Annotated in this window: 33 protein-coding genes; 6 read left to right on the top strand and 27 right to left on the bottom strand. The window is 70.5% G+C overall.

The features are described 5' to 3' along the window. From ettA to ARC20_RS06460, 4 genes are all read left to right on the top strand, one after another. The coding region (gene ettA, locus ARC20_RS06475; protein WP_081418066.1) for an energy-dependent translational throttle protein EttA at positions 1 to 1,114 on the top strand (1,114 nt) is incomplete at its 5' end. Between the two features lie 109 nt (positions 1,115 to 1,223). After that, positions 1,224 to 2,543 (top strand): NCS2 family permease, encoded by a 1,320-nt coding sequence (locus tag ARC20_RS06470; RefSeq protein ID WP_057645961.1) that lies wholly within the window; start codon positions 1,224 to 1,226, stop codon positions 2,541 to 2,543. 7 nt (positions 2,544 to 2,550) lie between these two features. Next, positions 2,551 to 3,165: a helix-turn-helix domain-containing protein gene (locus ARC20_RS06465; protein ID WP_057645956.1), complete on the top strand. Its 615-nt coding sequence runs from the start codon at positions 2,551 to 2,553 to the stop codon at positions 3,163 to 3,165. Next, positions 3,152 to 3,739 carry a mobile mystery protein B gene (locus ARC20_RS06460; protein WP_057645955.1) on the top strand — a complete coding sequence of 196 codons (588 nt, stop codon included), beginning with the start codon at positions 3,152 to 3,154 and terminating at the stop codon, positions 3,737 to 3,739. Before ARC20_RS06465 ends, ARC20_RS06460 begins: the two co-directional genes overlap by 14 nt. A 27-nt stretch (positions 3,740 to 3,766) precedes the next feature. Here the strand turns inward: ARC20_RS06460 and ARC20_RS06455 are convergent, their stop codons facing one another. The 25 genes from ARC20_RS06455 to xerD form a co-directional block, all read right to left on the bottom strand. Then, positions 3,767 to 8,320, bottom strand: coding sequence for a cellulose synthase subunit BcsC-related outer membrane protein (locus ARC20_RS06455; protein WP_057645954.1), 4,554 nt, complete (start codon positions 8,318 to 8,320; stop codon positions 3,767 to 3,769). Further along, on the bottom strand, positions 8,302 to 9,414 hold the full coding sequence (bcsZ, locus tag ARC20_RS06450; protein WP_057645960.1) for a cellulose synthase complex periplasmic endoglucanase BcsZ: 1,113 nt from the start codon (positions 9,412 to 9,414) through the stop codon (positions 8,302 to 8,304). The genes ARC20_RS06455 and bcsZ overlap by 19 nt, the downstream gene beginning before the upstream one ends. Positions 9,415 to 9,488: 74 nt before the next feature. Beyond that, the gene (gene bcsB / locus ARC20_RS06445; protein ID WP_057645959.1) at positions 9,489 to 11,825 is read right to left on the bottom strand and encodes a cellulose biosynthesis cyclic di-GMP-binding regulatory protein BcsB; all 2,337 of its coding nucleotides are present in this window, start codon (positions 11,823 to 11,825) and stop codon (positions 9,489 to 9,491) included. Between the two features lie 47 nt (positions 11,826 to 11,872). Then, positions 11,873 to 14,017: a UDP-forming cellulose synthase catalytic subunit gene (gene bcsA / locus ARC20_RS06440; protein ID WP_057645953.1), complete on the bottom strand. Its 2,145-nt coding sequence runs from the start codon at positions 14,015 to 14,017 to the stop codon at positions 11,873 to 11,875. A gap of 82 nt (positions 14,018 to 14,099) precedes the next feature. Then, complete coding sequence (locus ARC20_RS06435; protein WP_057645952.1) at positions 14,100 to 14,516, bottom strand: hypothetical protein; 417 nt, start codon at positions 14,514 to 14,516, stop codon at positions 14,100 to 14,102. Between the two features lie 28 nt (positions 14,517 to 14,544). Beyond that, positions 14,545 to 15,000: a cellulose biosynthesis protein BcsD gene (gene bcsD / locus ARC20_RS06430; protein WP_057645951.1), complete on the bottom strand. Its 456-nt coding sequence runs from the start codon at positions 14,998 to 15,000 to the stop codon at positions 14,545 to 14,547. 186 nt (positions 15,001 to 15,186) lie between these two features. Further along, positions 15,187 to 16,371, bottom strand: coding sequence for a nicotinate phosphoribosyltransferase (pncB, locus tag ARC20_RS06425; protein ID WP_057645950.1), 1,185 nt, complete (start codon positions 16,369 to 16,371; stop codon positions 15,187 to 15,189). A gap of 51 nt (positions 16,372 to 16,422) precedes the next feature. Beyond that, the gene (locus ARC20_RS06420; protein ID WP_057645949.1) at positions 16,423 to 17,265 is read right to left on the bottom strand and encodes a glycosyltransferase family 2 protein; all 843 of its coding nucleotides are present in this window, start codon (positions 17,263 to 17,265) and stop codon (positions 16,423 to 16,425) included. After that, complete coding sequence (locus ARC20_RS06415; protein WP_057645948.1) at positions 17,262 to 18,119, bottom strand: glycosyltransferase family 2 protein; 858 nt, start codon at positions 18,117 to 18,119, stop codon at positions 17,262 to 17,264. The genes ARC20_RS06420 and ARC20_RS06415 overlap by 4 nt, the downstream gene beginning before the upstream one ends. Continuing rightward, positions 18,116 to 20,314: a type II secretion system secretin GspD gene (gene gspD / locus ARC20_RS06410; RefSeq protein WP_057645947.1), complete on the bottom strand. Its 2,199-nt coding sequence runs from the start codon at positions 20,312 to 20,314 to the stop codon at positions 18,116 to 18,118. The genes ARC20_RS06415 and gspD overlap by 4 nt, the downstream gene beginning before the upstream one ends. A 9-nt stretch (positions 20,315 to 20,323) precedes the next feature. Next, the gene (locus tag ARC20_RS06405; protein ID WP_057645946.1) at positions 20,324 to 21,112 is read right to left on the bottom strand and encodes a hypothetical protein; all 789 of its coding nucleotides are present in this window, start codon (positions 21,110 to 21,112) and stop codon (positions 20,324 to 20,326) included. Further along, positions 21,102 to 21,707, bottom strand: a complete 606-nt coding sequence (gene gspM, locus ARC20_RS06400) for a type II secretion system protein GspM (RefSeq protein ID WP_057645945.1) — start codon at positions 21,705 to 21,707, stop codon at positions 21,102 to 21,104. Before gspM ends, ARC20_RS06405 begins: the two co-directional genes overlap by 11 nt. Before the next feature lie 5 nt (positions 21,708 to 21,712). Further along, complete coding sequence (locus ARC20_RS06395; RefSeq protein ID WP_057645944.1) at positions 21,713 to 22,837, bottom strand: PilN domain-containing protein; 1,125 nt, start codon at positions 22,835 to 22,837, stop codon at positions 21,713 to 21,715. Beyond that, positions 22,834 to 23,694: a type II secretion system minor pseudopilin gene (locus ARC20_RS06390; RefSeq protein WP_057645943.1), complete on the bottom strand. Its 861-nt coding sequence runs from the start codon at positions 23,692 to 23,694 to the stop codon at positions 22,834 to 22,836. The genes ARC20_RS06395 and ARC20_RS06390 overlap by 4 nt, the downstream gene beginning before the upstream one ends. Then, on the bottom strand, positions 23,691 to 24,326 hold the full coding sequence (locus ARC20_RS06385) for a type II secretion system protein J (RefSeq protein ID WP_057645942.1): 636 nt from the start codon (positions 24,324 to 24,326) through the stop codon (positions 23,691 to 23,693). The genes ARC20_RS06390 and ARC20_RS06385 overlap by 4 nt, the downstream gene beginning before the upstream one ends. Further along, complete coding sequence (gene xpsI / locus ARC20_RS06380) at positions 24,323 to 24,742, bottom strand: type II secretion system protein XpsI (protein ID WP_057645941.1); 420 nt, start codon at positions 24,740 to 24,742, stop codon at positions 24,323 to 24,325. Before xpsI ends, ARC20_RS06385 begins: the two co-directional genes overlap by 4 nt. Continuing rightward, positions 24,739 to 25,215: a type II secretion system protein XpsH gene (gene xpsH / locus ARC20_RS06375; protein ID WP_057645940.1), complete on the bottom strand. Its 477-nt coding sequence runs from the start codon at positions 25,213 to 25,215 to the stop codon at positions 24,739 to 24,741. The genes xpsI and xpsH overlap by 4 nt, the downstream gene beginning before the upstream one ends. Positions 25,216 to 25,221: 6 nt before the next feature. Continuing rightward, entirely contained in the window at positions 25,222 to 25,656 is a 435-nt protein-coding gene (gene gspG / locus ARC20_RS06370; protein WP_057645939.1) for a type II secretion system major pseudopilin GspG, read from the bottom strand. A 93-nt stretch (positions 25,657 to 25,749) separates the two neighbouring features. Continuing rightward, positions 25,750 to 26,967, bottom strand: coding sequence for a type II secretion system protein XpsF (xpsF, locus tag ARC20_RS06365; protein WP_057645938.1), 1,218 nt, complete (start codon positions 26,965 to 26,967; stop codon positions 25,750 to 25,752). 52 nt (positions 26,968 to 27,019) lie between these two features. Then, on the bottom strand, positions 27,020 to 28,801 hold the full coding sequence (gspE, locus tag ARC20_RS06360) for a type II secretion system ATPase GspE (protein ID WP_081418063.1): 1,782 nt from the start codon (positions 28,799 to 28,801) through the stop codon (positions 27,020 to 27,022). 141 nt (positions 28,802 to 28,942) lie between these two features. Beyond that, on the bottom strand, positions 28,943 to 30,787 hold the full coding sequence (locus ARC20_RS06355; RefSeq protein WP_057645937.1) for a S8 family peptidase: 1,845 nt from the start codon (positions 30,785 to 30,787) through the stop codon (positions 28,943 to 28,945). Positions 30,788 to 30,942: 155 nt separating this feature from the next. Continuing rightward, positions 30,943 to 37,650 (bottom strand): ESPR-type extended signal peptide-containing protein, encoded by a 6,708-nt coding sequence (locus tag ARC20_RS06350; protein ID WP_057645936.1) that lies wholly within the window; start codon positions 37,648 to 37,650, stop codon positions 30,943 to 30,945. A 434-nt stretch (positions 37,651 to 38,084) separates the two neighbouring features. After that, the gene (gene purL / locus ARC20_RS06345; protein WP_057645935.1) at positions 38,085 to 41,969 is read right to left on the bottom strand and encodes a phosphoribosylformylglycinamidine synthase; all 3,885 of its coding nucleotides are present in this window, start codon (positions 41,967 to 41,969) and stop codon (positions 38,085 to 38,087) included. A gap of 88 nt (positions 41,970 to 42,057) precedes the next feature. Beyond that, entirely contained in the window at positions 42,058 to 42,873 is an 816-nt protein-coding gene (locus tag ARC20_RS06340) for a DsbC family protein (RefSeq protein WP_057645957.1), read from the bottom strand. Between the two features lie 72 nt (positions 42,874 to 42,945). After that, complete coding sequence (xerD, locus tag ARC20_RS06335; protein ID WP_057645934.1) at positions 42,946 to 43,920, bottom strand: site-specific tyrosine recombinase XerD; 975 nt, start codon at positions 43,918 to 43,920, stop codon at positions 42,946 to 42,948. 68 nt (positions 43,921 to 43,988) lie between these two features. Here xerD and ARC20_RS06330 point away from each other — a divergent pair, with 68 nt between their 5' ends. Then, positions 43,989 to 44,477: an RDD family protein gene (locus ARC20_RS06330; protein WP_057645933.1), complete on the top strand. Its 489-nt coding sequence runs from the start codon at positions 43,989 to 43,991 to the stop codon at positions 44,475 to 44,477. Positions 44,478 to 44,510: 33 nt separating this feature from the next. Here ARC20_RS06330 and lptG read toward each other — a convergent pair whose 3' ends face one another. Next, complete coding sequence (gene lptG, locus ARC20_RS06325; RefSeq protein WP_057645932.1) at positions 44,511 to 45,617, bottom strand: LPS export ABC transporter permease LptG; 1,107 nt, start codon at positions 45,615 to 45,617, stop codon at positions 44,511 to 44,513. Next, positions 45,614 to 46,699 carry an LPS export ABC transporter permease LptF gene (gene lptF / locus ARC20_RS06320; protein ID WP_057645931.1) on the bottom strand — a complete coding sequence of 362 codons (1,086 nt, stop codon included), beginning with the start codon at positions 46,697 to 46,699 and terminating at the stop codon, positions 45,614 to 45,616. The genes lptG and lptF overlap by 4 nt, the downstream gene beginning before the upstream one ends. Before the next feature lie 107 nt (positions 46,700 to 46,806). Here lptF and ARC20_RS06315 point away from each other — a divergent pair. Further along, on the top strand, positions 46,807 to 47,847 hold a 1,041-nt coding region (locus ARC20_RS06315; RefSeq protein ID WP_057645930.1), incomplete at its 3' end, for a leucyl aminopeptidase.

Below are 47,847 nucleotides of genomic sequence, written 5' to 3'. Positions count from 1 at the left end.
GCTGCTGCTCGACGAACCGACCAACCACCTCGACGCCGAGTCCGTGGAGTGGCTGGAGCAGTTCCTGGCCCGCTATACCGGCACCGTGGTGGCCGTCACCCATGACCGCTACTTCCTCGACAACGCCGCCGAGTGGATCCTGGAACTGGACCGCGGCCGCGGCATTCCGTGGAAGGGCAACTACACCCAGTGGCTGATGCAGAAGGACGAGCGCCTGAAGCAGGAAGACAACCAGGAGAAGGCGCGCCAGAAGGCGATCCAGAAGGAACTGGAGTGGTCGCGGCAGAACGCCAAGGGCGGCCGCACCAAGGGCAAGGCCCGCCTGGCCCGCCTGGAAGAACTGCAGTCGGTCGACTACCAGAAGCGCAACGAGACCAATGAAATCTTCATCCCGCCGGGCGAGCGCCTGGGCAACTCGGTGATGGAGTTCAAGAACGTCTCCAAGAAGTTCGGCGACCGCCTGCTGATCGACAACCTGTCGATGATCATCCCGCCGGGCGCCATCGTCGGCATCATCGGCCCGAACGGCGCCGGCAAGTCGACGCTGTTCAAGATGATCACCGGGCAGGAGAAGCCGGATTCGGGCGAGATCGTGGTCGGCCCGACCGTCAAGCTGTCCTACGTCGACCAGAGCCGCGAGAAGCTGGAAGGCAACCACAACGTGTTCCAGGAAGTCTCCGGCGGCCTGGACATCCTCAACATCAACGGCGTGGAGATCCAGTCGCGCGCCTACATCGGCCGCTTCAACTTCAAGGGCCAGGACCAGCAGAAGATGGTCGGCTCGCTGTCCGGTGGTGAGCGCGGCCGCCTGCACATGGCCAAGACCCTGCTGCAGGGCGGCAACGTGCTGCTGCTCGACGAACCGTCCAACGACCTGGACATCGAAACCCTGCGCGCGCTGGAAGACGCGCTGCTGGAGTTCCCGGGCAACACGTTCGTCATCAGCCATGATCGCTGGTTCCTGGACCGCATCGCCACGCACATCATCGCCTTCGAGGGCGACTCGCACGTGGAATTCTTCCAGGGCAACTACCGCGAGTACGAAGAGGACAAGAAGCGTCGCCTCGGCGACGATGCCGGTCCGCACCGCCTGCGCTTCAAGGCGCTGAAGTAAGACTGGAAAGGGCGCCTTCAGGGCGCCCTTTTTCTTCGCATCCTCCGCGGTCGCCTCGGGCATCATGGCGGGCGCGTCGCGGCTGAAGCCGCTCCTACAGGTCCTGCGCATGTCCGACTTCCTCGAGCGCGTCTTCCGGCTCCGCGCGCACGGCACTTCGGTGCGTACCGAAGGGCTCGCCGGCCTGACCACCTTCCTGACGATGTCCTACATCGTCTTCGTCAATCCCGACATCCTCGCCACCACCGGCATGGATCCCGGCGCGGTGTTCGTGGCGACCTGCCTGGCCGCCGCGCTGGGCTCGGCCATCATGGCGCTGGCCGCGAACTTCCCGGTCGGCATGGCGCCGGGCATGGGCTTGAATGCGTTCTTCGCCTTCACGGTGGTCGGCGCGGCGGGCCTGCCCTGGCAGCAGGCGCTGGCGGCGGTGTTCATCTCCGGCCTGGTGTTCATGGCGCTCTCGCTGACCGGCGTGCGTGCGTGGCTGGTGGCCGGCATTCCGCCCTCGCTGCGCGCGGCCATCGTGGCCGGCATCGGCCTGTTCCTGGCGATCATCGCGCTGCAGAAGTCCGGCGTGATCGTCGGCAATGCCGACACGCTGGTGGCGCTGGGGCCGTTGCACAGCGCGCCGCCGCTGCTCGCGCTGGCCGGCTTCCTGCTCATCGCGGTGCTGGAAGCCCGCGGCGTGCGCGGCGCGATCCTGATCGGCATCCTGTCCGTCACCGCCGGCGGCTGGCTGGCGGGCGACGTGCAGTACCACGGGCTGGTGTCGCTGCCGCCGAGCCTGGCGCCCACGTTCCTCCAGCTCGATCTGCCGGGCCTGCTGCACCACGACGGCGGCGCGCCGCTGACCGTGTTGATGCAGGTGGTGCTGGTGTTCGTGCTGGTCGAGGTGTTCGATGCCACCGGTACGCTGTACGGCGTCACCGGGCGCGCGGGCCTGCTGCAACTGCCTGATGGGCAACGCCGCTTCGGCCGCGCGCTGCTGGCCGACAGCACGGCGATCGTGGCCGGCTCGCTGCTGGGCACCAGCAGCACCACGGCCTACGCGGAAAGCGCGTCCGGCGTGCAGGCCGGTGGCCGCACCGGACTCACCGCGCTGGTGGTGGCGCTGCTGTTCCTGGCGGCCCTGCTGTTCTCGCCCCTCGCGGCCATGGTGCCGGGCTATGCCACTGCGCCCGCGCTGCTGTTCGTTGCCGGGCTGATGCTGCGGGAGCTGGTCGACGTGCACTGGGCCGACCTCACCGAATCGGTCCCCGCCGCGTTGTGTGCGCTGGCCATGCCGTTTACCTATTCGATCGCCAACGGGTTGGCGTTCGGCTTCATCGCCTACGCCGTGCTCAAGGTCGGCACCGGGCGATGGCGCGAGGTGCATGCCGCGGTGTGGCTGGTCGCCGGGTTGTTCGTGCTGAGGTATGCGCTGGGCTGAAATTAAGATGCCCCTGGGCATCTTTCCCGCGAATCAATTGAAGCCCAAAGGCATCTTTTTCGATCACGAATGCCTCCCTATAGGCATACACTGGCGTCAGGTTCCGCGAGACGCCGCCATGCCCCGCTCCACTTCCGCCACTGACCTGACCGCCCTCGCCCGCCTGCGCCTGGACGAAACCGGCACGCACCTGCGCGAGTTGCCCGCCCGCACCCGCGCCATCCCCGCCGGCGGGTGGATCGCCGCCATCCGAGAAGCGCTCGGCATGTCCGTACAGGATTTCGCCCATCGACTGCGGATCACCCGCGCCTCGGCCGCCAAGCTCGAAGCCAGCGAGCAACGCGGCACCGTGCAGCTGGACACGCTGCAACGCGCCGCCGCCGCACTGGATTGCGACCTCGTCTATGCGCTGGTTCCCAGACGCGGTTTGCAGGAGATGGTCGATACGCGAAGGGTGGAAATCCTGATGTCGATGCATGAACGCACCCGCCAACATATGCGCCTGGAAGCACAGGAGCCGTCCGTGGCCTACACGACGCGCGATCTCCTGCGCGAGGCGGAGCGGTGCGTGCCCGACCGGGCGCTATGGAAGCCAGACGACACGGAGCATGGCGGCAGATGAATCACTTGAGGAGGGCCAGACCCCGCTCGATCCGGATGAAGCGGAGGGATTGATCCCGCGCTGGGTCGCCACGCGCGGCGACCTCGACGCGGTGGAAAGCGCGAACATCGTCCGCGCATATGGATGGGCCGCGAATGCCCTGCGTCGCGGCCACACCGTCGCCGACGAAGCCTTCCTGCGCGGCCTGCACAAGGCGATGTTCGGGCAGGTCTGGCAGTGGGCGGGCCGTTATCGTCGAACGGAACGCAACATCGGCATCGCCCCGCACCAGATCAGCACGCAATTGGCACAGTTATTCGACGACAGCGCAGCCTGGCGCACGCACGAGACCTATCCGCTCGAAGAACAGGCGTGGCGGCTGCATCACCGCCTGGCCTGGATCCATCCGTTCCCCAACGGCAATGGCCGCTGTTCACGGCTGATGGCCGACTACTACCTGGAGCAGCACGGCCTGCCGCGCTTCAGCTGGGGGAGCACGCTGGCCGCGGAGGAAGTCCGCGCCCTCTATATCGCCGCGATCCGCGCGGCGGACCGCGGCGACTTCGCGCCGCTGGCCGCCTTCGTCAGGCAATGAGCCGGCCGCGGGGGCCGGCCGGCGCCATCAGTAATCGCTCGCGTACGGCGAGGTCACCACCTGCGGCGCCTTGCCCAGCGCCGCGCCGAGGCGGTCGAGGACGAAACGCAGGTACAGGTTGGTGTTGAACTGGTTGTAGTCACGCGCGTTGTTGAAGGTCAGGCGGCCACCGAGGAACAGCTGCGGGGCAACCTGCCATTCCGCCGCGCCCGAGACGTTGTACGACACGCCGGTCTTGCTTTCGCCCAGGTACACCGGCGCCACGTAGCGGTCCGTCAGGCCCAGCATCGCCGCCAGCGAAGCGGCGTCGTAGGCCGACTGCTGCAGCGTCGGGTCGGTCGGGAAGTACGGCGAGTCGTCGGTGCGGAAGTGCTGCACGCCGACGCTGGCATCCAGCCGCCAGTTGACCTTCTGGCTGGCCGAACGGCCGGTCCAGTGCACCGGGAAGCCCAGGTCGAAGTAATCCTGCGGGCTGAAGTAACCGCCCTGGCCGTAGGTGAAGCCGCTGAGGTTCTTGTCGTACTGCATCGCCGTCAGGTTGACGCCGGCGGTGAGCGACTGGTTGTCGGTTTCCAGTGCGTGCACGTAGAAACCGAGGTCGACCTGTCGATGGTCGTTGTCGGCCACGTTGCGACCGGTCAGCCGGTGCGCGGCCAGGTTGGCGTAGCCGCCGAGCAGGCCGTTATCCAGCGTGGCCGACACTGCCAGGCCGTTGCTGGTCACGCCGCCCCACTCCCTGCCGGTACGCACATCCTCTGTGCCGGCGAAGGACAGCACGCTGTCGTTCACCGCGCGCCGCGAGCCCTGCGCCGAGTAGGTCAGGTTGTCGCCGATCTCCCCGCGCCAGCCCACGCCACCGACGATGTTCTGCTGCTGGAAGCCGATCGGCGTGCTGCCGATATCGGCCGAGAAGCCGCCATTGCGATAGCTCACCGCCACGCCGACACCGCTGTCGTCCTGGCTGAGGCGACGCGAGGCGGTGCCGTTGGCGGCCATCGAATACAGCGCGTCGCGGAACTGCACCGGCGTCTGCGTGGCAGCCGCGCTCTGCGAGAGCACCAGCAGCTGCGCCTGGCTGGCGGCGTCGAGATCGGCGCGCAGCGAGGGATCATTGAGCAGCTGCGTGGCGATGGTGCCGATGCTCAGCGCCGAGAGGTTGTTGGACAGCAGGTACTGCGACAGCGGCTGCGCATACAGCGCATCGAGCGCGGCCTGGCGACGCTCGGCGGCGGTATCGCCTTCGGCTTCGTTGTACAGGGTCTGGAAATCGCCATTGGCCACCGCCGCTTCGTAGATGTAGTTGCGGGTGGCGGCGTTGTTGCCGGTGGTCAGCAGCCCCTGGTAGAGCGTGGTGCCGACGAGGTTGTCGATCTGGGTGGGATCGGTGGCGAGCGCGTCGGAAATCGCGGCCGCCGGCCCACCGCCGAAACGGCTGGCGACGTTGTAGTCGGTCGGCACCGCGCCGGCGTCGATGAGCGTCGGCGTCACGCTGACACCGAGCTTGCCGTCGCCCACGGCGAACTCCGCCTGCACCGGCATTTCGATGTCATCGAGCTGGCCCAGGCCGGACTCGCCGTCGCGGGCGCGGTAGATCGCGCCACCGGCAATCTGGCTGCTGTTGTCGGCCTGCACTTCGCGCAGTTCGTCGAGCACCGTGTTGCCGCTGCGACGCGGCGGCAACGCCTGCGCGCGCGCTTCGCCGCCACGGCCGATCGGCGCGACGCCCGCGGCATAGGCCGGCGCCGGCACCCGGGCAGCCTGGCCCGGCACCGGCAGGGCCGCCATCATCGGCGCGGAGGAAGCGCTCACCGGCGGCGGCAGGTCGCCATCGCTGGCATAAGCCCCGCCGCTCGGCGCCGGCGGCACATACGCCGGCGCGGGCACGGCGGCGGCATAGGCCGGGGCCGCCGCGTACGTCGCCGCGGGCGCGGCGGGATAGGCCGCCGGTGGCGGCAGCGTGGCCGGATACGGCGTGGCATCGGACAGCACCGCCGCCGAGCCCCGCATCGGGCCGGTCATGCCGGCGAAAGGATTTAGCGGGCGGGCGGCCGACGCATACGCGGCCGGACCACGCGCACCGGGCAGGTTGTTGTCGAGCTGGCCGGCATCACGCTGCTGCGCGGCCAGCGACGCACGGAAATACTGCTCGGCCTTGCGATTCTTGCCTGCCGCGCGATACACGCGGCCGGCCGCGGCGAGCACGTCCGGCGACTGCGGCGCCTGCGTGAGCGCACGCTGCAGGTACACCTCGGCGCTGTCCAGGTCCTGCTGCGCGGCCGCACTGTTGGCCGCGGCGACCAGCACATCGAGATCGTTCGGCTGGCGCTGCAGGATCTGCTGGTAGATCACCAGCGCCTGGCGCTGGTCGCCAGCGCTGGCATACAGGCGCGCGAGCGCGGACAGCGCATCGGGATCCTGCGGCTGCTGGGCGAGGATCGGCGCCAGCGCGTCGTAAGCCCCTTCCAGGTTGCCCAGCTCGCGCAGGGCATCGACCTGACGCAGCACGTAGCCACTGCGCAGCGACTGGTAGCGGCGTAGCTGCTCCGGCGTCATCGTCGTGTCGTGGAGCTGGCGCAGCACGGCGGACAGCTCGGCATCCTGGTGCGCGCGCAGCAGCACGCTCGCGTACTGCAGGCGCTGTTCGGTGCCGGGGTTGCCGGTGGTGACCAGGCGCTGCGCCAGCGTCAGCGCGCGCGAGGAATTGCCGCTGTCGGCCCATGCACCGGCCAGCGCGGCCAGCAGCTGCGGGTCATCGATCTGGTCGCCGAGCGCGGCTTCGGTACGCGACAGCAGCGCCTGCGCCTCGCCGGCACGGCCCTGCTGCTGCAGTCCGCGCGCGGTGCGTGCCTGCTGCTCCACCCACGCGATGTTGCGCAGGCGCGTCATCTCCGGCGTGCGCGAGGCCGCGGGAATGCGTTCGAGGCTGGCGTAGGCCGAGCCCCAATCACTGGTTTCCTGCGCGTACAGCGCGTTGGCGTACTGCGCCTCGGCGGTGTCGCCGTGCACGGCGAGCAGGCCATCCATCACGCTGCGCGCCTGGTCCGGGCGACCGGCCTGCAGGTACAGGCGAGCCAGGTCCAGGCGGATCCACGGATCGCCCGGGCGTTCGACCATCGCGCCTTCCAGTTCGGTCTGCGCGGTGACCGCATCGCCGGCTTCCAGCGCCTGGCGCGCCTTGGCGCGCTGCACGTTGGAGCGCAGCATCGCCTCGCCGCCGGCCTGCTGGCGCTGGGCGGTGGGCAGGCGGTTGAACAGGTCGGTCGCTTCCTGCATGCGGCCCTGGCGGCTGTACAGCGCGACCAGGCCCTGCAGGGCGGCGGCGTTGTCGGCATCCAGCGACAGCGCCTTGCGGAAGCTCGCCTCGGCGGCCTGCGCATCGCTGCCAGTCTGCAGGTTGCCCAGCGCGGCGTAGCCGGCGGGCTCGTTCGGCTGCAGCTTCACCGCTGCCTGCGCCAGGCTGGTGGCCTGGGCGATATCCCCGCGCTGGCGCGCGGCGTCGGCCTGCTGCAGCTGCAGCCAGTAACGCGCGCTGTTGTAGGCGCTGTTCCACTTGCCGTTGGCCGCCGCGGCCGGGCGCAGGAGTTCCTGCGCCTCGGAGAAGCGCTGCTGGCGCAGGCGCACCGAGCCCAGGCCACCCAGCGCCTCGCTGTCGCGCGGACGCGCGCGCAGCACCTGGGTGAAGCGCTGCTCGGCGGTGGCGAGATTGCCGGCATTGAGCGCCTTGAATCCTTCGCCCAGCGCCACGCCTTCCGCATCCTGCGCGGTGGCCGCCGTGCGGCGCTCGCGCAACTGGGTGAGCTTGGCGGCGACTTCGGCATCGTTCGGATTGGCGTTCAACCACGCCTGGTAGAGATCCGCATCGCCCTGGCCGGCGTTGAGCCACAGCAGCGCCTGGCGCCAGCCGTTGCGTGCGGGGCCGCCGATATCGGCGCGCGTGCTCAGCGTGCGCAGCTGGGCGATGCCCTCGCGGCGGGTCGGCTCGCGATAGGTCAGCACCTGCGCGAGCGCCAGCGCGACGCCGGCGTTGTCCGGCTCGCTGGCCTTGAGGCGGGCCAGGCCGTCGCGGGCCTTTTCCCAGCCCTGCGGCGTGCCGGCCAGCGACTGGTAGTACTCCAGCGCCACGTTGGACGGCGGTGCCTTGCCGTTGAAGCTGGCTTCGTATTCGCGCACCGCTTCCACGTAGCGTCCCGCCGCCGCCGCGCGGCGCGCGTTGGCCAGGTGCGGGTCGGCGCCACCGCCGGCCGCGCCGGCATTGCCACCGATCACCAGTCGAAGGCGCTGGGCCTGCGGCGAGTTCGGATGCGCGGCCTGCAATTGCGCCAGGCGCTTGCGCGCGTCGGCGCTCTTGCCCTGGGCGAATTCGATCTGGCCCAGGCCGAGCAGCGCGTCCGGCTGGTTGGGATCGATGTTGAGCAACTTGCGCCAGGTGTCGGCGGCGAGGTCGTCGCGGCCCTGGTCGTGCCAGTAGTTGCCCTGGTTGACCAGCTGCTGGGTCGCGCTCTGCGCGTGCGCCGGCGTGGCCAGCAGGCACAGTTCGATCATCCCGGCGAGGTAAAGCGGCTTCAGGTTGTGGCGGAGCATGGTTTCAGTCTCCAGGCAGGCAGCAGGCGCCCGTCTGCGGCAAAACGGTAACGGTTTTCGAGCCAGCCCTGGCCAAACAGCACCAGGTTGCGCTCGTAGTAGGGCAGCGCGTTGGCCGCGGCTGAATTGGCGGCGGGAACGCGCTGTTGCTGGGTCTTGAGCAGCGCGCCCTCGCCGAGCGCGCTGAGGTACGGCAGCAGGGCCGCGGCGAAGCCGACCGGCGCATTGCCGGTGCCGACACCCCGCTGCACGTCGATCTTCTCGGCGAACGTGCCCTGCGCGCGCAGCATCTGCGCCGGGCCGGAGAGGTCACGCAGCAGGTTGGCGCGCAGCGGATCGGCGCGGTCGAGCATGCCGGCCCACAGGTACACGCGGATTGCGTCGTAGCTGCCGAGCGGTCCCTTGGCCGGGTCGATGCCGAATGCGCTGCCGTCCCAGCCGATCCAGTCGGCGGCGAACCCCACCGGCGCGCTGCCGGAAATCATCCGCGCGCTGCCGGCGATCATCGACCGCCACGGGCCCTTGGGGTCGGCCGAGGCGAAGCGCCGCAGCAACTGCAGCGGCACGTAGGAAGGATTGAACGTCCAGCGCGTCCCGGCATGGAAGCCGGTGCGGCCGGGCAACAGCATCTGGCCCAGGCCCGGCACCTTGGCCAGCACCTGCTCGCGCACCAGCTGCAGCTTGCGCAGGCCCGCGCTCACGTAACCGGCGCGCTCCCACAGCCGCCCGGCTTCGAGCAGGCAATAGGAAATCCACAGGTCCGAATCGGTGGCGTTGTTCTCGTCGAGCACGCGCCACTGGCCATCGGCCGCGCGGCCCCACAGCCAGGCCGGCAGCATCTCGTACGGCCGGCCATCCATCAGGTTCTGGCGGGTCCAGCCGAGGATGCGCTCGAACAGCGGCTGGTCGTTGTTCACCAGCGCGAAGAACAGCCCGTAAGACTGTCCTTCGGAGGTGCTGCGCTGGTCGGGCGTGGCGAAATCCACCACGCGGCCATCCGGCTGGATGTGCCTGGCCGAGAACGCCTGCCAGTACGGCCATGCCGCGGCGGCCGGGCATGGCGGCAAGCTCACCGCACCGGCACGCTGCACCATCGCGCCCGCGGCCAACGCAAGCGCGCCGCCGAGCCAGCGGCGGCGCGCAGGATCGCGCGGAGGCGAGCCTTTCGTCACTTGCCGCGTCCCTCGCGCAGGCGGATCGCCGAATGCAGGCGCAGCAGCACGCGCGCGGCCAGGGCCAGCAGCAGGCACAGGATCACCACCGCCACGCCGAGCCAGATCGGGTGGTTGGAGAAGTACCAGCGCAGCCAGGTCGGCAGCGGCAGGTGGCCGATGTAGTACGTCTGGTTGCCCGCCAGGCTGGTGACCTTGTCGTCCTGCAGCAGCACCACGCTGCCCTGGAACTTGGCCAGCCGCACCGGGTCGGCCCAGGCCTCGAACAGGCGCGCCAGGTTGCTGGGGTCGTCGGCCTGCAGCACCACCACGCTGCGGTCGCGGTCCAGCGGCGATTGCAGGCCCATCAGCAGCACGTCGTTGGGCTGCGGATTGACGCTGACCTCGGCGGTGGTCGGCAGGTCGGTGCGGCGCGCATCGAAGGACAGGAACCCCGGCAGCTTGTCCAGCAGCCAGTCGCTCAGGCGGAACCGGCGGCCGTTGGCGCCCTCGCCCACCGGCAGGTACTGCGCCCATTCGCGCAGCAGCGGCTGGGTCGTCGGCGAGCCGAGCACGATCAGGTCGCGGTTCGCATCGCGCTGCTTGGCCTCGGCCGGCGTGGCCAGCGTCGCGCGCAGCGTCGGGTAGCCGGTCACGGCGCCGAGCTTGCCGAGCAGGTTGAGCACGTTGCCGAAGTCGGCCTCGCTCGGGTTGTCCGGCAGCACGATCGCCGATTCGGACAGGTCGGCCAGGCGGGTGAACGGGAAGCCGGCATTGCCGAACGCGGCCAGGTTCGGCATCGCCATGTAGTGCGGGAACGAGCGCAGATCGATGCTCGAATCGCCGTCGATCGCACCGGCCACGTCCGGGAACGTGTTCTTGCACGCCTCGGCCTGCGGGCGGTCGAAGAAGTAGTGGAAGCGCAGCTGGCTGTTGGCCGAGAACGTGCCGGTCGGCAGCTCCAGGTCCTGGCGGATCGGCATCGCGCCGCGCTCGCCCAGGCCACGCCACCAGCGCAGCGGCAGCGACTGCGCATACGGATGCCCGTTCAACGGCAACGTGGTGACGAAGTTGTCGTTGATGCTGATGTTCAGCGCCGACTGGTCGTTCGCTTCGGGCACCGTGTAGCGGTACTTCAGCGACACCGGGATGCCGTCGCTGCGCCACACGAACAGGTCCGGCGGCAGCTGCAGGCCGACGCGGATCAGGTCCGGGTGGTAGCCGGTGACGTTGAGCCGCTCGGGGCGGTCGACCAGTTCGCGGAAGTACACCGGGCGCTCGCTGCTCACCCACTTCGGCGCGTCGTACGGCTTGCGCGCGTCCGGCTGCGCCAGGTCGCCCACCTGCGCCACCGCGCCGGTCAGCGGCGCGCGCAGCGCCAGGGCGGTGGCCGCCTTGGCCAGCTCGCCGGCGTTGCGGCCGAGCACCAGCAGCAGCTTGGCGTTCGGGTCGGTCGGGTGGCTCATGATGGCCACGGTCGGGCCGTGGATGTCCGGCAGCGAACCGGTGACGCCGGCCAGCAGCGTCGGCAGCGTGTCGGGCGTGGCGAACACCACCGTGTTGCCCGAGGCCGGCAGCGTGCCGGTGGACACCGGGAAGCTCGCCCCGCGATAGCCGGCCAGCGCACCGAACCACGAGGACACGATGCCAGCCGCCTGCAGCGTGGCCATGTCCGGCCGCTGCGCGAAGTGGAACGGCAGGTTGAGCGGGCGCACGTCGTGTTCGTCGAAGAACGGCACCGGCAGCATCGCCAGGTTGTCGGCCAGCGCCACCGGCGTGGTGGTCAGGCTGAGCGAGCTGTTGGCCGCGTCGATGTTCGCCCACAGGCTGGTGTGGTCCGGGTCTTCGCACTCGCGGGTGTAGTGGCCGATCAGCTCCAGGTTGATCTGGTTGTAATCGGAGACCACGCGCGGGTCGATCGGGATATCGGCGCTGAGCGCCTTGCCGGCATCGGCCTGCGGGGTGGGCAGCGTCGCCACGGTCACGCCGTTGACCGTCACCTTCAGGTGCGAGAGGTCGGGCAGCAGCGAGGGCGAGTAGCTGTAGCGCAGGTGCAGCTGGGCGGCGTTGACCAGTTCATCGGTGCGCACGCCGAACGGCACGCCAGCGTTGCCGTGGATGCCGCGCAGGGTGATCTCGTAGTCGATGCCCAGTTCGCGCAGCGTTTGCGTGCGCGTGCTCGCCGAGGCCGGCGGCGCGGCCGGCATGTCGGGCGTGCCGGCCACGGCGGGCACGGCCTGCGGATTTTGCGCGGCGGGGTCCTGGGCGGGCGCAGGCGTCGGCGCGGGCTGCGCGCAGGCCAGGCCCGCGGCCACGGTCAACAGGCAGGCGGCGGTGGCGGATACGAGTCGCATCGGGATCATCTTGGTCAAAGAAGGAGGAACGACGGAAACGGGCATGCTCACGCGCCCTCTTCGTGGCCGACGGGGCGGAACCCGCGCCGCAGGCTGCTGATGCTGTGCTGGCCGAGGCGGCGGAAGCCGCGCATGCTCGCGCCGAGCACCTGGCCGACCGAACGCAGGAACGAATCGCGGTCGTGCTGGCCCCACTGGCCCAGCCACAGGTCGGCGCGCGCGAACGTGCAGGCGACCAGCCAGCGCTCCTGCTCCAGGTCCATCTGCGCGAATTCGATGCTGATCTGGCCGTCGCGGTCATGCCGCACGATGGCCGGCAGCGGCTGCTCCACGCCGCGGTGGCGCAGGCCGATCTGCACGTTCATGCCCGGCTCGATGGGCTGCGGCTGGTCCAGCCGGATCGCCATGCCGCCGGTGGAGAAGTTGATCGTGCGGCCTTCCAGCAGCGTGCCATCGGCCAGGCGCACGCTCACCGGCGCATCCAGCGGCACGCGGTGCGAGCGGCGCACCTGGCGCGTCTCGCTGGCGGTGGCGATGGTCGCGCCGAGCAGCAGCATGTTGTAGACCGTCCAGCCCAGGTTGAACCAGATGGTGTGCAGCTCGCCGGCATCGCTGGCGAAGCTCCAGCGCATGATGCCGGCGGCGATGCCGGCCAGGTTGAGCACCAGCAGGAACAGGTAGGGCTTGGCAATCTGCGAGTCGAAGTAGCCGCGCTGCACCAGGCCGCCCTTCGGCGTCACGTTGAACTTGCCGAGCTTGGGGTTGATGAACGACACCAGCGTCGGGCGCAGGATGTACCACGCCAGCGTGGTCTCGTAGACCTCGTTCCACAGCAGGTGGCGATACTTGCCCTGCACGCGGATGTTGGTGAGGTTGGCCTGGAAGATGTGCGGCAGCGCGTAGGCCAGGATCATCAGCGCCGAGGCATGGATGACATGCGCGCCGAAGAACAGGAAGGCCAGCGGCGCGGTCAGGTAGATGATGCGCGGCAGGCCGTAGAAGAAGTGCAGCATCGCGTTGAGGTAGCACAGCCGCTGCGATATCCGCAGGCCCTTGCCGAACAACGGGTTGTCCAGGCGCGCGATCTGCGCCATGCCGCGCGCCCAGCGGATGCGCTGCGCGACGTGGCCCGACAGGCTCTCCGTCGCCAGGCCGGCGGCCTGCGGGATCGCCAGGTAGGCGCTGCGGTAGCCGCGGCGGTGCAGCTTCAGCGCGGTATGCGCGTCCTCGGTCACCGTCTCCACGGCCACGCCGCCGATCTCGTCGAGCGGGCCGCGCTTGATCACGGTGCATGAGCCGCAGAAGAACGTCGCGTCCCACTGGTCGTTGCCGTCCTGCAGCAGGCCGTAGAACAGCTCGCCCTCGTTGGGCACCTTGCCGTGCGTGCCGAGGTTGCGCTCGAACGGGTCGGCGGAGAAGAAGTAGTGCGGGGTCTGCACCACCGCCAGCTTGGGGTCGCGCAGGAACCAGCCCATCGCCACCTGCAGGAACGAGCGGGTGGGAATGTGGTCGCAGTCGAAGATGGCGACGTATTCGCCCTTGGCCTTCTTCAGCGCGGCATTGATGTTGCCGGCCTTGGCGTGGAAGTTGTTGGTGCGGGTGACGTAGTGCACGCCGACCTGTTCGCAGAACTCGCGGAACTCCGGCCGGCGGCCGTCGTCGAGCACGTGCACGTTGATCTTGTCCGACGGCCAGTCCATCACCGTGGCCGCCAGCACGGTGGTGCGCACCACCGACAGCGGCTCGTTGTAGGTCGGGATGAACACGTCCACGGTCGGCCATTCGCGCTGGTCGGCCGGCAGCGGCACCGGCTTGCGGTTCAGCGGCCAGAGCACCTGGAAGAAGCCCAGCACCAGGATCACGAAGGCGTACAGCTCGGCGGCCACCAGGCCCAGGCCGAGCACCAGGTCGACCACGCCGCCCACGCCCATGGTCTCGGTCAGGCGCCACCACATGTAGCGCGAGGACACCGCCAGCGACATGCCCATCATCATCAGCACGACCACCCGCCCGCCGCGCCGGCGCAGGAACAGCGCCACGACGAACAGCACGGCCGAGAAGATCATCTGCTGGGCCACGTCCATCGGCACCGCCACCACGAACACCAGCAGCAGCGCGCCCAGCAGCCAGAGAGTCCAGGTCGCAAGCCTGGGCAACAGCGTGCCGGAGCGCGGCGCGGTGGCGATACTCATCAAACGTTCCTTATGACAGCACCCGTGGCGCGCGGTCGCGCCGATCTTTCAGTCCCGCCGGGCCCTCGCCCGACCCGCCGTTTCAGCGCCCGAACATGCGCCGCAGCGGCCCGGACGCCGCCGGAGCGGCATCGGCCTGCAGCAGACGCTGGAACAACGCGTCCAGTTCGGTCGCCGGCGCCCCCACCGGGCTTTTCTGCACTTGCGCCTGCACCTGCACCTGCTCGGACCGCAGCGGCCGGATCGCGGCCAGGATCGGCGGCGACGGCGGCGGCGGCATCGACGGCGGTTCGACCGCGGGCGCTTCCGGCGCCTTCGCTTCGGCCGACTTCACCGCTTCCACCGGCACCTGCAACGCTTCGACCGCCGCTTCGCGCGTGGGCAGCTTGCCCGGCACGAAATCACGGTACTCGTCGGCCCCCTTGCTGCCCAGGCGGGCGAACAGGCGGTCGACGTCGTCCAGTGCCTCTTCCTGTGCTTGCTTGTGCTTGTCGTTCATTCTTGCCCCCAAGATGTGTACACCGCGCCTACACCGCCCGCGCCAGCCGCAGCCGGCGCAGATCCGGCGCCGGCGGGCGTTCGGCGTTCACCGCCAGCCCCGCCAGCATCCCCAGTTGCTGGAACCACCCCTCATACACCCCCGCCAGGAAGCCGTCGCTCCAGTCCATGCCCGTCAAGGCCACGGCCAGCGGCGGGGCGGCGTGGGTGATCTCCACGCTGCCGGCCTGCTCTTCCATGCGGCACTGGCCCCATTCGACCTCGCCCCAGATCCGGTTGGCCGCGGTCTCGACCTCGCCGAGCGCCACGCATTCGCCGATCGGATGGCGATGGGCAAAGCGGCGCCCGATGCGGGCCATCAGGGTGGCCAGCTCATGCTCGGGGAGTTCGGCGGCGAACTCCTCGGCCAGGGCACGGACGAAACCGAGCCATTGCCGGGAACAGCCGCGGGCGCGAAACAGCGTTGAAGGATCGAACGAAGTCATGCCTGAACCGTGCTGCGTGGGGGTGCACCGGGCATCATGCCCCCGGTACGGGTCAAACATATGCAAGCGCGGTGCCAAACACGACGCTGTGCAGTGCACAATTGAGAATTGGATCGCACTTTACCCTATCGGGTTGCGAAATTTCACCTTGACTGGTCGCAGTGCGGCAAAAAACGCCGCTGCGCGTCACTCGGCGTCGGGGGTGTCCTGGACCTCGAACACCTGCCGCAGGTAGCGCAGGTAGCCCGGGTCGTCGCACATGCTCTTGCCGGGTGAATCGCTCAGTTTGGCCACCGGTTGGCCATTGCATCGGACCATCTTGATGACGATCTGCAGCGGCTCCGGCCCCAGGTCGTTGGTCAGGTGGGTACCGACACCGAAGGACAACCGGCAGCGGCCCTTGAAGTGGTCGAACAGGCCCATCACCCGCTCGATGTTCAGGCCGTCGCTGAAGACCAGCACCTTGCCGCGCGGGTCCACGCGGTGCTGCTGCAGGTGGTCCAGGATGCGCTCGCCCCACACGAACGGGTCGCCCGAGTCGTGGCGCATGCCGTCGAACAGCTTGCAGAAGTACAGGTCGAAGTCGCGCAGGAAGGCATCCAGGCCGACCACGTCCGACAGCGCGATGCCCAGGTCGCCGCGGTACTCGCGCGCCCAAGACTCCAGCGCCGCCACCTGCGAATCGCGCAGGCGCGGGCCCAGCGCCTGGAACGCCTGCAGGTATTCGTGGGCCATCGTGCCCAGCGGGGTCATGCCGTAGCGGCGGGCGAAGTACACGTTGCTGGTGCCGACGAAGCGTTCGCCCCAGCCCTCGCGCAGCAGCGGCAGCAGTTCGCCGTGCCACTGCCGCGAATAGCGCCGGCGGGTGCCGTAATCGGCGACGCGGCAATCCTCGTAGCCGGGCGCGGCCAGCCGCGCGACCTTGGCCTGCAGGCGGCGGCGCCCTTCCTCGAAATCCGGCTGGCTGGTGTTGCGGAACCAGACCTCGTTGATGATCGCCAGCAGCGGCACTTCGAACAGGATCGTGTGCAGCCACGGGCCGCGGATGATCAGCTCGATCTCGCCCTCCACCTGGCGCGAGGGCCGCAGGGTGAGGTACTTGCGGTCCAGGTGGAACAGGCCGAGGAAGTCGACGAAGTCCGGCTTGATGAAACGCATCGCGCGCAGGTAGGCCAGCTCGTCGGGCTGGAAGCGCAGCTCGCACAGCAGGTCGATCTCGGTGGAGATCTCGTCGATGTACCGCGCCAGGTCGATGCCCGGCGTGCGGCACTTGAAGCGGTATTCGACCTGCGCGCCGGGGTGCTGGTGCAGCACCGCCTGCATCATGGTGAATTTGTACAGGTCGGTGTCGAGCAGCGAGGTGATGATCATGGGGAGATTATGACCCGGTCGATGTGCAGGCGCCGCGTGCCCGCCGCGCCCCTACCCGGCACGCCGCAGCAGGCGCGGCACCTGCGCGGCCGCATGCGCCCAGATTGCCAGCCACACGCCGGCGCGCACCGGCAAGCTGCGCCGGGGCGCTTCGAACTTGCGGAAATAGCGCCACAGCCCGCGATGCTTGTGCCATTCGACGAAGAACGGCCGCGAGCGGCTCGAGACACCGCGCAGGTGCACCACGCGCAGGTCGTTGGCGACCGCCACCATCGCCCCGGCCTGGCGCGCGCGGCGGCACAGGTCGAGGTCCTCGGCATGCAGGCGGTAGCCGGCATCCCAGCCGCCGATGCCATCGAACAGGCTGCGTGGCATCAGCATCAACGCACCGGAGATGGCCTCCACCGGCTGCAACGCCAGCGAAGGGTCGGCCGGCACCGCCAGCTGCGCACCGCGGCGCGGCGCGCGCAGCATCGCGGCGAAGTCCGGGTCGCGACGGCGCACCGCGCCATCGGGCTCGCCGTGTTCGTCCACCTGCTCCACGCCGAGCAGCGCGGGCACGCCGAGCGCTTCGGCGCGCGCGCGCAGCTGCGAAAGCGTATCCGCCGCGACCATCAGGTCCGGGTTGATGAACACCAGCCACGGCGCGTGTGAATCCGCCGCGCCCTGGTTGCAGGCGGTGGCGAAGCCGGGGTTGTCCGGGTTGGCGATGAAGTGCACGCGCGCATCCTCGATGGCATGGCGCTGCACGACGCTGAGCGTGTCGTCGTCCGAATCGTTGTCGACCACGCGGATCTCGGCCACCTCGGCGGCCGCGCGCAAGCGCGACAGGCATTCGTCGATGGTGGCCGCGCTGCGGTACGTAACCACCAGCGCGGCGATGGCTGCATTCATTCCTCTTTCCCTCGGGTTTCGCCGAACAGGTCGCGCTGCGGCATGGCGACCGGCGTGGCCTCGTAAAGCTGTTGCAGTTGCGTGCGCATCGCCGCGAGCGGGTCGTCCATCAAAAAGCCCGCCAGGCGCGAATGCCAGGCCGGCCAGCGCGTGGCCAGCGCATCCATGTCGCCGTCGGCGGGCATGCCCTCTTCCTCGCGCGCGACGAAAGCGGTCTCGCACAGCACGTTGCGCCAGCCGAGCCCGGCCATGCGCAGGCTCAGGTCGATCAGCGCCGCGTACCACGCACCGTAGCTGCTGGCGTCCAGCCCGCCGGCACGCTGGCGGGCGCTGCCGCGTAGCGCTACCGCATGGCAGATGGCCGAGGGCAGCTCCGGGTGCAGCGGCGGCATCGCCGCGCAGGCGGCGGCCAAGCGCTCGGGATCATCCGGCAATGGATTGATTTCGCCCAGCCGCGGCCATGCGGCCGCTTCGCCGGCATTGCTCCATGGCGTGGCGCTGGCGATGGCGGCATCGCGGGCGAAGCACGCCTCCAGCTGGCGCAGCCAACCGGGCAGCGGCTGCGCCTGCGAAGACAGCACCACGACATCGGCGGCGCCACAGGCGCGCAGCATTTCATCCAGGTGCGCGACCTCGCCGATCGGCCGTTCGCGCCGCGTGTAATCCGCCTGCAGGCGCGTGCGCGCCAGCCAGGCTTCGATCACCGCCACGCCACGCGGGCCCGCCTGCGCGTCGTCGGCCAGCCACACGGGGGTGCCCGGCGGCGTGCCTGCCTCCAGCGCACCGAGGCAGGCGTCCAGCGCGCGGTCGTCGGTGCCGACCGGCAGCAGGACGATGGGCGGGGCGGCACTCATTGCTTGGCGGGCGTGTACAGCGGTTCCAGCGTCTTGAACTTGCGGCCGTACTCGTCGTTGAACCGCACCGCCTCGTTGGCATCCTTCACGATGGTCGGGGTGATCAGGACGATGACTTCCTGGCGCGTCTCGTTCTGCGTCTTCTTGCCGAACAGCGCGCCGACCACCGGCAGGCGGCTGAGGAAAGGAACACCGGACGAGCCGTCCTCGTCCTGATCGCTGATCAGGCCGGCCAGCATGATGGTGTCGCCACTGCGTACCGCCGCTTCCGTGTGGACGCGACGCGTGTCGATGGGCGGATTGCAGGTGGATTTGGTCGGATCGCAACTGGCCGGCGCGGCGCCGGCCGAGCTCACTTCCTGCACGATATCCAGGAACACGGTGCCCTCGCGGGTCACGCGCGGGCGCACCTTGAGGATCACGCCGGTATCCAGGTACTGCACCTGGCTGTAGGTGCTGTCGGAGCCCAGGCCGGTATTCACCGACACCGAGTTGATCGGCACCTTGGTGCCGACGTTCAACGTGGCCTCGGCGTTGTTGCGCACGAACACCGAGGGCGTCTGCAGCAAGCGCACGTTTGTGACTTCATCCAGCGCGGAGATCACCGCCGCGGCGTTCTTGCCCAGGAAGGTCCAGCCCAGGCCCCCGCTGCCGATGGTGCCGGAGATGTCGCCCCAGATGTTGCGGCCCTGTGCGGAAGGCAGGTTGGGCGGATCGGCCGTAACGGCATTCTCGAAGTACCAGTTCACGCCGTAGCTCAGCTTGCCAGTGAGCTTCACCTCCGCCACTTGCGCCTCGATATGCACCTGCATCGGCATGGTGTCGAGCTTCTCGATCACCTCGCGGATCGAGCGCCACGCCTGTGGCGCGGCACGCACCAGCAGGGTGTTGGTTTCCTCCACGGCCGAGACGCCGACGCGGTCGCCCTCCACTTCCAGCGTCACGCTGCCGTTGCCGGTCTGGCGTGGCGAAAGGGTGAAATCGCCGCCGCTGCCGATACCGCTGCTGTTGCTGCCCGTGCCGCCCGTGCTGCCGTAGCCGCTGCTGCTGTTCGAACCCAGGCTGCTGCCGGCATCACGCCCCAGGCTCGCAGAATCCAGCGAATCGCCCAGCTGCATCGACGTGGCGCCCGGTGCGAGCGAGGCGTTGTCGCTGCCACCCCGCGTGCTGGCCCCGAACACCTCGGCCAGCCGGTCGGCCAGCTCGCGCGCCTTGATGTACTTCAGTTCATACGAGAACAGCCGCGGCGCGCCGCCGGCGCTGTCGATGCGTTCCAGCCACTGCTGGATCTGGTCGAGGTAGCGCGACTGCGGCGTGATCACCAGCACCGCATTCGCATTCTCCAACGGCATGAAGCGGAACATGCCCGCGCTGGGCGTGCCGCTCTTCTCGCCGAACACTTTTTCCAGGTCCGCCGCCACGTCCTGCGCCTTGCCCGACTGGATCGGGAACACGCCCACCGACATGCCCGACAGCCAGTCGACGTCGAAGATCTCCACCGTGCGCAGGTAGTTCTCCAGCTCCGCTCGCGTACCGCCCAGGGTGATGACATTGCGCGAGCCATCGGTGCCGACGATCGCATTCGGCCGCGCATACGGCTCCAGGATCTTCTTCATCTCGCTGGCGGAGATGTAGCGCAGCGGCACCACGCGCACCTCGAAGCCGCGCGCGTTCGCCGCCGGCGCGGTGCTCGGCGCGACGGTGCCGGCCAGCGCCTGGTCGGCGGGCACGATGTTGTAGCGCCCGCCGCTGTAGACCATGCGCGCGTTGTTCCAGCCCAGCACCATCTCCAGCAGGTTCAGCGCCTGCGCCGGCGACACCGGCTTGGGCGTGGCCAGCGTCACCGTGCCCTGCACGCCGGGGGCGATGACGTAGTTCTGCCCGAGCATGTCGCCGAGGATGGCCTTGACCACCGCCTGCAGCGATTCGCCTTCGAAATTGAACGTGGCCTCGCCGGTGCTCGCGGCGGCCAGCGCGGGGGCCGGGCGCGATGCCGCGCCGCGGTTGATCACCTCGCCGCTGCCACGGCGGATCACCGGCTGCGGGCCGGCATCGGTGCCGGCATCGTCGGTGGCGACCGGCGCGGTGCGCGGCGGCGGCTGGGTCGGCGCGCGGCGCACGTCCGGCGTCGGCGTGCTTGCGCAGCCGGCCAGCAGGCCCAGGAGGAGTGAAATCAGGACAACGCGTGACGTCATGTCGGCACTCTACGGGTTCTTCGGCACGGCGGCATCGCCGGTGCGCTGCGGATTCTGTTGCTGCTGCAAGGCGCGGCGGCGCGCCTCGATGCGTTCGCGGATCGCCTTGAGCTGGTCCTCGCTGGGCGCCGGCGGCGTGGCCGATGCGCCCTGCGCGGCCGGCGTCGGCGCGTTGGCCGCCTGCACGACGGGCGCGGCGGCCGGGGACGGCGGCGGCGCCACGGGCGCAGCGACCGGCATCACGTTCGGCGGCGGAGGCGGCAGCTGCGGTGCATTCGCCTGCCCGGCGCCGCGCAACGCGGTCGGGGCTTCGCCGCCGCGGCCGTCGAACACCTGCATGTCCAGCGTGCGCACGCCGCCCGGCCCTTCCACCGTGGCGCTGCGCGGGGAGAGCGTGAGCAGGCGCCAGCCCTCCACCGCGTCGCCCTGCAGGCGCAGGCGCAGCGAGCGGCCCTGGTCGGTGGTGATGGTGGCCATCTGGAATTGCGGGGTCATCAGCACGCCGGTCAGGCGCAGGCCGGTGGCCTGGGCGGTGTCGCTGCCGCCGAGGAAGAACGGGTGCGGGCGCCGGTCCTCGGCGAACACCGGGCGCTGGGCGACGGCGGCGTAGGCGGAGAGCTCACCCAGCCGGCGTGCCGGCGGCGGCGGGATCGCCGGCAACGGACGCGCTGCGAGCGGCGCATCGTCGGCCGGCAGGCGGCCGCCCATGCCGAGCCCGGCCAGCACGGCGACGATGACGGCCCACCCCGCGAACACCACCCGCCACCAGGTCCGCATGCCGATCGCGTCAGGGCGCATGGGCGACCTCCGCGGCGACTGCGCCGGGGCGTACGTAGCCGGAAAGATCGAACGTCACGTCCAGGCCATTGCCGCTGTCGCCCGGCGAGAGCGCGGCGCGTTGCGCCAGCACGTTGAGGTTGTCCACGAACAACCCCGGCGTGCCGGATTCGAGCGAATGCAGCACGTTGGCCAGTTCGGGCGTGCCGCAGCGCAGGCGTACCTGCACGGCCACGCGGGGGAAGCGCCCCTGCAGGTCGGCCGGCAACGCCGAACGGTTGCTGATCGCGCAGCTGCGATGGCCGGGGCTGGCTTCCGAGACCACCGCCTCCAGCCGCTGCACCAGGCCGGCGACGGCCAGTTCGGCGGAAGCTTCGGGCAGGAAGCCGGGGCGCGCGGCCAGCTGCGCGCGGGCACGCTGCAACTGTTCGGCGATGCGCGGGGCTTCCTGCAGTTCGGCGCGCACGCGCTGGGCGCGCTCGTTCGCGGCGCGCACGCGCGCCTCGGTGGCCAGCAGCGGCTGCACGAAGAACGGATGCACCAGCAGGCCGTAGACCAGGGCCAGCGCCAGCACCAGCAGGCCCAGCGCCCAGGCGCGTTCGCGCAGGTCGGGCATTGGATTCATCGCGCCCCTCCGGCCGCCGGGGCGGGCGTGGCAGGCGGCGCGGCCAGCGTGGCGGTGATGGTGAAGCGGTCGCGGCCCTTGCCGGCATCGCTCTGCAGCACGCCGGTGAGGGCCGGCTTGCGCCAGGTCGGCGCGCCGTCGAGGCGCTCGACCAGCGCGGCGGCTTCATCGCTGAGGCCGATCAACTGCAACTGGTCGCCTTCCAGCGAGAATTTTTCCAGGTAGGTGCCATCGGGCAGGCGCTGGCTGAGCTCATTCCATACCTCGATGGCGGCGGGCCGCGCGGCGCGTTGCTGCTCGAAAAAGGCGGCGCCTTCGATCAACGCGGTGAGTTCCTCGCGCTGCATCGCCACCTGGCGCGCGCGCTGCGCGTCGCCGCGCACCTGTTCTTCCAGCGCATCGGCGGCGCCGGCGCGGTTGTCGAGCAGCCACTGCGCGCCGATCGCCAGTGCGATGAGCCCGGTCGCCAGCACGGCCAGGTTCCAGCGGGCCATCGGGTCGCGACGCACATGGCGCTCGGCCAGCGGCAGCAGGTTCACGCGCAGCGGCTGGCCGTCGCCGTCGCGCACGTCCACGCCGGCGAGCAGTTCGCGCCAGGCCGGGGCGATGCCCGCGTCGCCGTCCACCACGCGTCGCGGCACCACCACCAGCTCGGCGTCGAGCTGCGCATCGCCGTGATGGCCCAGCGCGCGTGCGTCGAACCACACCTGGTCGGCGGCGAAGGGGGTCTGGCGGTCGATCTCGAAACGCGCCACGTCCTGCAGGCGTGCCGCCGCCGCGGCAGGCAGGCGTAGCGGACGGCGCAGCGCGGCGCTGGCCGGCAGCAGCCAGTAGCGCGGCAGCGGGCGCAGGCGCGGCGGCAGCAGGGCGTCCCAGTCGGCCGGGGGCACCGCCTCGGGCAGCCGCGCCAGCGGCTCGACGCCCTGCGCGCGCTGCCAGGCCAGCGCCACCTCGCCGCCCTCGCGCCACAGCAGCAGGCGCGCCGGCGAGAAACCGAGCCGCCACTGCCAGCGCGCCGGCAGCCAGGCCAGCAACGCCGCCTGCCACCAGCGCCAGAAACCGCCGGACCCCGGCGGAATCCGCAGGCCGATGCGCTCGAGACTTTGCCGCCACGCGGTCATTGCACTGCCGCTCCCTCTTCCCACTGCAATACGGTGTATGCCGAATCGCGGGCGACGGCGCTGCCGGCACGTACCACCGCCCGCAGCACCACCTCGCGTCCCTCGCCCAGGCGTGCCCGGCTCTCAATACTATAAGTGCCGGTCCCCGCCGCCATGGCCGCCGGATCGACCTGCGTCACGGAAGCGCCCGCCGGGGCCTGGCGGGCGGCCAGCACGGGGCCGGGGTCGGTGCCCATCGCCATCAGCACCGGGCCCGGCGCGAATGCGGCCACCGGCTGCGCGCGCTGGCCGTGGATCGTGACATTGGGCAGCAGCTGCCGGTACAGGTCCGCGTCCACGCCCAGCACCAGGCGCAGCTCGCCCAGGCTTTCGAACGGGGCGTCCTTGGCGCCGTAGGGCAGCCCGGCGGCGGCGTAATCGGCGTCTTCGGCGCCATTGGGGGCCTGCAGGCTGTCGGCATCGCGCCAGTCGACGATGGCCGCAGCGATGGCCTGCGCGCGCGACGGCTCGGCGCCCAGCGCGCGCACCAGCCCGGCCAGCAGCGCCGGGGGCGCGGCGTTGAGATCGACCTTGCCGCCTTCATCGACGATGCGGACCTGCACCGGCACGCCGTCGAACGCCCACGCGTAGGCGCGGCCATCCGGCCGCCAGCGCGTGGCCGGCTCGGCGCGCAGGCGCCACAGGGCGTACTCCAGCCCGGCGCGCGCCACCATCTGCCCGCGGACATTGCCGCGCAGCACCGCATCCTGGCCGTGCTCCACCCGCGCGGCCAGCGCGAAGGCGCCGACCATCGCCGTGAGCAGCACGATCAGCCACAACACCAGCACCAGGGCCACGCCGCGCATGCGTCGGTTCATAGGGAGGTGCGCTCGGTCGTGGCCTGCGGCAAGGCGACCAGCAGGGCCGGCCAGTCACCTTGCGCGTCGCGCAGTTCGATGCGCACCCAGCGCGGCAGGCGGTCGCTGTCGGGCCATTGCGCCTGCCAGTCGCCCATGCGCCGTTCGCGCGGGTCGAAGCCCCGATAGGAGAAGCGCACTTCGACCAGCCCATCGGCCAGCGGCTCGGCCGGCACCGGCTTGGCGGGCGTGAGCGTTTCGCCCGCCTGCACCTGGGTGAGCTGGATCCGCAGATGGCGCGCCGCGCCCTGCCCTTCGACGCCGACGTCGTGCAGGTACGGGCCGCCATAGCCGAGGTAGTCGGGCACGTCGGCGACAAAGCGCATGCGCTGGGCCTCGCCGATGAAGCGCTGCGGCTGTTTCGTGGAAGGGTCGCGCGCCATCACCACCGGCAATGCGGCCGACAGGCGCTGGCGCAGGAAGCCTTCGACGGTGCGCATGCGTTCGCTGCGCGCGGCGATCGCCTCGCCGCGCCCGCCGATGGTGCCGGCCGAACGCAGCGTGGCGAACGCCAGCGTCAGCCCGGCCGCCAGCAGCACCGTGGCCAGCAGCACTTCGATCAACGTGAAGCCGGCGGCGCGGCGCACGCTCACGGCGCACCGCCGTCGAGCGCCGGTGGCACCAGACGCAGGCTGCGCCAGTGCAGCTGTTGGTCCGGCGCCTCGCCCCAGCGCACGGAGAGGTCGAGTTGCATCAGTTTCGGGTCGACCGGCGACACCGGCTGCGTCGTGGCCGGCGGCTGCGGATCCACCCACGGCCGCACGTCGAGCTGCCACGCATAGCGGCCTTCCTCCCAGCGCCCTTCGCGATGTTGCGGCCGCAGCGGCCCGTCCATCTCCAGCCCGGCAAGCAGCGACTGCGCATGCAGCGTCGCGCGGGTGGACAGCTCTGCCGCACGCACCTGCCGCGCGCCGCCGGACAGCGTGCCGATCAGCAGCCCCAACGCAAGCGCGAGCAACGCGAAGGCGACGATCACTTCGATCAACGTGTAGCCGCGCTGGTACTTCATGGCGAGGCCTCGAGGCGACCGCTGCGTACCTCGCCGGTGATCCAGGCCACGTCGATGCGCCAGCGCGCCTGGCGCGCGGCCAGCTCGATGCGCCCGCCGGTGGATGCACCATCGGCGAAGAAGCGGATCGCCCCCGTGCCCTGCCGCGGCTGCACTTCGCGCGCGCCGGTGAAGGCCATGCGCAGCTGCGCCGGCACCTGCCCGTGGTGGCCCAGCGTGCTCGACCAGCGCCCGCTGCGCGGGTCGATCTCGAACTGCTGCGGCACGCCACTGGCCATCGCGCGCGTGCGCACGAGCCGCAGTTCGGAGGCCAGCTGCTTGCCGTTGGAACGCAGGCGCAAGCCGTCGATGCCGCCACCCAGCACGCCGGCGGCGAGCACGCCGGCGACCGCGATCAACGCGATCACCAGCAGCATCTCCAGCAGGGTGACGCCGCGCGCGCGCGAACGCCTCAGCCGCGGGCCGGGGGCCATGGCGGCTTACTCGTAGACGATGTCCGCGTCGTAGCTGCTGCCCCCGGGCTGGCCATCCTTGCCCAGGCTGATCAGGTCGAACGGGCGGCCGGTACCCGGCACGCGGTAGTCGATGGGATGGCCCCACGGATCGTTGAGTTCGGCCGGCTTGGCATACGGGCCGAGCCAGCCGGCGGCGCCAGCGGGCTGGGTGACCAGCTCGTCCAGCTTGGTCGGCAGCTTGCCGGTGTCGAGCTGGTAGTTTTCGACCTTGCCGGCCAGCGTCTGGATCTGCGACTTGGCCAGGTTGGCCTTGCCGCGGTCGGCGCCGCCGAGCACGCGGCTGCCCACCAGGGTGAGCACCGCGCCGATCAGCACGATGACGATGATGATCTCCAGCAGGCTCATGCCGGACTGGCCGCGCGGCGCTGCGGCGGGTACGAAACGGCGTCGGTGGATCATGCGGGTGTCCTGGTCTGGGTCGAAGGGAAGACGGTGTGCGAGGTTAGCGGGCGGCCGGGGCGATGGCGATGATCAAAGCGGCGCATCGCCTGTTCAGCCGATCGCATTGGTAAGGTCGTACAGCGGGACGAGCACGGCGATGATCACCCCGCCCACCACGCCAGCCAGCAGCAACGTGAGCACGGGCACCAGCGCGGCGAGCAGGCGGTCGATGGCCTGCGCGGTTTCCTGCTCGAAGGTATCGGCCACGCGCAGCAGCATCGTGTCCAGCGCGCCGGATTCCTCGCCCACCTGGATCATCTGCAGCGCCAGCCGCGGGAACTGCTTGCCGCGCCCCAGCGCGCTCGCCAGGCCATGGCCGTTGCGTACTTCCTCGGTGGCGCGTTCGACTTCGGCCGCCAGCACGCGGTTGCCGAGCACGCCGCGGCCGATGCCCAGGGCGTGCAGCAGCGGCACGCCGTTGCGCAGCAGCGTGCCGAGCGTGCGGGCCAGGCGGGCGGTCTCCAGCCGCGCCAGCAGCTCACCGGAAAGACGGCGGCGCAGCAGCCAGCCATCCAGTGCCAGGCGGAAGGCCGGGTCGCGGCGGCGCCGTTCCAGCCACAGCAACGCGAGGGCCGGCACGGCGATGAACACGATCCACCAATCGCGCACGAACAGCCCCACCGCCAGCACGCCGCGGGTGAACCACGGCAGCACCACGTCCAGGCTCTCGTACATCTGCGCGAACTGCGGCACCACGTAGCCGAGCAGGAACAGCAGCGCGAAGCCGACCACGACCAGCAGGATGGCCGGGTAAACCAGGGCGTTGATCACCCGGCCGCGCAGCGCGTGGCTGCGCTCGAGGTAATCGGCGAGGCGCTGCAGGGTGTCATGCAGGCTGCCGCCGGCCTCGCCGGCACGCACCATGTTCACGTACAGGCGAGAGAACACGCCGTGCTGGCGTTCCAGCGCGGTGGACAGCGGCGCACCGCCGCGCACCGCGTCGCGGATGGCGGTGAGCGTGCGGCGCTCGCGCGCGTCCTCGGGCAGGTCGATCAGGATGGACAGCGCGCGATCCAGCGGCTGGCCAGCGCCGAGCAGGCTCGCCAGCTGGTGGGTGAACTGCACCAGCGCCCCGCCCGCCAGCACGCGCGCGCGCCACGGCGCACGCAGCCCGGGGCCGCGTTCGTCGGCACCGGCCGCGCGCGTTTCCACCGGCAGGTGGCCCTGCTCCCGCAGGCGCGCGACGACCTCGGCCTCGCTGGCCGCTTCCATCTGGCCATCGAGCAGCTCGCCCTCGCCGTTGAGCGCCTTGTAGCGGAACAGCGCCATCAGGCCGCACTCCCGCGCAGCCCGGAAAGGCCCGGCATGGCGACGACGGCCATCAGCCTTCCTCCGTCACCCGCAGCACTTCCTCCAGCGTGGTCTCGCCGCGCAAGGCCTTGGACACGCCGTCCTCGTACATCGTGCGCATGCCGGCGCGGCGCGCCAGCTGCTCGATCTCGCCCATGCCCGCGCGGCGCATCACCGCGCGGCGCAGTTCGTCGTCCATCACCAGGAATTCGAGGATGGTGGTGCGGCCCAGGTAACCGGTCGGCGCCAATGCGGAAGGCCGCGGCCGAAACAGGAAGATCTCCCCGTGCGGCTGCCAGCGGCGCAGCTCGAAGCGTTCGACCTCCTCCGGCGAGGCGGCATAGCGCTCGGCATGCGTGGGTTCGAGCCGGCGCACCAGGCGCTGGGCGAGGATGCCGTTGACGGTGGAGGTGAGCAGGTAATCCTCCACGCCCATGTCCAGCAGGCGGGTGATGCCGCCGGCGGCGTTGTTGGTATGCAGCGTGGACAGCACCAGGTGCCCGGTGAGCGCGGACTGGATGGCGATGCGCGCGGTTTCCAGGTCGCGCATTTCGCCGATCATGATGATGTCCGGGTCCTGGCGCACGATGCTGCGCAGGGCGTTGGCGAAATCCAGGCCGATCTGCGGCTTGGCCTGGATCTGGTTGATGCCCTCGATCTGGTATTCGATCGGGTCCTCGACCGTGATGATCTTGACGTCCGCCGTGTTGAGCTGGCTCAACGCGGTGTACAGCGTGGTGGTCTTGCCCGAACCGGTGGGGCCGGTGACCAGCAGGATGCCGTGCGGCAGTTCCAGCACGCGGCGGAACTGCGGCAGGAACGCGTCGGTGAACCCCAGGCGCTGGAAATCGAACACCACCGTCTCGCGATCGAGCAAACGCATCACCACGCTTTCGCCGTGCGCGGTGGGCACGGTGCTCACGCGCAGGTCCAGTTCCTTGCCCTGCACGCGCAGCTGGATGCGCCCGTCCTGCGGCAGGCGGCGCTCGGCGATGTTCAAGCGCGCCATGATCTTGATGCGGCTGATCACCGCGGCGGTGAGCTTGGCCGGCGGGCTTTCGCCATCGATCAGCACGCCGTCCACGCGGTAGCGCACCTTCAGGCGGTTCTCGAACGGTTCGATGTGGATGTCCGAGGCGCGCAGCTCCACCGCGCGCTGGATCACCAGGTTCACCAGGCGGATCACCGGCGCTTCGGAGGCCAGGTCGCGCAGGTGTTCGATGTCGTCGCCGCCGCTCGCTTCGCCGTCGGCGGTTTCCACGATGGCGCCCATCGCGCTGCGGCCCTCGCCGAACCAGCGCTCGATGAGGTCGTCGATTTCCGAACGCAGGCCGACCTTCGCGCGCACCGGCATGCCGGTGGCCAGCGACACCGCCGACACGGCGTAATCGTCGAACGGGTCGGCCATCCACAGCTCCAGCGTGCCGCCCTGTTCACCGACCGGGCAGACGTGGAACTGCTTGAGGAAGCGCGGCGACAGCGCGCGCACCTCCGGCAGCGATTCGGGCGGCGTATCGGCCAGCGCGCGGCCCTCCAGCAGCGGCAGGTGCATCACCTCGGCGCAGGCTTCGGCGTGGTCGCGTTCGGACACCAGGCCCAGGCGGCCCAGCAGCGGCAGCAGGCCGAGGCCGGATTCGGCCTGCAGCTGGCGCGCGCGCAACAGGTCGGCCTCCTTGAGCCGGCGGTTCGCCAGCAGGGCTTCCACGATGCGCGAGGAGACTTCGTCCGCCTCATTCCGGTTGTCGACCGATGGGCCAGCGATCGCGTTCACGCCTGTCTCCGTTGCCAGCCCGAACTGTAGCAGTTCGGTCATGCGCAACGGCCCTTGTTTGCACTTGGAATGCGCGATTGTGACGCCTTCGGAAGAACGCGCGGCAGGCTGCGGCGGCGCACCACGCCGAAGATCCGGAAAAGAAGGACCCCGGCGCAAGCCGGGGTCCTTGGGTACCACGGGTTACTGGCGTGCGACCACGCTCACGTTGGTGTAGCTCGGGTTGCCGAGCAGGCGGATGTAGTACGTGCCCGCCGACGGCGCGGTGATGCGCACGGTTTCGCTGTTGCCGGTGCGGGTGGACTTGGCGTCGAACGCCGTGGTCGTCGGCGCTTCGCCCAGGCTCACGTACAGCGACACATCGCCGCTGCCGCCGTAGGTCATGATCGTCAGCACCTGGCCGGCCGCGGCGGTGAAGCTGAAGAGCTGGTCACCGCCCGATTGCCCGCCGACAACGACCTTGTTGGTCAGCGGCGTGGCATCCGGCGCGCAGTCGTCGTCGCCCGGATCGCACGGCGGGGTCAGCGCCTTGTCGATGGCGGCATTGGCGTCGACGATGCCGGTGCCGATCGGCTTGTTGGCCGGCGGCGCCACCGGGAACGGACGCGCCGTCTGCTTCAGCAACGCCTCCACCGCGGCCGGCGTCAGCGGCGCGCTGCCGGCGGCGGCCAGCGCCCCCTGCACCAGCGCGACGGTAGCCGCCACGTGCGGCGAGGCCATCGAGGTACCGGCCATGCCGAAGTAGCTGTACGCGCCGGAGGTCGGCGTGGTGGTGCCGGTGTAGCCGAGCTGCCAGACATAGCCGCCCGGGTTGCCGTCGGCGCTGCCGCCGCCACCCGGCGCGGACAGGTCCACCTTGGCGCCGTAGTTCGAGTACGAGGCGATGCCACCGTTGATGCGCGTGGCGCCCACGGTGATGACGTTGTTGCACGAGGCCGGGCTGTAATTTGCGGCATCGTCGGCATCGTTGCCGGCGGCCACCACCACGGTGGTGCCGCGCGAGACCGCGCCATCGATGGCGACCTGGGTTTCGTCATCGCAGCTGCCACCACCGCCCAGGCTCATGTTGATGACCTCGGCCGGGTTGGCGTTGTCCGGCACGCCGTCGACGTGGCCACCGGAGGCCCAGATGATCGCGTCGGCGATATCCGAGCTGTAGCCGCCGCAGCGGCCGAGCACGCGCACCGGCAGCACCGTGGCCTTGTAGGCCAGGCCGGCCATGCCGACCGCGTTGTTGGTGTTTTCCGCCACGGTGCCCGAGACGTGCGAGCCATGCCAGCTGCTGCCGCGCGCCGGCGAGCCGGCGTAGCACTCGTCGGCGACCGGGTTCCAGTCACCGTAGTCCAGCGCGCCAGGCACGCGGTCGTCGGTGGGGCGGCGGGACACGAACGAATCGGTGATGAAGTCATAGCCGGCGAGCTTGCTCACCGCGATGTCCGGATGGTCGGGCAGGATGCCGGTGTCGAGGATCGCCACCACCACGCCCTCGCCCTGCGCCTTGTCCCACGCCGGCTGTGCGTTCACGCCACCGGCGGCATTGCTGTAGTGCCACTGGTAGGTGGCGTAGTACGGATCATTGGGCACGAGCAGCGGCTGCTTGAGGCGGTCGATGCTGGCCGACTTCACCGCCGGGTCGGCGGCGATCTCGGCACGCACGCGCTCCAGCTGCGCCGGCGTGAGCTTGCCGCTGACGCGCAGCAGGTCCGCGCCGGTGCCGAGGCGCCGCACGTAGCCCACCTGCGGCGCGGCCGCGCCGCGCGCGGTGGCGGTGGCCAGCCCGGCGCGGCCGAGCGCGGCATTGGCGGCGGCGAGCTTGGCGGTGCGGTCGCCGGCCGCGGCGGCGGTGCCGTCCTTGTAGCGGACGATGAGGCGGGCGGCGGTGCCCTGCGCATCGGCCGGTGCGGCATGCAGCGGTTCGCGCACGGGCAGCGGGTCGGCCGCCTGCGCGGCCTGCGCGCCGGCCAGGCCCAGGGTGGCGGCCATTACCGCGGCCAGGGGATTGCGGCGGAAAGCGTGCTTGTCCATCACGGTGAAGTCCTCTTCGTTCGTGTTCCGGCAAAAGGTGTGCGGCCATCCTGTGCAACCGCGTCGCCGCTGGCCTGGCCGCGACGCCGTCCCGCCCCCCCGGGTCCTTGATGCCGGCGGCGGCCGTCTCCAGCCGCCGCCGTGTTCCCGTGCCCGGCTTACCAGCCGAAGCCGGCGCCGATGCCTACCGAGCTGTCGTCACTGCTGAAGGCACCGCCCACGGTGATCGTGGCGCGGTCGCTGATCGCCCGCTGGTAGCCCACCGAGAGCGCCGATTCGCCGCTCTGGAAGCCCACGCCCACGCCCACGCGGTTGTCGGTACGGATGCCCGCCGCGCTGGTGGCCATGTTCAACATCGCCGCGTTCATCGCGCCCTGCTGGTCGATGCGCTTGTCCTGCCGGCGGAAGCGGTCGTCCACTTCGCCCTGGTAGGCCTCGAACGTATCGGCCATCGCCGAGTAGCGCTGGTCGGTGTAGGCGTTGGCGCGGGTGACGCCGCTGTCGAGCTGGGCCTTGTTCACCGCGTCGGTGTCCTGCGTGCCGGCGGCGACGTTGGTGACCTGCCGCTCCGCGCCCGCGCTGCCCACCGACACCGTGTTCGCACGGTCGGCGAGCGAGCCCTGGCCGATGGCCACCGCGCCCTGCGCGGTGGCGCTGGCGCCCTGGCCGACGGCGGTGGACGACGCCGCACTCACCGTGGCCCCTTCGCCGATCGCCACCGCGTTGGTCGCCACCGCCGCGACATGCGCATTGGCGCCGATCGCGGTGCTGCCGTCGGCATCGACACGCGTGTTGCTGCCGATGGCGGTGTCGTTGGGACCATGCGCGTAGGCGTTGCCGCCGATGGCGGTGCCGGTGATGTCGTTGGCGCGCGCCGCGTTGCCCACGGCGGTGGGCGCTGCGGTGGTGGTGCTGGCCGGGGTGGTCGTGGCGGCGGCCGGCGTGCTGTCGGCGGTGCTGGCGACGGTGGCGGTCTCGGCGGCCGGTACCGCTTCGGTTTCGGCTTCCAGCGTGGCGGCCTGCGGAGTCGCCAGCGTCGAAGCGCCGCGCAGCGAGCGGGTGCTCGCGACGCTGGCCGTGCTGCTGGCGGTACGGCTGTCGATCTCGCTGACCTTGCTGTCCAGCGCGCTCAGCGCATCACCGACGGTGCTGTAGCTCGCGCCCTGGATCACGTAGGTCGGCGCGACGAACACGCCCTGCGCGCCGAGCGCCGCGCCACCGCCGAGGAAGCCGATGCTGTTGCTCAACGCCTGGAACAACTGGCCGCCGTTGATCGCTTCGGTGCTGCCGAGGGCGAGGCTGCCGGCGCTGACGTTGGTGAGCTTGCGCGTGGCCGGGCCGCCTACGCCATTGCCGCTGCCGAAGGACACCTCGTTGGCGGCGTAGCTGCGCGAGCCAGAACCAATCGCCACCGAATCGGCACCGCTGGCCCCGGCATTGGCGCCGAGCGCGACGCCGTTCTTGCCGCTCTGGCGAACGAAGCTGTTGTAGCCCAGCGCCACGCCGTTTTCGCCGATGACATTGGTCTGCCGGCCCACCGCGGTGCTGTTGGTGCCGATGGCGAGGCTGTTGACGCCAACCGCGCTGCCGCCCGTGCCAGACGCCGTGCTGCCCGCGCCGAACGCCGCGCTGCGCGCGCCGCTGGCGGTGGCGCCGGAACCGGCGGCGGTGCTGTCGGTGCCGCTGGCGGTGGCGACGCCGTCGCCATTGGCCTGGAAGGCGGCTGTCGCCGCGTCCGCGCCTGCGGCGACCGCATCGAGCTGGCCCTTGTTGACCGCGTCGGTGGCATCGACACCGTCGGTGACGTTGACCACGCGACGCGTCGCCGGGCCGCCTTCGCCGTTGCCATTGCCGACCGATACCACGTTGTCGGCATCGGCCCGCGCACCGCCACCGAGCGCGACGGAGTTGGCGCCGGTGGCCCCCGCGTTCGCACCGAGGGCGACGCCGTTCACCGCGCTCTCGCGCACGAAGCTGTTGTAGCCGACCGCGACGCCGTTCTCGCCGATCACATTGGCCTGGCGGCCGACGCCGGTGCTGTTCACCCCGCTCGCGCTGCCATCGGCGCCGACGAGTGTCGAACCGACGGCTTCGGCCTGCGCATTGCTGCCGACGGCGATGCTGTTGTCGGCCAGGGCATAGGCGCTCTGGCCCAGCGCACTGGCATTCGCGCCATCGGCATACGAGTTCCAGCCGATCGCCGTGGTGTAGTCGCCCGTGGCCCACGCGCCCGCACCGAACGCCGCCGCGCCGGTGCCGGTGGCTTGCGCCGGCACGAAGCCGAAGAACGTGGTGCCGCCGACCGCGACACTTTCATCGCCACTGGCAACGCTGAACTCGCCGACGGAAACCGCGCTGGCGCCGGAGGCCGTCGCCGCGACACCGACCGCGGTCGTGTAGTCGCCGGACGCCACCGCGCCATAGCCGAGCGCGCTGCCGAGATAGCCACTCGCCTCGCTGTAACCACCCAGCGCGGTCGCGCCGATGTTCGACGCGCTGCTGCGGAAGCCGGTCGCCGTGGCCTGGTTCTCGGAGGCCACGGCCTCGCTGCCGGTGGCCGTGCTGTAAGTCGAAGTGGCCTGCGCACCGGCACCGGTGGCGGTGGCGGCAATGTCCGCCGCCACCGAGCCGTCGCCCAGTGCGATGCTGCTTTCGCCGAGCGCCTGCGCGTTGTTGCCCACGGCCGCGGCGTTGGTGCCGGTAGCGAGCGCGTTGAAGCCCACCGCCGTGGCGTTCTCGGCCAGTGCATTGGCGCCACTGCCCAAGGCGCTGGCGCCGTTGCCGATGGCGTTGCTGGCTTCGCCGGCCGCCAGCGCGTTGTCGCCTTCGATGTAGGCCCCCGCGTCGCTGTCGTCGCTGCCACTGGCCTGGAAGTACTTGCTGGTGGCCGCTGCCGCATCGGCCACTTCGTCCAGCTGCGCCTTGTTCACCGCATCGGTGTCCTCGGTGCCGGCGGCGACATTGGTGATCTGGCGTTCGGTACCCACGTCACCGACGGAAACGGTGTTGTCGCGGGTCGACACCGAATTGGCGCCCAACGCCACGCTGTTATCGCCCAGCGCGGTGCTGTAGTAGCCGATGGCCGTGCTTTGCTCGCCGCTGGCCCAGGACTCCGGGCCCACCGCCGTCGCATAGCCGCCCGGCGCATAGGCGAAGTAGCCCAGCGCGGTGGCTTCCAGCCCGCTCGCCTCGGCCAGCGTGCCGCTGGCCAGCGCGTAGTCGCCCGAGGCAATGGCACCGGCGCCCAGCGCGGTGGACGCTTCACCGGTCGCCTGCGTATCGACGAAGAAGCCCAGGCCGGGGATCAGGTCCACCGGGCCGCCCAGCGCCACGCTGCTGGTGCCGGCAGCCACGCTCTGCGTGCCGATGGCGGTGCTGTAATCGCCCACCGCATTGGCGACCGCGCCGAACGCCGAGGACTGCGCGCCGGTGGCATAGGCCCCCACGCCCACCGCCGAGGACGCAAAGCCGCCCGCATTGGCACTGGCGCCCAGCGCGGTACCGCCGACGCTGGCACTGGTGGCGCCGGTATCGACCGGCACGCCGCCGCTGGTGATCAACGCATCGCCGTTCTCGTCCACCGCCACGCCGCCGACCGCCACCGCGGCCGGGCCGGTGGCCTGGGCGTTGTAGCCGATGGCCGCGCTGTTCTGGCCGGTGGCCAGCGCGTTGGTGCCGATGGCGGTGGCGTTTTCCGCCAGCGCGTTGGCGCCGCTGCCCAGCGCACTGGCGCCGTTGCCGATGGCGTTGGTCGCCTCGCCGGCAGCGAGCGCGTTGTCGCCTTCGACGTAGGCACCGGCATCGCTGTCGTCGCTGCCGGAGGCCTGGAAATACTTGCTGGTGGTTTCGGCGACTTCGGAAACCGCGTCGAGCTGGCCCTTGTTGACGGCATCGGTCGCGTCCACGCCATCGGAGACGTTGACCACGCGGCGCGTCGCCGGGCCGCCGACGCCGTTGCCGCTGCCCACGGAGACGACGTCGTCGGCATCGGCGCGCGAGCCACCGCCCAATGCGACGGAGTTGGCGCCGGTGGCACCGGCGTTCGCGCCGATGGCGACACCATTCACCGCGCTCTCGCGCACGAAGCTGTTGTAGCCGACCGCGACGCCGTTCTCGCCGATCACGTTGGTCTGGCGGCCGACACCGGTGCTGTTCACGCCGGTGGTGCTGCCATCCACGCCGACGATCGTCGAGCCGACCGCTTCGGCCTGTGCATTGCTGCCGACGGCGATGCTGTTGTCGGCGAGGGCGAAGGCGCTCTGGCCGAGTGCACTGGCGTTTACGCCATCGGCGTAGGAGTTCCAGCCGATCGCGGTGGTGTAGTCACCGGTGGCCCAAGCGCCCGCGCCGAAGGCCGAAGCGCCGGTGCCGGTGGCCTGCGCCGGGATGAAGCCGAAGAACGTGGTGCCGCCGACCGCGACGCTTTCATCGCCGCTGGCGACGCTGAACTCGCCGACCGAAACAGCGCTCGCACCAGAGGCGGTGGCCGCTACGCCGACCGCGGTGGTGTAGTCGCCGGTGGCCGTCGCGCCGTAGCCCAGCGCGCTGCCGAGATAGCCGCTCGCCTCGCTGTAGCCGCCGAGTGCGGTCGCACCGATGTTCGATGCGCTGCTACGGAAGCCCGTCGCCGTGGCCTGATTCTCCGACGCCACCGCTTCGCTGCCGGTGGCCGTGCTGTAGGTCGAGGTCGCTTGCGCGCCCGCACCGGTCGCGGTGGCGGCGATGTCGGCCGCGACCGAGCCGTCACCCAGCGCGATGCTGCTTTCGCCGAGCGCTTGTGCGTTGTTGCCCAGCGCTGCGGCATTGGTGCCGGTGGACAATGCGTTGAAGCCGACGGCGGTGGCGTTCTCCGCCAGCGCATTCGCGCCGCTGCCATACGCGCTGGCGCCGTTGCCGATGGCGTTGCTCGCCTCGCCCGCCGCCACGGCGTTATCGCCTTCGACGTAAGCGCCGGCATCGCTGTCGTCGCTGCCACTGGCCTTGAAGTACTTGTCGGTGTTCTCCGCCACCGCAGCCACTTCGTCGAGCTGGCCCTTGTTCACCGCGTCGGTGGCATCCACGCCGTCGGACACGTTGACGATGCGGCGCGTCGCCGGACCGCCGACGCCGTTGCCGCTACCCACCGAGACCGTGTTGGCCTCGTAGGTGCGCGAGCCGGAGCCCAGCGCAACAGAGTCCGCGCCCGTCGCGCCGGCATTCGCGCCGATGGCGACGCCGTTCACCGCACTCTCGCGCACGAAGCTGTTGTAGCCGACCGCGACGCCGTTCTCGCCGATCACGTTCGTCTGGCGGCCGACACCGGTGCTGTTCACGCCGGTGGTGCTGCCATCCACGCCGACCAGCGTCGAGCCGACCGCTTCGGCCTGTGCATTGCTGCCGACGGCGATGCTGTTGTCGGCGAGTGCGAACGCGCTTTGGCCCAAGGCGCTCGCGTTTACGCCATCGGCATAGGAGTTCCAGCCGATCGCCGTGGTGTAGTCACCGGTCGCCCACGCGCCTGCACCGAAGGCCGAAGCACCGGTGCCCGTCGCTTGTGCGGGAATGAAGCCGAAGAACGTGGTGCCGCCGACCGCGACGCTTTCATCGCCGCTGGCGACGCTGAACTCGCCGACCGAAACGGCGCTGGCGCCAGAGGCGGTGGCGGCTACGCCGACTGCGGTGGTGTAGTCGCCGGTAGCGGTCGCGCCATAGCCCAGCGCGCTACCCAGGTAGCCACTCGCCTCGCTGTAACCACCGAGCGCGGTGGCACCGATGTTGCTCGCGCTGCTGCGGAAGCCCGTCGCCGTGGCCTGATTCTCCGACGCTACCGCTTCGCTGCCGGTCGCCGTGCTGTAGGTCGAAGTCGCCTGAGCGCCTGCGCCGGTCGCGGTGGCGGCGATGTCCGCCGCTACAGCGCCGTCACCCAGCGCGATGCTGCTTTCGCCGAGCGCTTGCGCGTTGTTGCCCAGCGCTGCGGCATTGGTGCCGGTGGACAATGCGTTGAAGCCCACCGCGGTCGCGTTCTCCGCCAGCGCATTCGCGCCGCTGCCATACGCGCTGGCGCCGTTGCCGATGGCGTTGCTCGCCTCGCCCGCGGCCACCGCGTTGTCGCCTTCGACGTACGCGCCGGCATCGCTGTCGTCGCTGCCGCTGGCCTTGAAGTACTTGTCGGTGTTCTCCGCCACCGCGGCCACTTCGTCGAGCTGGCCCTTGTTGACCGCATCGTTCGAGGCCACGCCATCGGAGACATTGACGATGCGGCGCGTCGCCGGACCGCCCACGCCATTGCCACTGCCCACCGAGACCGTATCGGCCTCGTAGGTGCGCGAACCCGCGCCCAGGGCGACGGAGTTCGCGCCGGTAGCGCCGGCATTGGCGCCGATCGCCACGCCGTTCACCGCGCTCTGCCGCACGAAGGTGTTGTAACCCACCGCCACGCCGTTCTCGCCGATCACATTGGTCTGGCGGCCGACGCCGGTGCTGTTGACGCCGCTGGCGCTGCCGTCCACGCCGACGACCGATGCGCCTGTCGCCGTGGCTCGGGCACCCGCGCCAAGCGCCAGCGAGTTGTTGCCGCTGGCGACCGTGCGCGTGCCGATGGCGACCGCGTCGGTGCCGCTGGCGTTGGCGCTGCCGTCGACCACGCAGCTGTCGAGGATGCTCCCGCCGAGCACGATGCAGTTCTGGTTGCCGCCGACTTCGACCGATTGCGCCGCGGCCGGCAATGCCGTGCCGAACAGCAACATGCCGGTCGCCAGCACGGCATGCGATGCGACGCGTACGCGCCGATCGACGGTGGTCCCGGGGCTGTCGTTGCGGGCCAGTTCCGAGGCCACGATCCACATACCCAACGACTTGTTCCAGACCTTGCGATAAATCCGATTCATCGACTTCGCTCCTCGAATGGACTGGGTTTCTGCTTGGAAAAGACCAACAGCGAAACAGCCCCATCGCACGGCCATCCAGCCACGCGATCCCCCTGAGGTTGGCTTTCCAAAGGCCCTGCATGGCAGGCAGCGAAACGGCTCACGCCAGTCGCCTGGTCGCAATGCATCGCGACGAACTGAGGAATGGGTCAAGTGTTAACAGCGACGAAATCGAGCGTCAAGTTTTTGACATTCCTGATCGCGTTTTGCTTCATCCGTCACGGAATGACGCGAATTTCGTTAAGAAATGATGAAGTCACAGCAAAAACAACGTTGTAGATCCGTCAATGGCAGTCCGTTGCCACGCGCCTTCACGCGCGCCATAAACGAAAACCGCCGACCTTGCGGCCGGCGGCTTCATGGGTGCAACGATCGAGCGGTGAACGGCTAAGCGATCAACCGCACCATACGCGTGCGTTGCGGAACATCCGCAGCCACGGCGAGTCGCCCTGCCACTCGCGCGGATGCCAGCTCAGGTTGACCGCGCGCGGGGTGCGCTCCGGATGCGGCATCAGGATCGTGGCGCGGCCGTCCTCGCTGGTGAGGCCGGTGATGCCGTCGGGCGAACCGTTCGGATTGAGCGGGTACTGCGTGGCGACGTTGCCGTCGCCATCGACGTAACGCAGCGCCACGCGCGCGGCCGCCTGGTCGACGGCGCTGGCGAATTCCGCGCGACCTTCGCCATGCGCCACCGCCACCGGGATGCGCGAACCGGCCATGCCCCGCAACAGCACCGACGGCGACTCGACCACTTCCAGCAACGCGGTACGGCCTTCGAACTGCTCGCTGCGGTTGCGCAGGAAGCGCGGCCAATGCTCGGCGCCCGGGATGATGTCCTTGAGCTGGCTGAGCATCTGGCAGCCGTTGCACACGCCGAGCGAGAACGTGTTGCCGCGCGCGAAGAACTCGGCGAACGCATCGCGCAGCGCGCTGCGCTCCAGGATCGACGTCGCCCAGCCGCGGCCCGCGCCGAGCACGTCGCCGTAGCTGAAGCCACCACACGCGGCCAGGCCGTTGAAGTCGCCCAGCTGCACGCGGCCGGCGATGAGGTCGCTCATGTGCACGTCGAGCGCCTCGAAACCGGCGCGCTCGAAGATGTTGGCCATCTCGATCTGGCCGTTGACGCCCTGCTCGCGCAGGATCGCCACCTTCGGACGGGCACCGGTGGCGATGAACGGCGCGGCGACATCCTCGGCCGGATCGAAAGCCAGCTTCGGCTTCAGGCCCGGGGCGTTGAAGTCGCGCGCGATGGCGCGCTCTTCGTCAGCGTTGTCCGGGTTGTCGCGCAGCTTCTGCATGGCATGGGTGACCGACCACCAGGCATCGAACAGCTCGTCCCACTGCCACTGCGCCACGCTCTTGCCATCCAGCGAGACGCGGATCTTCGGCGAGGCGATCGGGCGGGCGATGCGCTGCGCGCATTCGGTCAGCGCGTGGCGCTCGACGAGGTCGGCGAACGCGGCGCGGTCCTCGTCGGCCACCTGCACGATGGCGCCGAGTTCCTCGTTGAACAGGCTGCGGAACGCGTCATCGCCCCAGGCATCGAGGTTGATGTCCAGGCCCTGGCGCGAAGCGAAGGCCATCTCGCACAGCGCGGCGAACGCGCCGCCGTCGCTGCGGTCGTGGTAGGCCAGCAGCAGGCCGGCATCGCGCGCGTCGCGGATGAGTTCGAAGAAGGCGCGCAGGCGCTGCGGGTCGTCCAGGTCCGGCACTTCGCCGCCAAACGCCGGCATCGCTTCCTCGCCGGCATACACCTGCGCCAGCACCGAACCGCCGAGGCGCTGCTTGCCGCCGCCCAGGCCGATCAGCCACAGCTCGCTGTCTTCTTCGCGGGCCAGCAGCGGGGTGAGCTGCGGACGCACGTCGGGCACCGGCGCGAACGCGGTGATGACCAGCGACACCGGCGATACCGACTTCTGCGCCACGCCATCGGCATGCCACTGGGCCTGCATCGACAGCGAGTCCTTGCCGACCGGGATGCTGATGTCCAGGGCGGGGCACAGCTCCATGCCCACGGCGCGCACGGCGTCGTACAGCAGGGCGTCTTCACCCGGGTGGTTGGCGGCGGCCATCCAGTTCGCCGACAGCTTGATGGTGTCCAGCGCGTTGACCGGCGCGGCGCACAGGTTGGTGATCGCCTCGCCGACGGCCATGCGCGCGGCGGCGGCCGAATCCAGCAGCGCCAGCGGGGTGCGCTCGCCCACCGACATCGCTTCGCCGGCAAAGCCGTCGAAATCGGCCAGGGTGATCGCGCAGTCGGCCAGCGGCAGCTGCCACGGGCCGATCATCTGTTCGCGCGCGGTCAGGCCGCCGACGCTGCGGTCGCCGATGGTGACCAGGAAGTTCTTCGCCGCCACGGTCGGGTGCGCGAGCACGCGCAGGCCGGCCTCGCGCAGGTCGAAGGTATCGGTGGACAGCGCCGGCCACTGCGGGGCGGCCGGGTACGCGGTGTCGCGGTGCATCTTCGGCGGCTTGCCAAACAGCACGTCCATCGGCAGGTCGATGGCGGCATCGGCCGGGATGTGGCCCGGCGTGGCGCCATAGGCCACCACCAGCCGTTCCTCGGCGGTCGCCACGCCCACCGCGGCGAACGGGCAGCGCTCGCGCGCGCAGATGTCGGCGAATTCGGCCAGGCGCGGCTGCGGCACGCCGAGCACGTAGCGCTCCTGCGATTCGTTGCACCACAGCTGCATCGGCGACAGCGACGGGTCGTCGCTGGGCACCTTGTCCAGGTCGATCACGCCGCCCACGCCGGAGTCGTGCAGCAGCTCGGGAATCGCGTTGGACAGGCCGCCCGCGCCGACGTCATGGAACCAGCGGATCGGGTTGTCCAGGCCGAGCGCGACGCAACGGTCGATCACTTCCTGGCAGCGACGCTCCATCTCCGGGTTGTCGCGCTGGACGCTGGCGAAATCGAGTTCCTCGGCGCTGTCGCCGGAGGCCACCGAACTGGCGGCGCCGCCGCCCAGGCCGATCAGCATCGCCGGGCCGCCGAGCACGATCACCGCATCGCCAGGCTGCAGGCGGATCTTCTCCACCTGCACGCGGTCGATGGCGCCCAGGCCGCCGGCCAGCATGATCGGCTTGTCGTAGGCGCGGCTCAGCGCCTCGCCCTCGGCCAGCTCGAAGCTGCGGAAATAGCCCAGCAGGTTCGGGCGGCCGAATTCGTTGTTGAACGCGGCACCGCCCAGCGGGCCGTCGAGCATGATTTCCAGCGCCGGGGCCATGCGCGGGTTCAGCGCGCGCGGCGCCTCCCACGGCTGCGGCAGGGTCGGGATGCGCAGGTGCGAGACCGAGAAACCGGTCAGGCCGGCCTTCGGCTTGCCGCCGCGGCCGGTGGCGCCTTCGTCGCGGATCTCGCCGCCCGCGCCGGTGGACGCGCCCGGGAACGGGGCGATCGCGGTCGGGTGGTTGTGGGTCTCCACCTTGATCTGGAACGCGCTCGGCACCGCGGTTTCGGTGCGGTAGCGGCCGGTGGCCGGATCCGGGCGGTAGCGCGCGGCGACATGGCCTTCCACCACCGCCGCGTTGTCGCTGTACGCGCTGAGCGTGTACTGCGGGGTCTGCTGGTGGGTGTGCTTGATCATCCGGAACAGGGAGCGGTCCTGCTCCTTGCCGTCGATGGTCCAGCTGGCGTTGAAGATCTTGTGCCGGCAGTGCTCGGAATTGGCCTGCGCGAACATCATCAGCTCGACATCGGCCGGGTCGCGGCCCAGCTCGGTGTAGCGCTCGCGCAGGTAGTCGATTTCATCGCCCGCCAGCGCCAGGCCGAGGCGGGCGTTGGCCGCTTCCAGCCCGGCCAGCGGGATGCGCTCCAGCGTGCCGCGGGCCGGCGCGGTGAACAGCGCCTGGGCCGCATCGGCCGAATCGAGCAGCGACTGGGTCATCGGGTCGTGCAGCAGCTTGGCGAGCGCGGCCTGGGTGGCGGCGTCCTGCGGCCAGCCGGCCAGATCGATGCGGGTGCCGCGCTCCACGCGCTGGATCGCCTGCCCGGCGCCGCGTACCAGTTCGGTGGCCTTGCTCGACCAGGGCGAGAGCGTGCCCAGGCGGGGCACCACGAAGCGCGACACGCTGCCGGCATCCACCGGCGCGGGCGCGGCTTCGGCCTGCAGGATCCGGCGCAGGGTGTCCGCGTCCGGCGACTGCCCGGCCTCGGTCTGGAGGAAGTAGACATGCCAGGCGCCGGTGATGCGCAGCGCGGGGGCAACGGTTTGCAGGCGGGATTGCAGCCGAGCTTGACGGAACGGCGACAGGGCGGGCGCGCCCTCGAGGACGATCATCCGGGGGACCGTAGCGGGAAACGGGGGCGCATATTGTATATGCGGGCGAGGCATCCCGCTTCGCGGGCCGCCTCGCCCCCGAGTTGGATCAGCGGCTGCCGCCGGCCGCGGCGGTGGACGAGGCGGCGTCGGCGGCACGCTTGTCCAGCGCGGCGCGCAGCTGCGCCGGGGGCAGGTAGCCGCCCAGCTGCATGCCGTCTGGGCCGAAGATGGCCGGGGTGCCGTTCACGCCCAGGCGCTGGCCCAGGTCGTACTCCATGTTCACCGGACTGCTGGCGCAGGTCTTCGCGGCGACCGGCTTGCCGGACTTGGCCGAGGTCAGGGCCTGCTTGCGGTCGGCAGCGCACCACACCGAGACCATGTCCTTGTAGTCCTGGCTGCCCAGGCCCATGCGCGGGAAGGCCAGGTACTCGACCGCGATGCCCTGGCGGTTGAGCTCCTCGATCTGGCTGTGCAGCTTGCGGCAGTAGCCGCACTCGATATCGGTGAACACGCTGATGGTGTACTTCGGGTTCGGCGGGGCGAACACGATGCGCTCGCTGCGCGGCACCTTGGCCAGCTGCTCGCGGCGGTAGGCCAGCAGGCCCTCGCTGGCGGCGAACTGCCGCGACTGGATGTCGAACGGCTGGGCCTGCATCAGGTAGCGGCCGTCGTCGCTGACGTACAGCACCTGGCCGCCGACGATGGCCTCGCGGAAGCCGGCAAACGGGGCCGGGCCGATGTAGTCCGGCTTGAACTGCGGGTCCAGCTCGGCCAGCGCGGCACGCACGCGCTGGTCGGCGCCGGTGGCCGGCGCGGCGGCGGCGGGCTTGCCGGCGGCCGCGGTCTTGGCGGGGGACGCCGGCTGGGCGCAGGCAGACAGGCTGGCCGCGCACAGCAGCGTGGAAAGGACGTAACGGAACATCGGCAATTCCATGAAGCGGATTTGCCGGGATTCTCGCACAGCCGATCTGAAGCGGCCGCGACGGAACAGGCCTCAGCCGCGCGGGTGATGGCGCTGGTGCAGCTGCTGCAGGTGCTCGCGGGCGACCAGCGTGTAGATCTGGGTGGTGGACAGCGAACTGTGGCCCAGCAGCATCTGCAGCGCGCGCAAATCGGCGCCGCGGTTGAGCAGGTGGGTGGCGAAGCTGTGGCGCAGGCCATGCGGGCTGACCAGCGCCGGGTCGATGCCGGCCACCGCGGCGTAGCGCTTCACCAGCAGCCAGAAGTGCTGGCGCGTCAGCGGCTTGCGGGCCGCGTCGATGAACATCGGCACCTGGCCGTCGGCACCCGCCGGCACGCCCTTGCCCGCCGCCAGCGCCGGGCGTGCGGTATCCAGATAGCGCTGCAGCCAATGCTGGGATTCCTCGCCCAGCGGCACCAGCCGCTCCTTGCTGCCCTTGCCGGTCACCCGCAGCACGCCCTGGCGCAGGTTCACCGCATTGGCGGGCAGGCCGACCAGCTCGCTCACGCGCAGGCCGGCGGCGTACATCAGTTCGAGCATGGCGCGGTCGCGCAGGCCGGCCGGGTCGTCCAGCGAGGGGGCGGCGAGCAACGCGTCGACCTGGCTTTCGGCCAGGGCCTTGGGCAGCGAGCGCGGCAGGCGGGGCGGGTCGATCAGCGCGGTGGGGTCGTCGGCACGTTCGCCGCGTGACAGCGCCTGCCCGTAGAACGCCCGCAGGGTGGAGAGCAGGCGCGCGTTGCTGCGCGGCGAATAGCGCTGGGCGGTGCGCCAGGCGAGGTAATCGAAGAGCCCGGCGCGGTCGATGCGGGCCAGGCCGCCGGCGCGGCCGTCGCGCCAGCGCGCCAGGCCGGAGAGATCGCGCCGGTAGCTCTCCAGCGTTTGCCGGGCCAGGCCCTGCTCGGCCCACAGCAGGTCGAGGAAGCGCTGGATCGCCTGTTCGTCGGCGGGAAGCAGCGGCGGGAGTTCGCCGACGCGCTGGCGCCGCTCGGCCGGGGAATGCGATGACATGCGGGCAGCTTAGCCGGATCGACGCGCGCCAGCTGCCTCGCCCGCGATGTGGCGGCTATGCTCGGCCCATGGAACCCATCGCCGCGCAGCCCGACCTCGCCGACGCCCCCGCCCGTCCCCGCGCCCTCGTGCCCTGGCGCCTGCTCGCCTTGTTCTACGACTTCTGGCCGGTGCTGGCGCTGTGGATGCTGGTGTCGGCGGCCTTCACCCTGGGCTTCTTCCTCGCCGGGCACCGCAGCCGCGAGAACATCGCCCCCTTCAGCGCCCTGCAATGGCTGCTGTGGCTGTGCTGCTGGCTCGTGGCGGGCATCTACGCGACGGCCAGCTGGCGGCGGGGCGGGCAGACGCTGGGCATGCGGCCGTGGCGGCTGCACCTGCGTGGCGCCGACGGCGAAGTGCCGGGCTGGGGCGTGCTATGGCGGCGCTATGCGGCGGGCACGCTGTCGCTGTTCGCCGGCGGCCTGGGCTTCTGGTGGGCGTGGTTCGACCGCGACCGCCTCACCTGGCACGACCGCCTCAGCGGTACGCGGCTGGTGCGCATGGAGAAGCGCCGCTAGGAAAACAGGCGTTACAACCTCAAGCGGGGCGCGCTAACTGCTCCGTCGGCGGAACAGCCAACCCGACACCGCCATCATCACGATCGGCGGCAGCGCGTAGGCGATGCGGTAATCGAATTTGAGTGCACCAGCCATGCGGCCAAAGAACAGCTGCAGCAGCCAGAAGCCCAGCGCGAACAGGATGCCCAGGAACAGCCGCTTGCCCATGCCGCCGCTGCGCAGCGAGCCGAAGGCGAACGGAATCGCCGCCAGGCACAGCGCCAGCACGTTGAGCGGGTAGAACCAGCGGCTCCAGTACTGGTCTTCGTAGTCGCGCGCATCCAGCCCGTTGCGGCGCCGGTATTCGATGCTGGTGTGCAGGTCGTGCGCCGAGAGGTTGCGCGGCTTGGCCAGGCCCGCCGCCAGCGCGGCCGGGTCCAGCGCGGACTGCCACGGCATGTCGGCCTTCTTCTCGCGCGTCACCGAACGCTCGGCGAAGTGGTCTTCCTGCACCTGGCGCAGCGTCCAGCCCGAATCGCGATGCTCGGCGACGGCGGCATGGGTGAGCGTCTGCAACCGGCCGTCCTCGCCGATCTGGTACAGCCGCACGTCGTGCAGCTCCAGCGCGGTGCCACCGCCGTCGAGCAGCTTCTCCTCGCCGCTCTGCGCGTTGAGGAAGGTGTTGCCCTCGCGCGCCCACAGGCCCGAGTAGCGCGCCATCGACATGTTGCTCTCGTAGCGGGCGCTGGACTTGAGCACGTCGGCCTGTCCCTGCGCCCACGGGCCCAGCGTTTCGCCGCTGATCACCATCAGGCCGGTCAGCAGCGCCATCGCGGCGGCGACCGAGAAACTCAGCCGGCGCCGCGACAGGCCCAGCGCGCGCAGGGCGGTCAGCTCGGAGGTGGCCGCCAGCTGGCCCAGGCCCATCAGCGCGCCGATCACCGCGGCGGTCGGGAACAGCGTGTAGGCGCGCCGCGGCACGGTGTAGGCCACGTAGGCGATGGCATGGCCGAAGCTGTAGCTGCCCTGGCCGATGTCCTTGGCTTCGCTGGAGAACGCGTTGACCACGTCCAGCCCCAGCAGCACCGCCCAGGTCAGCAGCACCGTGCCGATCACCGCCCGGCCGATGTAGACGTCATGGATGCGCGGGGTGAACCTCATGCCGCCGCCCTCCGCGGCCGCGAGAGCCGTCCGTCACGGATATAGGCCCAGACCGCCACCAGCAGCAGCGGCCCCAGCAGCCACCACAGGCCGAGCGCGGCCGGCGTCTTGCCGGCGGAAATCCACTGCGTGCCCACGATCATCAGGTTGGTGCCGACCAGGTAGCCGAGGAAGGCCAGCATGATGCGGCCGTAACGCTGCTGGCGTGGCGAACTGCGCGAGAGCGGCAGCGCCAGCAGCGCGAAGGACAGCGCCAGCAGCGGCGGGGCGATGCGCCAGTTCAACTGGGCGCGCGCGGCCAGCCTTTCGTCGCCCAGCAGGCGGCGGGTGGACATCACTTCCGGGTCGTTCTCGTCGTGCACCTGCGCGCGGTCGGGCAGCGCGATCTCGTTGCGGGCGAAGCGCAGCAGGCGGTAGTCCAGCCCGTCGCCCTGGGCGGGGCCCTCGACGCGATAGCCGTCTTCCATCCGCAGGAAGCGGTCCTTCTTGCCTTCGAAGAACACCGAACCGGTGTTGGCGGTGGCGACGTCGACGCGGTCGTCGGTCTGCCGCTGCATGAAGATCTTGCCGAACTGGGTACCGTTGGGCGACACGCTGGACAGGTACACCACCCCGCCGCCGGACAGCGGCGTGAAGCGCCCGGCCTCCAGCCCGGCGATGACCACCGAACGGTTGGCGTCCTCGAGCATCTTGTCGGCGGTGCGCGTGGCCAGCGGGCCCAGCCACAGCGAGCAGGCGCCGATCAGGACCACCACCGGCACGGTGAGCATCATGATCGGCCGCAGCAGCCGGCCCGGGCCGACGCCAATGGCGGTGATGACGGCCATTTCCGAATCCCGGTACAGCCGGGCCAGCGCCAGCAGCAGGCCCAGCATCAGCGCCAGCGGCAGGATCAACGGCAGGTAGGCCACGAACTGCAGCCCCAGCTGGGACAGCAGCAGCCGGGCCGGGACCTTGCCGTCGGCGATGTTGCCCAGGATGTCCACCAGCACCGCGCCGACGCTGACCACCAGCAGCACGATCAGCGTGGCCAGGAAGCTCTGGGTGAAATCACGCAGCAGATATCGGTCGAGCTTCGGCATAGGGTGGGGGCTTGCTAAACTCTTGGATTCGTTCGCGGAGCCGCCAGCCTAACCGGGCCGGCGTAAACAGTCCGCGATTGTACGGACTTGCCAATGGAATCTGCTCAATGGCCCTGCAATTCACCCTGAACCTCGACGCCCCGGCTTCCGCCGCGGTGGACTGCCTCGTCGTCGGCGCCTACGCCGACCAGTCCCTGACCCCGTCCGCCCAGGCGCTCGACGCGGCCAGCGGTGGCCGCATCGCCACCCTGCTCGGCCGCGGCGACGTCAGCGGCAAGACCGGCGCCACCACCCTGCTGCACGACCTGCCCGGCGTCACCGCCCCGCGCGTGCTGGTCGTGGGCCTGGGTGATGCCGCCAAGTTCGGCGTGCCGCAGTACCTCAAGGCGATCGGCGACAGCGTGCGCGCCCTGCGCAGCGGCCCCATCGCGCAGGCGCTGTTCACCTTGTCCGAGCTGCCGGTGAAGGGCCGCGACGCGGCCTGGGCGATCCGCCAGGCGATCATCGCCGGCGACCACGCCGCCTACCGCTACACCGCCACCCTCGGCAAGAAGAAGGCCGACGACAAGGGCCTGGCCCACCTGGCCGTGCGCGGCGAAGACGCCACCGCGCTGGCGCAGGGCTTGGCCATCGCCGCCGGCGTCGAGTACGCCCGCGAGCTGGGCAACCTGCCGCCGAACCTGTGCAACCCGGCCTACCTGGCCGAGACCTCGCTGGCCTTCGCCGCCGCCCATGACGGCGCCGAGGCCGAAGTGCTGGACGAGGTGCAGATGGAAGCGCTGGGCATGGGCTCGCTGCTGGCGGTCGCCCGCGGCTCGGCCAACCGCCCGAAGCTGGTGGTGCTGAAGTGGAACGGCGGCGGCGATGCGCGCCCCTACGTGCTGGTCGGCAAGGGCATCACCTTCGACACCGGCGGCGTCAACCTCAAGACGCAGGGCGGCATCGAGGAAATGAAGTACGACATGTGCGGCGGCGCCAACGTCATCGGCACCTTCGTGGCCACGGTGAAGGCGCAGCTGCCGGTCAACCTGGTGGTGGTGGTGCCGGCGGTGGAGAACGCCATCGACGGCAACGCCTATCGCCCGTCGGACGTGATCACCAGCATGTCGGGCAAGACCATCGAGGTCGGCAACACCGACGCCGAGGGC

Origin of the sequence: Stenotrophomonas panacihumi, assembly GCF_001431645.1 — a bacterium.
Taxonomy (GTDB): Bacteria; Pseudomonadota; Gammaproteobacteria; order Xanthomonadales; family Xanthomonadaceae; genus Stenotrophomonas_A; species Stenotrophomonas_A panacihumi.
The sequence above is the reverse complement of the archived record's forward strand: the minus strand, read 5'-3'. Positions and strand labels throughout refer to the sequence as shown.

Coding starts and splice junctions, on each gene's coding strand:
- ARC20_RS06470 (WP_057645961.1), top strand. CDS start 1,224: ATGTCCGACTTCCTCGAGCGCGTCTTCCGGCTCCGCGCGCACGGCACT.
- ARC20_RS06465 (WP_057645956.1), top strand. CDS start 2,551: ATGCCCCTGGGCATCTTTCCCGCGAATCAATTGAAGCCCAAAGGCATC.
- ARC20_RS06460 (WP_057645955.1), top strand. CDS start 3,152: ATGGCGGCAGATGAATCACTTGAGGAGGGCCAGACCCCGCTCGATCCG.
- ARC20_RS06455 (WP_057645954.1), bottom strand. CDS start 8,320: ATGCTCCGCCACAACCTGAAGCCGCTTTACCTCGCCGGGATGATCGAA.
- bcsZ (WP_057645960.1), bottom strand. CDS start 9,414: ATGGTGCAGCGTGCCGGTGCGGTGAGCTTGCCGCCATGCCCGGCCGCC.
- bcsB (WP_057645959.1), bottom strand. CDS start 11,825: ATGCGACTCGTATCCGCCACCGCCGCCTGCCTGTTGACCGTGGCCGCG.
- bcsA (WP_057645953.1), bottom strand. CDS start 14,017: ATGAGTATCGCCACCGCGCCGCGCTCCGGCACGCTGTTGCCCAGGCTT.
- ARC20_RS06435 (WP_057645952.1), bottom strand. CDS start 14,516: ATGAACGACAAGCACAAGCAAGCACAGGAAGAGGCACTGGACGACGTC.
- bcsD (WP_057645951.1), bottom strand. CDS start 15,000: ATGACTTCGTTCGATCCTTCAACGCTGTTTCGCGCCCGCGGCTGTTCC.
- pncB (WP_057645950.1), bottom strand. CDS start 16,371: ATGATCATCACCTCGCTGCTCGACACCGACCTGTACAAATTCACCATG.
- ARC20_RS06420 (WP_057645949.1), bottom strand. CDS start 17,265: ATGAATGCAGCCATCGCCGCGCTGGTGGTTACGTACCGCAGCGCGGCC.
- ARC20_RS06415 (WP_057645948.1), bottom strand. CDS start 18,119: ATGAGTGCCGCCCCGCCCATCGTCCTGCTGCCGGTCGGCACCGACGAC.
- gspD (WP_057645947.1), bottom strand. CDS start 20,314: ATGACGTCACGCGTTGTCCTGATTTCACTCCTCCTGGGCCTGCTGGCC.
- ARC20_RS06405 (WP_057645946.1), bottom strand. CDS start 21,112: ATGCGCCCTGACGCGATCGGCATGCGGACCTGGTGGCGGGTGGTGTTC.
- gspM (WP_057645945.1), bottom strand. CDS start 21,707: ATGCCCGACCTGCGCGAACGCGCCTGGGCGCTGGGCCTGCTGGTGCTG.
- ARC20_RS06395 (WP_057645944.1), bottom strand. CDS start 22,837: ATGACCGCGTGGCGGCAAAGTCTCGAGCGCATCGGCCTGCGGATTCCG.
- ARC20_RS06390 (WP_057645943.1), bottom strand. CDS start 23,694: ATGAACCGACGCATGCGCGGCGTGGCCCTGGTGCTGGTGTTGTGGCTG.
- xpsI (WP_057645941.1), bottom strand. CDS start 24,742: ATGAAGTACCAGCGCGGCTACACGTTGATCGAAGTGATCGTCGCCTTC.
- xpsH (WP_057645940.1), bottom strand. CDS start 25,215: ATGGCCCCCGGCCCGCGGCTGAGGCGTTCGCGCGCGCGCGGCGTCACC.
- gspG (WP_057645939.1), bottom strand. CDS start 25,656: ATGATCCACCGACGCCGTTTCGTACCCGCCGCAGCGCCGCGCGGCCAG.
- xpsF (WP_057645938.1), bottom strand. CDS start 26,967: ATGGCGCTGTTCCGCTACAAGGCGCTCAACGGCGAGGGCGAGCTGCTC.
- gspE (WP_081418063.1), bottom strand. CDS start 28,801: ATGACCGAACTGCTACAGTTCGGGCTGGCAACGGAGACAGGCGTGAAC.
- ARC20_RS06350 (WP_057645936.1), bottom strand. CDS start 37,650: ATGAATCGGATTTATCGCAAGGTCTGGAACAAGTCGTTGGGTATGTGG.
- purL (WP_057645935.1), bottom strand. CDS start 41,969: ATGATCGTCCTCGAGGGCGCGCCCGCCCTGTCGCCGTTCCGTCAAGCT.
- ARC20_RS06340 (WP_057645957.1), bottom strand. CDS start 42,873: ATGTTCCGTTACGTCCTTTCCACGCTGCTGTGCGCGGCCAGCCTGTCT.
- xerD (WP_057645934.1), bottom strand. CDS start 43,920: ATGTCATCGCATTCCCCGGCCGAGCGGCGCCAGCGCGTCGGCGAACTC.
- ARC20_RS06330 (WP_057645933.1), top strand. CDS start 43,989: ATGGAACCCATCGCCGCGCAGCCCGACCTCGCCGACGCCCCCGCCCGT.
- lptG (WP_057645932.1), bottom strand. CDS start 45,617: ATGAGGTTCACCCCGCGCATCCATGACGTCTACATCGGCCGGGCGGTG.
- lptF (WP_057645931.1), bottom strand. CDS start 46,699: ATGCCGAAGCTCGACCGATATCTGCTGCGTGATTTCACCCAGAGCTTC.